This window comes from Crocosphaera chwakensis CCY0110 (assembly GCF_000169335.1).
Lineage (GTDB): Bacteria > Cyanobacteriota > Cyanobacteriia > Cyanobacteriales > Microcystaceae > Crocosphaera > Crocosphaera chwakensis.
The window spans coordinates 1-57,671 of the sequence record NZ_AAXW01000013.1; the positions used below are offsets into that span (position 1 = coordinate 1).

Sequence of the window (57,671 nt, forward strand, 5' to 3'; positions counted from 1 at the left end):
AAATTTGTTCATCTTTGTATAGTAATGATGCTTCAAATTGATTGGCTATCACATTGCCAAAACGAGGTGATGAAATAGTGACTTTTCCTACAGTATCTAAGTCTGATGGATTGAAACTAATTTCTAAATTAATTAAACCTCCTAAATATTCAGTTAATCCATAGTTGCCTAAAGGTGCTATTTTCAAGATATCTATAGGTAAACTTTCTACATTAGCTACTAGATTATCATTGTCACGCTTTACCTGAGCAAGAATAGGAGTATTATTATTATAAGTTTGACGAATTTCAAAGTATTCTATGACAGAAACTAAAGAACAGTTTTGTTTTAAACAAGGACTAATAATAGCAGTAATTTTATCTTGTATTCCTTTTATATTAATAGAAATTTGATTTAAAGAATTTATATTTAGTTCACCACTTAAGTTTGGTTCAAATTGTTGATCATTGAAAGTTAAGTTTGATAAATTGATATCTCCAACTATTTGTAAATTTCCTGGTAATAATGGTGAAGTTAGTAGATTTTTTCCTAATAAAGTTCCTGTAAAGTTACTTTGTCCTGTTAATTCTATTTGTGCTGGTAAAAGTTGTCGATTAATTGGAATTTTATCTAATAATGGTGTTAAGGGTAATTTACTTAAATCAAAATTAGTTTCAACTTCTAAAGAAATAGTTTCAACATCAAGAGATTGCCATAAATTAGAAACTGTTAAATTGCCTTGTGCATTAATATTTTGTTCTCCTACTTCTAAAGAAAATTGTCGAAGATTAATAGGAATAATTGAGACAGATGGTAAAATGGAATTAAGAGGAAAAGAGGCATTAATTGAAGTATTGATCTTATCTGCTGGAAAATCAGAAAATAAATTAGTATTTAAACTAGATAATTTAATATTTTTGGTAGTAATATTAGCATCGATAATGTTATTACTAATATCTCCATTAACGATTAAGGTTCCGTTTCCTATATCTATTTCAGTGTTAATATATCCAGTAACGTCATTAAAGTTTAGTTTTAATAAAGTGGATAAACTAGCTGTTAAATTAGCTTCTAAGTTTTTGATAGTTAAACTTGGATAATTTTTAATAGTAAAGGGTGCAATAGATAAAGGTGTTGTTGTTGCATTAATATTAACTTGTCCTTGATTTACTTCAGTTTGTGCTGTTATACTTCGATTAGCAATCAACAGATCACTATTGGCAGTAATTTGTAAATTGTTAAAATTAGATATTAAATTAGAAAAAGTAATAGATTTCAATTCTCCTTGTATATTAATATCACTATTAATTAAGTTAACAGGAACTGGAATATTAGGAAGAATTTGATTAACCGATAAACTGTTAATATTAGCAACTGCTTCTAAAGACTCATTTTCTAATTTACCTGTTGCTGTGACTAGACTATCTTCTATTCTAAGAACTATATTTCCATCTCCATCAATTTCACTTAAGTTAAGGTTTCCATTATTCCAAATAGTTTCTAAATTACCCGAAATATTCAAACGAGAATCGCTAATTGATACCAGAACAGGTAAGTTAGAAATAAAGGAATTGATAGGTAGTTTTAATGTAGTAATATTTGTTTGTAATTGACTATCATTAATATTGCTATTGATAATAACTTTTCCTTCATTAATAGATAACAAAAAATTTGAATTAACGTCAAGAGATTGGATAAAAGATTGATTTATCTCTCCAGATAAACGAATATTACCTTGTTCTAGAATTAAATTGTCAGGACATTGAAGCTTAATTTCAACGCAAATAAGACTAGCAAAAGATGTTAAACTTAATGACTCTGTATTAATATAAGATTGCCATTTTTTTGTTATTAAGCTTCCACTTCCTGTAATATCAATAATTCCTTGTTCAGTACGAATATTTGTATCTTTTAAAAATAAATTGTTCCGTTTTATAACAATTTCACCTTGACTAACAATAGTAGTATCTTGTTGTGAAAAATCACCAGAAGTTTGCCACTGAATTAAACCATCAATATTAGCTAATTTTCCTTTTAATTCTCCCTTTGCTTGCAATGTATTCAAATTTAAACTAGAAGGTAAGAAATAATAAGTATTAATTAACTTTTTACTCGGTAATGCTACTTGAAAGTTAAGTTGAATAGGAAACTCTTTAATATCAATTGCTTTCTTTTGTTCGATTAATTGACTAATATTCTGGTTAATACTTCCCTTTGCTTGTATTTGTCCTCCTGCTTGGGGTTCAATTAAAAATTGTTCTAATAACGTTTCATCTAAAGTAATTTTAAATTCAGCTAAAATTCTTTCAAACAGTGTTTTTTCTATCGTTACTAATTGATCATTAATAACTTTACCTTGAATGATAGGATTAGTGATTAACCCAGTAACATTAATATTAATATTAAACTTTCCATTTGCTTTTATTGGTAGCTTAATGGGAATTACCTCTAAAATATTATTAATATTTACATTTTGAAGATCAATTTTGATATTACTTCCTTTTTGCCAATCATAATATCCTTGTAATGTAGTAAGAATATCTCCTAATATAATTTTTCCTTGGTTAATTAATATTTTATTTTTCTCAAATTGAAAAGCTAAATCTACTTGAATAGGTTTCTTAAGAGATTGAGCTTTTGCCTGAAAATCAGATAAGTTTAAATTTCCTTGTCCTTCAGTTTTTCTCAAATCTCGCAAAGAAGGTAAATTAAGATTCAAATTAGCCTTAAGATAACTATCATCAATCTTTAAAGGAAGATTAGGAAAAATAGATGACCAAGCTTGCAAAGGTAATTGATTCAGTTGTAAGCTTATTTTACTTTTGGTACTTTTAACAAAGGTTTCCCCTTGTAGTTGAATTTCATTACTTTCGAGTAAACCTAAACTGATATCATAAAGCCACTTTCTCTGTTTACTTTTTTCATATTCTATATTGCCCGCTACTTTAATATTGACTGTTTTTTCTGATTGATAAGGTAATAAAATAATCTCAGTGTTTTTAACATTAACCGATAAATCAAAATTAAGGGGAATAACTTCATCAGTGGCCTTGACATTTAACCATTGACCTGGTTTTTGTTCACGAATTTTACTGTTACCTTTTGAGGAAAAATATTAACAGCTAACTTTCTTTGTAATAAAATTGTTAAAGGATTGAACGTAACCTTAATAGTTTCCGCTCTTAACTGACTACTGTATTCAGTCGTCTCTGGAATATAAGCGTCCTCTAGCTGTAAACTGGTAAAAGAAAAGCCCTCTAACTCACCAATCTCAATAGGACGATAAATAACTTTACTGAGTTGTTTTTCTAACCACGGAGGTAAATACTCCCTTAAAAAGAAACTCAATCCCGTATAACCGATGAAAACGAGGGTCACAGAAGTCGTTGCTATGATAATAGTCTTCGGTTTTCTGGCAAATCTAAGAAAGCGGTTAAACCAACTAGACGAAGCGTTTGGAGGTGGGGGAGATTGACTCATGAGGATTCGAGGATGAGGAGACGTTAAAAGAAGATTTTTTGACTAATCTAACGTACTTCAAAAAAATCTTTCTTAGAAATTGGTGAGCAATAGGGGGCAATATGCCTCACAATAAGAAAGAGAAACCACCAAAGGAGTAACCCACAGATGTTGGCATACATCCTAGCGATCGCTGTTGGCCTTGCAAGCTTAAGTCTTTATTTATCCGCTTTTTTCCTTCCTGAATTACACCGAAAAGATGATTTTCTTTGGAGTGGTGTCGGTTTATTTTACGCCTTAGTTCTTTGGGTATGTGCAGGAAGGGTGACAGGGGGTGTGTTGTTGGGTCAAAGTGCTGCGGTGACGTTAGTGATATGCTTTGGTTGGCAAACCCTTCGCTTAAGACGAGCGATCGCTCATCCTGATGAAAAAACAGACATACAAGGATTTTCTCTATTAAAGTGGGTACAAAACCGCTTCAAGAAAAAATCACCCTCGGTTACCCCTCCGATGAGTGAAACCCCAGAAGAAGAAGAACCTACCCTTCAACCAGACAGCGAAATTATTGCTCAACCTGAGACAGAAATTACCTCAGAAGAAATTAAGATTACCCCTGAACCTGAAATAGAAACCCCAGTTATCTCCCAGGTAGAATCTCCAGAAGAAAGTGCGATTACCCCTGAGACAGAAACAACCCCCGAAGAAACCCCAGTTATCTCCCAAGTAGAACCTCCAGAAGAAAGTGAGATTACCTCTGAACCTGAAACGACCCCTGAAGAAACCTCAGTTATCTCCCAGGTAGAATTTCCAGAAGAAAGCGAGATTACCCCTGAACCTGAAACGACCCCTGAAGAAACCCCAGTTATCTCCCAGGTAGAATTTCCAGAAGAAAGCGAGATTACCCCTGAACCTGAAACTGAAACCACTGAAAACAAAAAACAAGGATTTTCCTTTAAATCCTTATTTGGGTTAGGTAAATCTAAATCTCAACCGATCACACAACCTCCTGAAAAAATAACCTCTAACACTGATCTTGAAGAAAGCAACTGGGACGACGACGACGACGATGACGACAACGGTTCAAATATCGAAGAAGTAACTCCTACGTTAGTAGAAGAAACAGAAGTAATCGCCTCTGAAACCTTTGCAGTTACCAGCGACGTTAGTGAAGAACAATCAACAGAAGAAACAGAACAAACAGAAAGTTTTGAAGAATATGTCGCTGAATTTGAGCCTTATATGGCCGATGATGAAGCAGAAACCCTCATCGAAGATTATCAACCGAAAAGCGAATCCTCTGAGTCTAAAATCACCGAAAAAAACGAGGACAAAACGGTAAACACTGAAGATTCCAGTTCACCAGTTATGGATGAAAAGAACGAGAAAACTGAGGAAAATGAGCAAGAGAAAAATTAACCTATTCTCTCGTCTCTTCTGACTCCTCTCCTTCTTCTAATATCTGATTAATTCCACAAAACAATTGAATCGATTCAATTTGTGGTGAAATTTCCCCAAACCAATCTCGATAAATACCTTGTAACGATGAATCGTCAATCACCGAGTTAACAAAACTTAACCATTCGGGATTATTATCAGGTAAAATAAGTCCGTATTCTTCGCAATCAATGGGATTGGTTGGGACTAACGTATAGTCTGGACCGAGTCTTAAATTTTGTATTTGAGCTTCTCCCACCAAGAGAATACCATCACTAGCAAAAGCATCTATTTTGTTTCCTTGTAGTGCTTGTATTCCTCTAGATCTTCCTGTAACCCCTTGAAACTGAACGAGATTAGCTAAAGGGTATCTTTCAGCCATTAATTGTTCATTAGTGGTATTTCTTAACACCCCAATATCAATATTGTCTAAACTTCTATTCGGATTAATCCTTTTTGCTTTCTCCGTTTTAACTAATAATTGAGTTCCTGTTAAGAAGAAGGGTTGAGAAAATTGTATTTGGTATTCAGGAACTTCTCGAATGGTATTTGGACCACACTCTATATCAACAATGCGATCGCTCGCTAATTCAAAGCGATTATAAAGAGTTGATTTATATAGTTTAAGAGCAATCACTTTTTTATTCAACTTTTGTTTTAATTGTTCTCTTAAAAGAGCGATCAAATCTAAACATAATCCCTCTAAATTTCCGTTAATATCTCGATAGCCAAAAGGAACTGCATCTTCTCTAATTCCAACCTCCAATAAACCTGTTTGATCAATTTTTTCTAATACGCTCATTTCTTGAGTATAGCTAGGCAAAACCCAAGAAAATAGAAGTAATAAATTCACAAAGGATAGATAAAAAACTGATTTTTTCATAATACTTTCTCGTTTAACTAATAGAATCCCAAGGGTCTAAAATATCGTTAAATAAAACTTCTTCAATCCAAGTTTTAGCCACAACTGCTAAAGGAAGTGCTAATAATAATCCTAATAGACCAAAAGTTTGAGCGAAAAAGATTTGCGCCACCAAGGTTACCGCAGGAAGTAAAGATACTTGTTTAGCCATAACGGTAGGCGTTAACCAATAACTTTCAATATTTTGAATAATAAAATACCAAATTAGAATCGCCCAAATTTTCCAAGGATTATCTAATAAAGCAACCATTAAAGGAAAAACGACACTTGTAGCAGGACCCACATTAGGAATAAAATTGAGTAACCCTGCCAATAAAGCATGAACTAACACTAACTTAACTTGTAATAACCATAAACCCACACCACTTAATATGCCAATAAAAAAACAATTAATCGTAACACCAGTTAACCAATTACCTAAGGCAACTTCTGAAAGGGTCAAAATTTCGTCCCCTCGTTTACGATAAAAAGAAGGGAATAATTTTAAAAATAAATGACGATATCTTTGAGGTTGAATAATCATTGTAATCGTCAAGAAAAAAACAAAAACCACTTGTAAAATAATGGCCAAAGAATTAGAAAATACGGTAAAAAAATTGGCAAAAATATCAGTCAATAACGGTTGTAAACGAGTTAATACATCACTTAAAGTAGGAGGCTTAGGTAACCAGTCAAAACGACTTTGTGTTTCTGATAACGAAATTAAATTAGTTCGCAGTCTTTCCCAAACTGTGGGTAATAATGCTAATAACTTTTCAAATTGATCGATAAAAGGAGGAACCACTAACCAAGCGAATAAAATAGCTAAGATTATGATAGTGATAACAACAATGATAATGCCCCAATTACGTCTAATTTTAAATTGTTCAAGCCATTTAACCAATCGATTTAACGCCGTTGCAAAAACAACTGCCGTAAATACCAATAACAATACTTGCCTAATCTGCCAAAGAATATAACCAGAAATGATTAAACTCGACAAGCTGAGCCACTGACCAAGATTCATGAAACTCTAAAAAAACGCTAAGGGGATTTTTTGATCTCTAGGCTACCATTTTGCTTCGTTTTTGGCTCGTCTAATGGTTAGCAACAAAAAAAGGAAGAAAGTAACCTTTCTTCCTATAATCATTGAATTTTTCGATTAATTAAGGTTATCGCAAAGTTCCACTAGCGTTAGTTGCACCAGACTTAGCAATTTCTTTCTTCAACTCTTCATAAGCTTGGTCAAATTGAGGATCACCAAAATCACCAATTCTATTTCGTTCTTGTTGAAGTTCTTTTCTTTGTTCCTCGGTCAATTCAACCAGAATATCAGGTTCAATCCCCTGCTTATTGATATCTCGGCCACTGGGGGTCAAATACTTAGCAATGGTCACCGCTAGTCCTGATGTACCATCTCCTAAGCGTCGAACGGACTGTACTAACCCTTTACCAAAGGTTTTGGTTCCTACTAAAGTAGCCCGATTATTATCCTGTAAAGCTCCCGAAAGAATTTCACTGGCACTGGCAGAACCCCCATCCACTAAAATAACCATAGGTTTATCAGTTAACGCGCGGTTAGTGGCTTTTTGGGCTTCTATTTCCCCGTTGCGACTAACGGTAGAGACGATTTTACCTTCATCAAGCCACATCCGAGCAATTTCTACACTAGAGTAGAGCAGTCCTCCTGGATTCGACCGTAAATCCAAGATATAACCTGTTACCTTAGCTGATTCAGCCTCACGAATCGCGTCACGCATTTCTTCGCTGGCATGAGCGCTAAACTGAGTTAAACGAATATAACCAACCTTACCCGAAGGAGTCTCTTTTACTTGAGCTTTAACGGGATGGAGTTCGATGCGCGCTCTAACAATAGGATAATCAATTTCTTCGTCAGTACGACGAATGGTTAACGTAACCTTGCTTCCTGGTTTACCACGGATGAGTTTAACTGCATCTTCTACTTCCATTCCTTCAGTGGTTTTGCCATTAATCTTAGTAATGACATCTTTAGCCAAAATTCCGGCTTCAAAGGCTGGTGTATCTTCTATAGGCGCGACAACCGTTAATTCTTTTGTTTCTTCATCCTTAGTGAGTTGAATACCTACACCAGTTAGTTCTCCGGAGGTATCAATTTGCATATTTTTGAACTCTTCAGGGTCCATAAAGCGGGTGTAGGGATCACCCAGTTTTTCTAACATTTCCCGAATCGCTTTATATGCTTCTTCTTTAGTTTCGTAAGTTTTAGACCCTCCAACATATTCCTGGCGAACTGCAAGCCAATCTACTTGATTAAATGTACCATCAACGTAGGTGTCATTAATAACTTGCCAAACTTCGTCTACTAACTTTGTAGGACTATCTTCAAGATAAGCAAAGCTACGGGAAAGACGGAACCCCGCTCCGGTCACAGCAACGGCGGTTAAAACTGCTGCAGTTGCACCGAGAACTAACCCTTTTTTGTAATTGACCATAAGCTAAGTAGTGTGTTTATGAAACTTCTATAACAGGCGAGTACTGACTCTAAGAGAGGAACTTGTCTAATTTCTTTTTATTCAGTATATCTTAGACTTTTGTTACTTGAGTAAGTAAACTCATTTTATTGAGTTATTTTTTTTTAGAGTAAGACTCCTCCCAATCATAACATTGTCTTCATGGTGATGATAGAAATCTTATGACAGATAGTACCTTAATTCCTGCTGATTCTCTCAAAAACCAACGTCAAACCTTACGCCATCAACGGCGTTTAAAAGCATGGCAAGGGGTGTGGCGATTTCTATTCCTCTGCGGTATGACAGGGGGATTAATTTGGAGCGTTAGTCTACCTCATTGGCTCATTCGAGAAAAATCACAAATTAAAGTTCTGGGTAATGAGCGACTACAGACTGAACAAATTCAAGCCATGCTCGATATAAGTTATCCTCAGTTAATTTGGAAATTACCCATTCATCAGTTAAGAGAAAAACTCGAAAGTCAACCCCCCCTAGAAACGGTTTATATGACCCGTCAGCTACTTCCTGTAGAAGTGACTATTATGGTGACAGAAAGACAACCAGTAGCTGAAGCGACGATGGCCGATCAGGTCGGTTTTATCGATGATGATGGGGTTTGGATTCCTCAAACATTTTATGAACAAGCAAAAGAAAAACCCTCCGTTAAGCTTAAAGTGTTAGGGTTAAGTCAACAAAGTTTAACCTATTGGAAAAGTATTTATCCTTTAATTCTTAATTCTCCTGTAGAAATCACTGTACTTGATTGGCGTGATCCTAGTAATTTGATTTTACACACTGCTTTAGGAAAGGTACATTGTGGCACTTATCTTGATAGAGAGCAGTTTCTTGAACAACTCCAAGGGTTAGGTAAACTACGTCAGTTATCTTCTGCTGTGGCAAAAGAACGGATTATTTATATCGATTTGTCTAAACCTGATGCTCCCTCAGTTCATCTGGAAGATATTGCGCCAAAATCTGATTAACTTAATCCTGAATCTATCAGTTGAGGGAGATGATCACTTTTTTATATTCTAACTTTTTGAAGATGGTTATTTAAAAGAAAACTGTTTAGATTGAATTAGATAAGTTGAATTCAATTTAAGTATTAATTTATGAATAACTCCACGGAAAATGAAAATAAAAGAGTTCTTAACGAAGGCGATCGCGTTAAGGAAGAAAATCAAACCGTTGAAGAAAAATCAGAACAAATCGCAGTCGATACCTGGGATATTACTGGTCACGAGGTTGTGCCTACCTACTTCGTTGTTGAAAATGAGGATGGTTCTGAAAAAGCATTACACCACATCAAAGACGCAGAAGAAATTAGTGACACTATTCGTCAGGCTAGAACGGATGAAAATGGCGATCGTAAATGGTGGTAACATTTGTCTTAAATAATCAATAATAATAATTGCCTCCAAACTAAAATAGTTGGGGGTTATTTTTTTCTTAATTAAATAAATATAATGGCATGATATCTAAACAAACATTAGAGATCCGTTGGTATGGTTTATGCTTATTACCATCAAATATTTGCAACTGGTTTCAGTCTGATTGTCCTGGCAAAATTTTAGATCAGGTCAATAGTAGAATAGATTACTATTTATGTGCAAACAATAATCATTCCATGAGTGTGAAATTAAGAGAAAATGTCTTAGAAATGAAATGGAAAGATAATAATTTTGATTCTGTTAGGTTGAATTTAGCTGAAGATTGTAACAGTAGTTGGCAAGGTTTTATTGAAAGATGGATAAAATGGAGACATAACAAACCATTATCTTCTGATTTGCAGAAAATCGTAAAAAACAATATAAATAATCCTACTTGGATAGCCGTTCATAAGACAAGATGGCAAAAACTGTATCAAAATGTAGAAATTGAAATTAGTGAAATCAAAATTAATCGAAAATACTATTGGAGTTTAGCCTTTGAAATGGAAGAAACCTTAGAAAACTCAATTGATACTTTTCAGCAAGCCATTACCGATGTTTATAAAACAGTCAATCAATTACAGTTAGAAAATGATCAGTGTTATGCCTATCCTAGTTTACTACTGAAGCACTTATCAGCCATTGGTTACTCGTAACTGAGCAGTAATAACTGTTCAATACTACACTTATTCTTATGTCTTTTGGTAGAAGTGATAAATATCTATTTTTTTTAGAATTATAAACAGGGATAGCATTAAAAAACAAAAGACGATGTAAAAAAGCATTCAATTTCATAAACCACACAGTAGAGAAAATAATTGTTAATTTTTAGGAGATAAAAAACTTATGAGTCCCAACCCTTTATTAGAGATGCAAAACTATGGTCAAAGTATCTGGATGGATAATTTAACCCGTGAAGCCATAGAAACAGGGGAACTCAATCAACTAATAGAAAACCGTGGTTTACGTGGATTGACTTCTAATCCAGCCATTTTTGAAAAGGCAATAACAGAGAGCGATCGCTACGATCAAGCTATTAAATCCGGCCACGAAGAAGAAAAATCTAATCAAGAAATTTATGAATCTTTAGTCTTTGAAGATATCCGTAAAGCTTGTGATATTTTCCATCCTATCTATGAAGAATCAAACGGGTTAGATGGATATGTAAGTATTGAAGTTTCTCCTCACCTTGCTCATGATATTAAAGGAACCATTGCCGAAGCAATTCACTTTTATGAGGCAATTGATAAAGAAAATGTCATGATTAAAGTGCCAGGAACCTTTGAAGGATTTGCAGCCATTGAACAGTTAATTAGTCGGGGAATTAATGTCAATGTAACCTTGTTATTCTCAGTGGATAACTATCAACAAGCAGCTTGGGCTTATATTAGAGGCTTAGAAACCAGGGTTAAAAATAATCAACCAATTGATAATATTGCTTCGGTTGCCAGCTTTTTCCTCAGTCGTATCGATACAAAAGTAGATAAAAGAATTGAACAGAGAATCCGAGAATTAGGAACAGAAAGTTTAAATAAATCCGTCCGTCTACGGGAACTTAAAGGGGATATAGCAGTCGCTAATGCCAAAATAGCCTATCAAACCTTTAAAGATATTATTGCTAGTCCTCGCTGGAAAGCATTAGAAGAAAAAGGTGCAAACTTTCAGAGACTTTTATGGGCAAGTACCAGCACAAAAGATCCTGACTATAGTGATGTTAAATATGTCAACGAATTAGTCGGAGAACATACTATTAATACCTTACCTTCTAATACCTTAGAAGCTTGTGCTGATCACTGCGATCTGAGTCCAAAACGTATCGAAGCTGACGTAGATGAAGCTTATCAAGTGTTTGAAACTTTGAAACATCCTGATATTAACATTGACATGGATCAAGTGCTTGATGAATTACTCAAAGAAGGAATCGAGAAATTTGTTAAGCCTTATGATTCTTTGCTAGAATCTATCGAAAATCAAGCGAAGCAATTAACTCCTAGTTAAAAGCCTGATAGTTATACAAAAAAGAAATAACTTGTATAATACCTCTCCATTTTAGGAGAGGTATACTATTATTAATTCAATACATATTCTTATTTATTAGCTAATTCATTAGCTTTTTGAGCTAATTCTAAATCCTTGTTAGTAATACCCCCTGCATCATGGCTAGTTAAATCAATAGTGACACGATTATAAACATTACACCATTCAGGATGATGCCCCATTGATTCAGCCACTAACGCAACACTAGACATAAAACCGAAGGCTTCTACAAAAGAATTAAATTGAAATTCACGATGTAATTTGCCGTCTTTTTCTGTCCAACCCTCTAGTTGTTTTAATTGATCTTTTATGTCGTCAGTTGATAATACGGTAGCGTTACTCATAATCATCTCATTGTTAACAGCAACAGCTAGATTAGTAGAAGAATGAAAGGGATTAATATTGCTTATTGTCAGCATAAAAATAATCATCACAACTAATAGCAATCCTTTCATTTCATTAACCTACAGTATCTAACACTTTTTCTTTTATTAGCTTAGCAAAAAATTGATGATTTCTGGTAATCAATTATCGCAAATATAACTCCAATAGGATAGGATAGTTATGAAAAAATTATGATAATCTTTCTATCGTTTATTTCTTTGCTATGATTCATAAACCTCTTGCCGTTGTTCTTTTATCAGGAGGCTTAGACTCTGCAACCTCAGCAGCGATAGCCATTGACCAAGGCTATGAAGTGATTGCCCTGTCCCTACGCTATGGACAACGACACCAACGGGAGTTAAACGCAGCCCAAACCATTGCTCAAGCCCTGAATATCTCTAAACACTACATCATTGATGTCAATATCGCTCAATGGGGAGGCTCATCTTTAACGGATAGTTCCTTATCTTTACCTCAGAGTGGTGTTGATACCACCGTTATCCCTTCGACCTATGTTCCTGGCAGAAATACCGTTTTTATTGCCTTAGCCCTGTCCTTAGCCGAAGCAAAAGGCGCACAAGCCATTTATTTAGGCATCAACGCCGTCGATTATTCTGGTTATCCCGACTGTCGCCCTGACTATCTCCAAGCCTATCAAACCTTGGCTAATCTTTCCTCAAAAGCGGGACTCGAAGGAAAAGCCCCATTACTGACCGCTCCCTTGATCACAAAAACAAAAGTCGATATTATAAAAGATGCTATTAAATTAGGGGTTCCTATTGCTAAAACTTGGTCATGCTATCAAGGAAAACCAGAACCCTGTGGACTCTGCGATTCCTGCCGTATCCGCGATCGCGCTTTAATTGAAGCCGGATACCCTGAGTTAGCCACAGTTAAAGGTAGAGAATTTTATGAATAATTAGTAATTAATAGCTAAAGAATTGATTACATAATTATTTGATATTTGCTCACTATTCAAGATACAATCAAAATTGTCTTAACTTTTTATTGGTTTAAATGTAATAAGTATTATGTCTCACGCCACAGATATAAAAACCTTAGCCCGTTGGATGTGTTCTGATTTTAGTAATCAAGAACAAGCCTTTGAAAATCCTCCTTTTTATGCACATATTCGGGTTTGTATTCGTCCTTTACCTGTCGATAATTTTCCTGAACCTAGTTTATTTTTAGAACAAGCTTATGATTATGCGTTAAATCAACCCTATCGAGTACGAGTATTACAATTAAAAATTGTTGATAACAGAATTGAATTAGAAAATTATAAACTGAAAGAGAAAGAAGCTTTTTTAGGGGCATCTCGTCAACCAGAAAAATTAAAAGAAATAACCCCTGATGATATCGAATTAATGCAGGGGTGTGATATGTTTGTTGATTGGACAGGAACCAGTTTTAAAGGAACAGTTAAACCAGGAAGAAATTGCCGTATTGTTCGTAAGGGAAAAGAAACTTATTTAGATAATAGTTTTGAAATTAATGAGCATCAATTAATTAGCCTTGATCGCGGTTATGATCCTGTTACAAATGAATTAGTTTGGGGATCAGTTGCCGGTCCATTTCACTTTGAACGTCGTCAAAGTTTTGCCGATGAAGTTAAATTTTAAAGTATTAATTAGGGTTAATTCTACCCCCATTTAAAACTTGATCAATGCGTATTTGATGGGGAGATTTTTGTGGTTCATTATCACCTCCTATCATTTGGGTACAAGTCGGACTACTAAAACAAGCTTGAATATCTTTTTCGGTTTCTTCCCTAGCAGAAACTTCAGGATCTTTCTTGTTTTCTAAATCTGTATTTTCTTCAGGAGTTGAGTCAGAATTAACAGGGGTAGAAGGAACAATATTAGGTTCAGATGAAGGGGAACATAACCCAGATAAATCAATTGTATTCCCTGCTTGATCAACTCCATAACAACGAGGAGAAGCTTGAACCCTAGAAGTCATAGCAGAGATCCCCATTAAAGAAGAGAAAATTAATAAACCAGTGGTAAAAAATCGTTGCATAAATTTTGCCTATCATCGGATCAGTATTCACTGCGATCGTAATAGTTAATGATCATGATAGACATCGCCAAATTTACGGAAACAGTTGATTAAAATTAGTTAAGCTCTTGAGAAATATTGAACTTAGGTTGAATAACAGTTGGCACTAATTGTAAAATTTGATCAACAACATCATTAGGGGTTTGGTGTTGATCAATGATAATTTGTAAATCACTTTGAGCGTATAAAGAGTGACGTTCCTCTAATAAAGATTGTAACTTCAATTGTAAATCTGTTTCTTGCAAGAGGGGACGAGTGGTATTTTTAGCTAAACGTTTGTTTAGAACAGATACAGGAGCATCTAACCAAATAATCAAACCATGATGTAAATAACTCCAATTGATTGACTTTAAAACAATTCCACCACCGGTTGCAATAACACTCTTAGTGCAAGAAGATAACTCTGAAAGAACCTGACTTTCAAGATCACGAAATGTTTCTTCTCCTTGGGTAGCAAAAATATTAGTAATACTTTGTTTTGTCACTTTTTCAATTAACACATCAGTATCAAAAAAACGATAATTCAAACGCTGTGCTAATTTTTTACCCACTGTTGTTTTACCGGTTCCCATCATACCAATGAGAAATACATTAACCCCTTGAAGTAGATTTTCCGTAGTCATTATTAAATCTCTGAGTAAGTCAACAGACTTAATTATACTTTATTAAAGCACTATAGCTTTTTTAAGCTATACTTTAATAAAGTAATTTATAAGTATTTTTCCAATATGACAAGCTTAATTGTCCTTGGTAATATTAATCGTTTTACATTTGCAAATTCTATAATTGTCGCTAATGCTAGAGTAAAAAAAAGCTTTGATCAACCTTTAACCAATATATTTGTTATCCATTCTAAAGATTCCTATATTAAGTTAAAGGATAATGAAGATTGGATAAATTATATAGAAACTAATGGAATAAGTCGAGAATTGTTTGTTGAAAAGATAATTGAGATCACAGAAGAACCATCTTCGATAGAAAAGTTCGTTGATTATCTTGAGTTCATTTTTAAAGGCATACCAAATGGTAAAAATTTAATTGTTGATCTTACAAATGGCACCTCATTCCAGAAAAACTTACTGTCAATAGCTTCTTACATACTTGATATAAAACATCAATATCTAATTGATGTTTCAAAATTATTTAAGATAACTGAAGAAAGAGGATTTTTACCAGTTGATATTTTGTTAGATTGCTATACTTTAGCCCCTGATAGCACTAGATTTGATAGTATTACATATTTGAATCTTTCCGAAATAGTACGTTACAAAAAAATTATAGAACATCAAACAAATAAATATATAGCTATTGATCCAGATGCCTCTGATGATGAGTTTTTTAAGAATAACTTAAGTCATTCTATTCAGTTAAAATTACAAGGCGATCAAAGTAAAGATAATGCTATTTATCGAATAGCAGCTTCCTCAATTTCAGCGAGTGTAGAAGATTTAATTCGTCTTCTTATTAATAAGTTTATGCTAGTTAACTTTGCCGACGGAGTGGATCGAAAAACTTTTGGACAGAAGCTAAAAATTATTGAGGCTAAATTTGAACATGATACTCCAGCTGACTTTGATATAGAGTTTTTTAGAAAGTTCAATGATTTTATGTTGTACTTAAGAAATAGTTCTACACATAAAGGTCAACTTTTAACTCCTTCAGAAAAGTTCAAAGCAGAACTTTCTGTAATAATGGCTTTTCCTTTTATCGACTTTTATACAGATATTGTCTATGATGCGTTATCGAAGAGTAAACTTACTAAAAAACCACAAAAAATAAGGAAACTAACTGATAATGATATTTTACCAGAAGAAGAATTATATTATGGCTTAGATGGAGATGATACAGGAAAAATTTTAGAAGAACTTTTTTTAGCTTGTAGCGATGAAGCTAAATTTCGTAAATCAAGCAAACAAATAACTAAGGCAATTTCCAAAATTGCTGGATTTATTCGTAAGACACTGAATCAAAATTCAATTATATTTGAGGCAGGTGATGATCTTTTATTTAAAGGTAATCTTGGAAAGGAAATATTGTTAGAAATACAGGCTATGTACTCACAATTAACATCAGGGATAACAACATCAGGGCTAACCTGTTCAATTGGATACGGACGCTCATTTCAAGAAGTTTATTTAGCCTTGAAACTTGCAAAAACGCAGCCAGGAAAAAATGCTATTGTTGGAATTGAGCTTTGCTAAATATGCGATCATAAGTAATTACACCAGGATTTCAGTACACTCGAAAAATACGCTGTTAAGTTGTTTTACTGAAAATATCCTAAGTTTGCGCTCTAAATTTTAAGCTTTATTCCAAAGTGTTCTAGAATACAATTTTCATTGTTAGGATAGGGATCTTGAGAATTCTATCGAAAAATCCTATGAATCAAGCTGTCGTTGCTGTTATGGATGGAACCAAAGCCCGTTTCTTTACCCTAGAAGAGGCTGAATTTCCTGAATACGAGTCAAGTCCTAATTTAGTAGAACACGAATGTTTAACTAATACTGCTAAAGAAATGGCAGGACGAGAACTATGGGCCAATACCAAAGGCCGTAACCGAGGAGCGCGCACTCAAGGCCATGGTTATGACGATCATCGTAGTAACCATCTCAGCGAATATGAACGCAACTTTGCTAAGGATATTAGTCAAAAACTGACAGACTGTCTTCAGCAATGGGAGTCCCGTTTTATTCTTTTAGTAGCTGAACCTCAGATGTTAGGATTGGTTCGTGAGTCTTTATCTCCTAATCTCCCCAAAGGTATTAAACTCGAAGAATTAGCAAAAGACCTTTGTAAACTCAGACCCTCAGAACTCCATGAATATTTAGCCCACAAAAATTTAGTCCCTGCTCGTAAATCTGTGGTACTTTAATAAACTTCTCCCCACTATCACGGACATCTCACGGGGCGGAAGCGGTTCCGCCCCCGTGTCCTCAACTTTTTGCTGTAGTGGGGTGTTTTTACAAATCCTTTACAATTAAGTGGTAACTGCTCACTGATCACTGGTAACTGACATATGATGAGCGATCGCTTAACTCAAACTTGGCAATGGCAGTCTGCCCAAGGGTTGCCTTATTTAACCTGTTCTCTATTAGAAGCTTGGCCTCATGGCTTTTTTACTCAACCGTTTTATCCGAAAACACCTGAAGACTTAAGCAAAATTTTTCATCCTGAAGCCCAAACTTATCGTGTCAAACAAGTTCATGGTAATCGTGTGTTGTCTCCTAGTGAAATTATAGAAGAGATGACAGAAAATAGTTTTCCTCCGGCTGATGGCATTATTGCTAATGTTGAAAATCAAGCTATCTGGGTAGCTAGTGCTGATTGTACCCCCGTTTTGATTGGGGATGAAGTAACCGGTAATATTGCAGCTATTCATGCAGGGTGGAGAGGAACAGCTAAACGGATCGTACCAGAAGCGATCGCCCGTTTACAAGTTTGGGGTAGTGCTATAAAAAATTTACGGATTGCTATGGGTCCAGCTATCAGTGGAGAGGTGTATCAGGTATCCGAAGAAGTGGCAGCAGAAGTGGGAGAAAGTTTATTTACAGATGAACCAATCAATAGCTCAGAAAACATTTTAAATTCTTTACTCAACCTATTTGAGTCTCCTATTTTACCTGATCCAGAACCTGGAAAAGTTCGTTTAGATGTACGTCGTATTAATCAATTACAACTTGAACAATTAGGCATAAAAGCTGAACAAATTAGTATCGCTCCTTATTGTACCTATCAATCTCCTTCTCATTTCTTCTCTTATCGACGGACTCATGAAAAAAAGGTGCAGTGGTCAGGCATTGTCAAAAATTAATAATAAAAAAGGTGGGCATTGCCCACCCTACTGATACTAAGTTAAAAATTAACGAAACATACTACTAACGGAAGTATCCTCATGAATGCGCCAAATAGCTTCCCCTAAAAGATTCGCTACAGACAACACCGTTAATTGTTCAAAACGATTTTCTTCTGGGATAGGAATAGTATTAGTCACAATGACCTCCTCTAATACCCCACTAGATAAACGAGAAACAGCTGGACCAGAAAACACCGCATGGGTAGCACAAGCATAAACCTGTCTAGCACCCTCTTCTCGGAGCAGTTTCGCCCCTTCAGTGATGGTTCCGGCTGTATCAATCATATCGTCCACTAAAACCGCTGTTTTGCCTTTAACATCGCCAATGACATTCATGACTTCGGCCACGTTGTGAGACTGACGACGTTTATCAATGATGGCTAAAGGTGCATCATCTAATTTTTTAGCAAAAGCTCTTGCTCTAGCAACCCCTCCTACATCGGGAGACACAATGACAATATCAGAGAGATCCTTAGTGGCAAAATAATCAAGTAAAACTGGTGTACTGTAAATATGATCAAAAGGAATATCAAAATAACCTTGTATTTGTGCCGAGTGTAAATCCATGGCCAAAACCCGATGGGCCCCAGCTTCAACAATTAAATTAGCGACTAATTTAGCGGTAATGGACTCACGACCAGCGGTTTTACGATCAGCCCTTGCATAACCATAATAAGGAATAACGGCAGTAATTTGCCTCGCTGATGCTCTACGACAAGCATCAACCATAATCAATAATTCCATAAAATGGTCATTGACGGGGTTACAACAGGGTTGAATTAAATAAACATCACAACCACGAATAGATTCTTGAATTTGAATGTACAATTCACCGTCAGCGAATCGTTTACGAATCATCGGCCCAATGTCCATCCCCAAATAACGGGCGACTTCTTGGGCTAACGCAATATTAGACGATCCACAAAACAGACTCAGACGATTATTATCTGACAATGAAGACACGGCCAGATGTGGCATTAATGTGGGAGTATGACTCACAGCAGACTCTTGACCCTTAACTCATAGCAATTCTATCATCTCAGGTTTTTGATTGTCTGATCAGATTTATCACTATTTTAATCATACGGGGATTAGGATTAAAACAGCGAAATTACACAGAAATTTAGGCTTTCCCCTAGAATAAGTAGGCTGATAAGATTCTTAACTGAAACTTAATGATTAACCCATTCTAGAAAATCATGCTATTGTAATAAGGTATGTGGACACGTAGCTCAGTGGATAGAGCACCAGGTTCCGGTCCTGGGTGTCGGGGGTTCAAATCCCTCCGTGTTCGTTTTCTATATATTATCCTTATATTATTAGGATACCTTTTGTCTAGCTCGTTTTGCTTTAACTACAGACGGGTCAATTTTAACCACTGCTTCGGCTAAAGGAAGAATACGCTTAGTTTTGTGTTGACGATGCACTTGATAAACCGTTTTTGTCTTTAAATCTAATGCACTTAACCAACCACTTTGGGGATGATATGCACCGGTATCAATATCTAACCATCCTTCTCCGACTACTAATTTCCCTGGTAAGACCCCTGGAAAGGTAAAAGTAATCGTATGACCAGTAATGATTAGTTTATCCTCAAAATAGGGTTTATCCATCCCATGAAAATCGTCCCTTATCCAACAAAACTGTTGCGCGGTTTGTTGTTCTAAAGGGATGTTAGGATCAATTCCTCCATGAACTAACCAAATATCCCCTAAGTCTAAATAGGTTGGTAAGGTTTTCATCCAGTTAATATGCTCTTGGGGAATATGATGATCATAACTAACTAAGGTGGAGTAACCTCCTCCATACAACCATCCTTGTAGTTGATGACTATTAATACCCCCTTTACCAACGGTTTCGAGAAGCATATATTCATGGTTTCCTAGTAAACAATGGTACTTATGTTTCATAACAAACTTTACCACTTGAGAACTTTGAGGCCCACGATCAATCAAGTCACCTAAAAAGTAAACTTGATCATCTTGGTTAGGTGCGACCGCTTCTAAAAGAAGATTGAGGGTGTCATAATGACCATGAACGTCACCAATAACAATACGACGCTGAGAAGTAGCGGGTTGAGAAGAGGAAGGGTATGTTAACATCTTTTAAGTCTTTTGCCGTTTTACGATGTCTAGGATTAGTATTCCCAGATATTGGTCTAATATCTCACTGTAGTAACAGGACGATGAATATAAGCGATCGCCCTACCTGTTACTTTTTCTTGATTATAAGTCCCGGTGAAGATTCCTTCTAATTTGGTTTGATGACGCACAAGATTTAATTGATAGTTTGCTTCTGCTTTGGTGTCATTGAAGAGAGTGGGAAAAGTTTCAATTTTAATGGTTAATTGATAGTTATTTCCCTCAATGTTGCTATTAATCACTTCTCCTTTAATTCCATCACCATATACTCTTGCTTGCCATTGATCATTGTCACAAACTAATCCTATTGCTAGATGATTTCTACTAATTTTAAAACTGGGCTTATCTTCAATTTTAGCAGGTTTTAATATTTTTTTGTTTATTTGACTATCTAATAAGGTAACAAAAACTTGTCCTTTGAGCGGTTGATGATCTTTTTGAGGGGGTTGATCCCAAAAAGTTGCTATAGAAACCGCTCGATAATTAGCTTGTCTTAAGGGGTTGATAATATTAAATATTGGTTGATTATCCCATAATTTATCGCCCTTTCCGTGCCAACGATATTTCGTATAACCTAATACCTCTGGATGGGAAAAAATACGATTCATTGTTTCAGTTGCTTTAATTTTTTGTCGTGTTTCTGGTTCATATCCTCCGGGGGGTTCGATGGGATTTCTAAATAAGGTATAGTGATCCGTCCATGTGCTAATTTCTCCATTTAGAATAGGACGTTGAACCTGTTGATAAAAGTCATTAAATAGTTCGTAAAAGTTAGAGCGATAATTATTGCGAGAAGCGACATCAGTCCATTCTTTTTCTACTTCTAAGACTGCTTTTCCTGGCGTCCCTCCCCAACGACAACCTAAAATTAAATGATTGGGATCATATTTCTTGATTTTCTCAGTACAAATTCGATAATATTGTTCTACCCATTGCTTAATAAATTGATGGTTATCTTCTTGATAATTATCTGAGATTAAAATTTCTTCTCTTAAGGTTAAGTCTCTTATACTTTCTTTTGCGGTAATATTAATTTGCCATGCTTGACCCAACTTTTCCAAGGATGAATAACGATTTAAGACAAATTCCCAAGCTTTTTGAGCAGCAGGAATATCTTGTTTTTGACTTAAACAAAACTGTAGTAATCCAATTCCTTTAGCGTTTAGTTTTGGTTCTGCTGGCAACTCAAAATCATCAGATTGTATAGGGCCATCATAGCGATACGTGGGAGCATTAGCGATAATTGTTTCATTACTATTTATCATTTCCATAAACCCCCTTTCGTTGTCTAGAAAATAGCCTAACAGCATTTTATTATTTTTTAGAGGAGTACAAAGTTTTTGACACTTTTTATCAACATTTTCTATCCATTGAGAGTCCCAAACATCAGGAAATTTAGTAACTAACCAGGGTTTTTCGTAATAAGTTTCTATGATTTCTGTAAAAGCCATATTTTGGTCAAAAAATTCTGCAGTTGTCCAAGCACCCATGGCGTTAAAACCCCATTCTTTGAGATAGTTAACCCAGGTTTTAACGGTGTTTTTAGGAACAGCAGGTAAGTTGGCTCTTCTTCCTCCCATTCCCCCTGCATTTAACCCTGTACAACCTCGATGACAAAAGGCTTTTCCTTGGGGATCGATAAACCACCATTTACCATTAATACTTTGACCAACTTGAAAAAATCCGTCTTTCCCTCGAATAGTTTTGCTATCAAATTGAACAGCAGCTAATAAGCGATTATCATTAGCTTTTGCCATATCTAATGTTTGTTGCCATTGACTTAGTTGCCATTGATAAACTTCTTCTATTTCTGTTTCTGTAATAATGGTAAAACGAGGAGCTAAATAAGCTAATTTCCAAGGTAACCATTGTGTTTCTTCACCATGATAAGCTTCAATAATTATCGGGTAAAATCCTTTATTGACTCTAATTAATTCTCCATGTTTAACGAGTTGGTTATTTACCCAAAAACTAGCATTAACATTTAATCCTATCGCTCCATGACAAACTCTTAATAATTGAGGTTGATCAAAAGATATTACTGTATAAAATAAAGAGGAGATTTTAGGTTTATTATTTCCTAATTGTTTTAAGTCAATAGCATCAGTAAAATCAGGGAAACTATTAGAAATAAATTTTTCTTGTGGTAATTGTTTTAATGTTTCCAAAATATTTTTATTTCCCTCTTGAATAGAAAGAGATAACATTGCTCCCTCTCCTGGTTTTACTGATGTTTTATATAACCATTTTTTAGGAACAGTATCATCAATAAATTCAACAGGTTTAATTAGATTATTAACAACTATCTTTTTAGATGGTTCAATATTTGTGATTTGAGGTTTTTGGGGTTTGGGATCAATGCCTGGAATCGTTAGATTATTATTTGGAAGATTTTGGGATAAAAGACGTTGTGGATAATACTTTTGCCAGATTCCATAGAGAAAAACTGTGCTTAAACTTAATAAAAATCTTCTAGTAAATTTCATGATAATTGCTGATTAACTTAGCTTAATCGATTAATTTAAGCTTTCTTTGATACAGATTTGTTTTTAACTAATTTACGCTTAAAAAATGTTCCAAATCCGATGGCAGTCCCTGAACCTATAATGGTTAGAGGTTCAGGGACAATAACAGGTTCAGGAGGTGGAGTTGAAACAAAAAAGGCACTTTTTTCTGTGGTACTTTGTTGAAAACCTCCAACCAATTTCATCCCCAATAAATTGGCTTGTAATCTTACATTATTATTGTCACCATTAGTTAAAAGCTTAATAATTGGATTTTCTGGATCGTTAATGATTCTACTAAATTCTCTATCACTCGGAGTTCCATTATTAATCGTCCTGATACCATCAAATAAAGAATAACAAACAGAAGATGGAGCGGATGATTCACAAAAATCAACTTCTAAAGTGAACAAAAAATTATTGGAACTATCATTAGTGTTGAAACTAGCGTTGCGATTAATAAACCAAGTTCTTTCTGCTGGTGATGCTTGTTTATCGAGAAACGACACTTTAAGTTGCAAACCTAAACTATAATTAATTAAACTTGAAGATGGTTGGCGTGTAATAGATACGTTATCCACAATTAAACCAATTTTTTCAATGGTTTCCCCTTTAAAATCGGATCTCAAGGTAGCAGCGATCGCCTTTTGATTCCAAAAACAGCCTAATCCTAAACAGACCCCTGTTGTCAAGGTCACTAACTTATAAAGTTTAACCATCATTTTAGTCCTAATAATGTTAAAAATTTGAGGATTGATTTTCTACATCGATTAAACCCGATGAATAGCAGTTTGTCATCTCGAAATGTAAGCGTTAATGTATAAATTTGTGTCACTTACGTATATAATCTCCTTAATCTTAACGACTCTAGCAAAAGATTCTCAGAATACGATGAGAATAGAAGAAGAAACAAGTCACTACATTAAAATTTAGATAATTGATGACCAAAAAGTAACCTTTTAAGGTAAATATAGATTAAATAATAAAATCTGAGTAGTTTGGTCAGCACTAAAGTTATCATCACTAATTACAATCAAACTCTGACTTCCATTTGCTAATCTTGGTCCGATGGTCATTCCTTCTAAGTTATCCAACTGAATACCCAAGGTTTCTAGATCCAATAATAGCTTTTTTCGTAAGGGTTTAATTCCTTCTATTCCCTCTTTGAAACTACTAATAGTTGAAGTTTCAGACGCACCACTATTAACCACTTGAAATAATTTTGCGCCAAACCCAAACATTCCAAAGGTTCGCTCTAAACTTAACCAGGAACCTTCACGGGGTAAAGCGAGTAATTCTGTAAGTCCATTAGCGATCGCACCTTTTGGCGTTTTATCCAATAAGTATAAATGTTCGGCAAGTAATACAGGAAGACCCACCGGACTGATCACATAATGCAGCAGACGTACTGGAATATTCACAGGAGGAGTCGAAGCAGTATCCTGTTTTAGTGATGCTTCTGTAGCTGTAAAAATGCGAAAAGGGTCATCTTTTAAGGTACTCGTCGCACTTATGGTTAAAGGTTCAAACCCTAGATTATTTTCCACGCCTTGAGGTTCTGTTTCGGGATCAGTTGCCATTAAATAACGTTTAGGAAGACGGATCTCCTGTTGAAGTTGTCCTGTAGTGGGATCAAATTCGCCAAGAAAGGGGTTAATTCCCTGGTTAGGTACTCCTTCGCTAGATATAAATAAAGTGCCTCTGGGGGACAAAGCAATACCCTCTGGATCGATGGTTTGAGATGGGTAATTTTGCCCAGCTTTATCCTTGAGAAAGGTGACGTTTTCTACCGTTACCCCTTTTATTGTTACTGGTTGCTCATTGGTGGTCGTTAGGTCTATCTTAAGGGTGTAGAATCTTGCCGGCGCTTGTTGAGCGCGATCGTCAGACAAAACATAAAAGCGATCGCGTTGCCGATCATAGGTAATTGCTGATAAACCCCCTATGGGAGTCTCTTGAAAAGTTTGCGGTTGTATATCGTACTTATCTAAAAATTCTAAAGAAATTGGTGGAAATAACCGCTCTTCTGCTGATATTTGGGGCATAGTACCACAAGCAGATAAACCAATCATAATTATTAAGGCTAGGATAAGGTTAGATAATTTCCTCACACGGTTGTCCCTATAATACAATTCTCTTTCAAATGTTATCTTATATTCAGTGAACAGTGTGCAGTAAACAGTGACCAGTTATTAGCTGTTAAACTTGTTTGTTAAACTTAATGTTGGTGAGGAAAATTATGTTTTATTTTCGTGATTATATTAGCAAAATTCCTGTTTTAATTAGCTTGATTTTTTTTCTTTATTCTGGGGATTTAATAAAATCTAATCAGATGGCGTTATCCCTTCCTGAGCCAGAATTAACCCCTTTAGAAGTTCCTTTAGATGATCCTTTACTGCCTCCTGTTCCTCGTCCTTTGACTCCATTAGAACAAAAAAGATTAAGAAGCGAATTAGATCAACTCAATCAACAAGCACAACAAGAATTAGAGACTGGTAAGGATAACCTTGCCTTTGAAATTTGGTATCGAGAATTAAGATTAAGACGAGTTTTAGGAAGAATAGAAGAAATTAATGCTTTAGGAAGAGTCGGGGAAATTGCGTGGAATCGAACCCGAACAGAAGATGTACAAATTATTAGTAAAAGACTGGTTGAACTGCAAGAATTATCGGAAAAAGAAGATCCTTTAAGTCCAGAATTTTTAATTGCTTTAGCCAATGCTTATGAGAAGTTACATAGTTTAGATAATTCTATTGTTGTTTATCGAAAAGTATTAAACTATGCCAGAGAAAATGATAGTCCTTTTACTATAAAAGAAGCCTTGCAAGGATTAGGAAGACTTTATTTAGCGAAATTTGATTATCCCAAAGCTGCAGCCGTCTATGAGGAATTATTAGATATTGCTCAAACTGAACAAAATACTTATGAAGAAGGATTATATTTACAAGCCTTAGCTGAAATTTATACAGCATCGTTACAACCCAATAATGCAGCAGAAATTAAACAAAGATTAGTGGATAGTTATTTAGCTAGTGAAAATATTCAATTTGTCCCACCCTTAAAGATTGATATTGGTAAAGATTATGAAACATTAGATCAACCAGAATTAGCCAGCCAAAATTATCAAGAAGCTTATGCTTTAGCTTGGTCTTTACAATTATTTGGAGCAGCAGCAGAAGCATTAACTCAACTTGCTGATTTATACACCGATTATGAACAAGAAGATTATGCTTTGCAAATTTATCAACGTTTAATTCAAGTCGAACAATTATCTTATAATTATTATGGTTTGATGAAAGTTTATGACAAAATTGGAGAAATTTATCTAGACAAACAACTTTATGAACCTGCGTTAGCTGCCTTTCAAGAAGGGTTAATTCTAGCCCGTTCCCTTAATCATAATCAAGGACATTTCTTAGCACAAATTCAAAAAGTTAATCAAGGAATGCAAGAACCAACACCTCCCTCGGTTCAAGAAGAGTTACCCCCGTCACCTAATGATAGTGATCCCAGTAATATCAACATTGATAGAATTGAACAAGAAATAGAAAGAAGAGGAAATCCCTTGAATGATATTGATGAGTTTGATAATAGATTTGAACAGGATAACATTTTGAGGTAAGGGGGATACTAAAAGTTACCTAAATATTTTTTACACTAAACTTTACATCCCACACCTGACACCCTACAGCCAATCAACAGACAAAAGCTAAAATAAACCCATAAAAGTTAACTGTTTTTCAGGAAACTTTGTCATAATTTGGAATAGGGAACCCTGTGATTATAAAAAAATAAAAGTATCATGCGTATTAAACAGTTATTTGTCTATGTAACATTATTGGTTTTAGGTGGAAGTGCAGGAGTTTGGGGGAGTCGTTACTGGACTCAAACCCCTCAAGAGCAAACCAGTCAACCGCCGGCAGTGGTTCCCACAAACCTTAAACCGTTTCCCTTTCCTGCAAAATCTTCTTCTAAAGCTAACTTAAATTTTATTGCTGAAGCAGCCCAAAAAGTCGGACCAGCAGTGGTTCGTATTGATGCAACGCGACAAGTTTCTAATCAAATGGGGGAAACGTTTGAACATCCTTTTTTCCGCCGTTTTTTCGGTAACGAGCTTCCTATTCCTAGAGAACACATTGAACGGGGAACCGGATCAGGGTTTATTTTAACTCCCGATGGACAATTATTAACCAATGCTCATGTTGTCGATGGCACGAAAGAAGTGAAAGTGACCCTCAAAGATGGCAAAGTCTATGAAGGAAAAGTGTTAGGAACCGATCCGATGACCGATGTCGCTGTGGTAAAAATTGAAGCTCAAGACTTGCCAACCGTAGCTATTGGTAGCGCAGAAGAACTGAACCCAGGAGAATGGGCGATCGCTATTGGTAACCCTCTAGGTCTGGATAATACGGTTACAGTAGGTATTATTAGTGCGTTAGGGCGATCCAGTACCGAAGTCGGTGTCCCCGATAAACGGGTTCGCTTCATCCAAACTGATGCGGCCATTAACCCAGGAAACTCCGGCGGACCACTACTGAATGCCCAAGGCCAGGTTATTGGTATTAATACAGCCATTCGCGCCGATGCTCAAGGGTTAGGTTTTGCCATACCCATCGAAACCGCCCAACGGGTGGCTAACCAGTTATTAACCACAGGAAAAGCAGACCATCCTTATTTGGGTATTCACATGATCACCCTTAACCCAGAATTAAGCAAAGAATTAAATCAAGATCCACAACTTGGGTTTAAAGTTACCAATAGCGAAGGAGTTTTAGTGGTGCGAGTGGTAGATGACTCCCCCGCCCAAAAAGCAGGATTCAAACCAGGGGATATTATCCTTAGAGTTGGGGGAAAACCTGTCACTAAAGCCGTTGAAGTACAAGAACAAGTAGAACTTAGTACCATTGGCAACACCTTGGCCGTTGAAGTGGTTCGTGATGGCAAACCCAAAACTTTCAAAGTATTACCCGGTTCTTTCCCGGCAAATTAATCAAGATACAAGCCAACCTTCTGCCTTTTTCAAGCTCTCCCATAGTAAGCGACCGCTTTTTGACCTTGCCAAGCCCACATTTGATCCCCTAAAGAAAAATGCCACCATTCCCCAGGATGACGTAAAAATCCCGCTTGCGTCATGATTTGGTTGAGTAGTTCTCTTTTTTGATGATAAGTTTGTCCTAGATTGTCGGTATGGTTAGCATAATAATTAGGTTGCGATCGCTCGGATAATTCGTCAATCAGTCCACCCATATCTAACAATTGACCTTGATTATCTATCAACGTAATATCAACAGCCCCACCGGTACTATGAGGAGGAGGAGTGGTTAAATCATCACTAGGGATCGCCCATATTTGATAAACTTGCTGCCAAAGACTATCTTTTTCTGTTTCAGATAAACTGTCTAAGGTTAACCCCTTTTCTTTGAGTAAAGAAGTAAATGTATAATCCACCATAAATTGTTGCACGGCGACAGGACGATAAGCATCAAAAATATGTATTTTCCATCCTGAATATTGTTGTTGTAAATAAGTTTGCGCTTGTATCAGTGCTTCTATCACTTTAGATCGTAAATAATAAGGGGATTTTTCTCCATAACTAGCACCTAACTTTTGATAGGGATGGGGTGTTTCTACAGAAAACTGTACTAAGGGAATAGCAATTAGGGGTTCTCCACAGTCTCGAATTGGGATACTTTGGTAAGGTTTCATCTAGTTATTCAGTAATTCCACTTACAATTAAATTATATGAATCTTCAAGACAAATGGTTCTTCATTGATAATTAATAATTAATAAATGGTCACTGATAACTGATAACTGATAACTGATAACTGATAAACGATACAATAGGAAAGATAGAAAATATCTTATTTAATATCCGTAACATCTGCAATGATTTCTACCTTTCCTCAAGCAAATTCCGTTAACTTTTCACAAATTCGCCTAGAAATTCGCAATCTTAACGCTCAATTAGTAGAATGGCGACGCTATCTACACCAACGACCAGAGTTAGGATTCAAAGAAGAAATTACCGCTAGATTTATTACTCAAAAGTTAACAGAAATGGGCATTCCCCATGAAACAGGAATTGCTAAAACGGGGATTGTTGCTATCATTGACAGTCCCTATTCCGGCCCTGTATTAGCCATTCGCGCAGACATGGACGCTTTACCCATTCATGAAGAAAATGAAGTCCCCTACCGTTCTCTCCACGAAGGAACTATGCACGCTTGTGGACACGATGGTCATACAACCATCGCTTTAGGAACTGCTTCCTATTTGTGGCAGCATCGTCAACACTTTAAAGGAACCGTCAAAATAATTTTTCAACCCGCCGAAGAAAGTCCAGGGGGAGCAAAACCCATGATAGAAGCCGGTGTCTTAAACAATCCTGACGTAGATGGGATTATTGGCTTACACTTATGGAATAATCTACCTCTGGGAACTGTAGGAGTTCGTAGCGGGCCATTAATGGCTGCTGTAGAGTGTTTTCGCCTCAATATCTTCGGTAAAGGCGGTCACGGGGCCATGCCTCATCAAACCATTGATTCTGTGGTGGTTAGCGCACAGATTGTTAATGCTTTACAATCGATTGTTTCTCGGAATGTTAATCCCATTGATTCTGCGGTGGTAACAGTAGGAGAATTACACGCCGGAACCGCTTTAAATGTGATTGCAGATACGGCCAGCATGAGTGGAACGGTGCGTTATTTTAATCCTGAATTTGAGGGTTATTTTGGTCAAAGAATTGAAGATATTGTTAAAGGAATTTGTCAGGGATATGGAGCAGATTATGAGTTAGATTATTGGCGGTTATATCCTCCTGTTATTAATAATGAAAACATGGCAGAGTTAGTTAAATCTGTGGCATTAGAAGTGGTAGAAACTCCTGCAGGAATTGCACCAACTTGTCAAACAATGGGAGGAGAAGATATGTCTTTCTTTTTAGAGGAAGTTCCAGGATGTTACTTCTTTTTAGGGTCAGCCAATGCAGAAAAAGGCTTAAATTATCCCCATCATCATCCTCGCTTTGATTTTGATGAAACTGTGTTACCGTTAGGAGTGGAAATGTTTGTCCGTTGTGTGGAAAAATTTTGTAATTAAAGTTAATGAAAATTAAAAAGCTAATTGCAAAAGTTTTATTATTAGGGGTTGGTTTTATTCCTAGTCAACTCCTGGCTCAAACCAGCTTACCTTTACATGAAAACTTGATTAGTTTTAATTCTTCTCAAGGGGAAACCTTATTAATAGAAAGTAATGCTCGTCAAGATTATATTCCTTTAAGTCTTCAATTTGAAACCCAAGAAAACTTAGCATTTTGTGGCGTTGCAAGTATAGTCATGGTGTTAAATGCTTTGTCTATACCTGCACCAAAAGCGACAGAATGGGTGATGTATCATCGCTTTACTCAAGATAATGTTTTTGATAACCCAAAAACAGAAGCTGTTATCACAAAAGAAACTGTTTCTCGACAAGGAATGACTTTACAAGAATTAGGGGGTTTATTGAAAAGTTATCCTGTTGATGTAGAAGTTTATCATGGGGATGAAGTCAGTTTAGAGGAATTTCGCCAAGAAATTATTAATAATTTGAAGCAAGCAAATGATTTTGTTTTAGTGAACTATTTAAGGTCTGCCATTGGACAAGAAAGAGGGGGGCATATTTCTCCCATTGCAGCTTATAATAAAGAAAGCGATCGCTTTTTAATCTTAGACGTTTCTCGTTATAAATATCCCCCCGTTTGGGTTAAAGCGGAAGACCTTTGGAAAGGGACCAATACCATTGATTCAGTTTCCCAAAAAACCAGGGGATTTATATTAGTTACTTCTCAATAATATTGAACTAATAACTAATTAATGTTCACTACTTTCTGTTAAAATTTCTAACATAATAGGAGAAAGATTTTTCCCTAATTTTCCATTGCGAATTAACTCAGCATACGTATCAGCTTCAATATCTAACAATGTATCTTTGAGTTGTTGCATAGCGATGGATTCTAACTGAGGATATTTTTGTTGAAAATCAGCAATTTTTTCTTCTATCGATTTTAACTGTCCTGTTACTAATTCTTTTTCGTAACGATAAAATTCTGAGTCAATACTAGGAGATTCATCTAAAGTTTGAAAATAATCAATCACTCGTCCTAAAGCCATTTTTCTGGCTAACAACTCTGAATATTCTTGACGTAACGGTTGATCGCCTACTAAGTTCAAATTTTTCAATACCCATTGTGTACTTAAACCTTGAATTAATAGTGTAAATAATACCACGCCAAATACAGTATCAATAATATCTTGTCTTCCACTCAAAGAAACAGGAACGCTTAAAGCTAAGGCAATAGAAACCGAACCTCTCAAACCGCCCCACCAAAGTACAGTTTGTTCAGGTAAACTGATATCAACTTTTGTGAAAACATTACTAAAATTTGCCAATCCATAAATACCAATAAAACGAGTCGCTAAAACAGCAATAATAGCAATACCAATAATATCTAAATTATCACTTAAACTATCAAACTCAATCTGATCGCCAATCAATAAAAAGACAATAGAATTAACAAAAAATGCCAGAAATTCCCAAAATTCAGACACTAATAATCGGGTTCTAGGATTCATGCCAATACGAGATCCAAAGTTACCTAAAATAATACCCACTGTTACTACAGAAATAACCCCAGATCCCCCTAACTCTTCTGTAATCAAATAAGTACCATAAGCAGAAACTAACGTTAAAGATTGCTCAACTAAAGGCAGATCAAACCGTTGGGTTAAATAAGAAATACCAAAGCCCACCAAACAACCTAAACCGATACCAATACCGACAAACTTACCAAAACTAAGCACTGTATCCGTAACCGAAAACACCTCTGTTCCTAAAGGTATTCCTACCAATAATAAGAAAGCAACAACCGCAACCCCATCATTAAATAAACTCTCTCCTTCCATCAATACCGTTAACTTTTTACTCGCTCCTAATTCTCGAAATAAAGCCACGACAGAAACCGGATCAGTTGCTGATAAACTTGCCCCAACTAATAAAGCAATGGGTAAGGCCAAATCTGTTAATTGACTCAACGCTAAAGCAATGCCAACGACAGAAATAATAACCCCAACAATAGCAAATAAGACAACAGGAATCCAATTTTCTTTCAACTCTCGCCAGCGAATATTCCAAGCAGCTTCAAACAGCAAAGGAGGTAAGAAAATCTCTAGAATTAATTCAGGAGAAAGATTAACCAAGCGAACATCAATAAACGCTAACCCTAAGCCGACAATTACCAATAAAAGTGTGTATGGAATTTGCCGAAACCAAGAAAAAATACGGGAAATTGTGGCGACACTCAAAGAAACTGATAAAACCACTAAAAATTGTTCTAAATTTTCTTGAATGGCCATATCAGCAGCACTAGCTTCTAGACTCATAAAATACTCCTCATCATCATCTATTTAGAAAGGTTGCTATATTAAGGACTAAACATATTGTTATCTGTCCACGTGGTTAAAATGTCTCAGTCAGTTCCGGCTTGGGGAGATACACCCCTAACCAACCCACCCACTCCACAACAACTTGATCAGATGCAAACCCATCTCGATTTAGTATTGTTGGCCAGCGAGTGTTTGATCCCTATAGATACAGATATGCTTCTACAAGCAGCCATCGACTTAGATGTTAACACTACTTTAGTCGAAAAAGTACAATTGTGGTCAAACCGAGACACCACAAAAGTAGATAACCCCTTAGACAGTTTTACCGTTGAACAAATGCGATCGCTAATTTTAATTATTTGCTACCTTAATCAACAATATGAAGAATTGATTCGTCGCGCTGTTACCCTCCTAGAACAAATGACAGCACAAAATAAAGATCCAGCACAAACGACCTTATTAGGAAACTATTTAGAAAATTTTCAGAGTTTCTATTCAAAAAGAGAAAATACGGTCAAACTGTCCCCCGACAAACAAATACAATTAGCCTATAAATTATTAACTGACCTACTATTCTACAGTGAAGATAATGGCTATGATCGCTTGTGGTTAACGCTTCTAGATTATACGTCTTAAGCCAAGGCGAGCCTTTATTAAATTAATTGATTATTCAAGATCCAATATAAAAATCATTACTCCTCTACTCAAAACCAATTATATTTAAACCAATTGTATGATGTTATTTAATAATACACCCCTACAAACCTACACCCCTCCTACTTGTACCTTGAAATTATGGGATAAACGTCATTTACTATCACGTTGGGGCGAATTAATCTCTTTAGATAGTATTGAGTTTGAACTACAATTTGATGATCCTCGACTCTTAGAAGAAGACCAAGTGACGGTTAAAGGCGATCGCATTCAACTTGAATTATTACGTAACGTTGTCCAAACCTATGTTAAAAATTTCCTGCATCATACCGCTTCTTATATCGAAGGAAGCCCAAAAGAAAAATTCTCCCCAAACAATCAAAAAATAACAAATCCAGAAGCGATCGCAACCCCTTCTTTATCCTCTCAAGGCTTACTTTCTCATCATCTAGCCTTGGGATCATTAGCATCTCAATCCTCTCATACCTCTGTTACCTTATCGCTGTCCCAACTATTTGACCTGGTAAATGCTCTAGAAGCCTACAATAAAACCATTGTTACCCTAGCTCATGGCAAAAAAACTCCTTTAAAGAAAAGTCTAGGGGTTTGGATCGCCACAGGTACTGTCGCAGTCCTGGCCATTCTCATTCCTACGGTTGGAGTGAAGTGGTTTAGACAACTGACGACAACGGATAATCCTACTGATGACACCACAGAAACCGCAGACAGTACCCTTCCTTTTCTGGATGTATCACCCCCTGTACCACCCCCCCCAAAAACTCCTCTCCCTACACCTTCTTTAGCCCCCTCCTTGGCTAATCGTGACCCTTTACCACCCCCTGGAGAAATTGGTCAAGTTGCCCCGCCACCGCGAAACCCCAATGTTGCTATTCAAGCACCTCCGTTACGAGTCATACCACCCCCACCGGTAGCTCCTCCAGCCCCACCAAAACCCAACACTGCCCAGTCTAATGCTTCGGGGACAGTTGAGTCGGTACCACAGCATCTTTTACCCAATGGAGAAACCCCTATCATCATGCCTGGTTTGCCCCCACAACAGGTCAACCAACTGCTCCAAAACCCAACACTACCTGCACCCCCGACGTTACAAGCGAGGAATACCACCCCATCGTCAGGAGCAACAGCAAATCGGGATCAAGTCACCATTCCCGACGAGTTATTGTCTCCAGAAGCTAAGGTTGTCCCAAAACCTCCCCCAAAAACTACTCTTCTCGATGCAATTCCCCAAGTTGCCCAAGCCCGTGAGTATTTCCAGCAACGGTGGCAACCTCCTGAAAATCTAGAGCAAACCTTAGAATATCGTCTCATTGTTCAAGAAGATGGTTCTCTCAAGGAAACGGTTCCTCTCGGTCGTTCAGCCTCTATTTATCTGTCTCAAATTCCTTTTCCTACTCCAGGATCTCAGTTTGTTTCTCCTCTCGAAACAGTGAATAATCAAACCATTCGCTTAGTTCTTATTCCCAATGGAACCGTTAAAACCCTTTTAGAATAAGGGGATGGAGAGTATGGGGAGTGATAAGATCACGGGATATAGAGGTAGCGGGGGGAAGATATATCAATCATTGTTCCCTGCTCCCTCTGCTCCCTACTCAAAATCACCCTGCTTTTTGTGGGGTTGAACTTTCATTTGCAGGTAAACTGTGAATGAACTGTCTGATTACTTCGGTCTTGGTTTTACCATCTTCCATACAATACGCCTCTAAACGTAATAAGTCCCTCTCAGGAAGACGAATGGTTAATACTTTGTCAGACCTTGGTTTTGTTCTAGCCATGTTTCTTTTTTACTAATACTGTCCTTTACTTGTTTTAACAAGATCGTAACATCATATTCTGATTTGTCACACAGTGAATGTACTTACTCTTTACTTTGTTAGTACAAAAACTTGACAAAGTATAAATATTGTCCTATATTGGTAACAACAGGTACAAAGCCTACTATTTATAAACATAGGAGAACAGACTATGGCAAACAACCCAGAAATCGACACTAAAACATTAAATAACGATGTTAGTGATGGTAGTGAATTAATTCCGGCTGACGTAGCAGCAAGGAGAGAAAGAGAAGGAACTCAAGAAGAAAAAAGAAAAGAAATTAAACAACAAGACGATATATCCACAGACGGATACACCGTTGACCAAGAAGGATTAATTAATAATTATCCTGTAACGCCTCCTATGACAGCAGCAACCTATCCCACTCCCAAAGAACAATATGCCTATATTATTTTAGGTGGTTTAGCTGCAACTTTTGTTATTAGTTTAATTTGTATTGCTTTTAGTGTAAGTTAACTATCTACTTATTCAAAAATCCAAAAATCATAAAATTTCGTAGACACAATCAAGGGGAATAAGAATATATGGCTACTCAAACACCAGCAAACGAACAAAATTTAAGTAAACAAGCCTACGAAGAAAAAGTTAAGGCTCGATTAGAGAAACTCAACGCTCAAATTGATGAAATGAAAGCTAAAGCTAAACAAGCTAAAGCTGAAACTGAAATCGAATATCATAGTCAAATAGAAGAGTTGACAGCAAAAAGAGATGCAGCCTTTAATAAATTAGAGGAACTGCAAAAATCAGGGGAAGACGCTTGGAAAGATATTCAAGCAGGATTTGAATTAGCTTGGAAAGACTTGCAAGTATCTTTTGAAAACGCTACTAAAAAGTTTCAGTAATACTTCTATTTTCTGAAATTTGCAATCATTGAAGCAATAGGTTTTTCCTTGATAAAGCCTTTGCTTTGATAGTTAACATCCTAGACAAGATACAACAAGATATAAGGAGAATAATAATATATGTCTACTCAATTACCTACAAACGAACAAAACCTAAGTAAACAAGCTTACGAAGAAAAAGTTAAGGCTCAATTAGAGAAATTCAACGCTCAAATTGATGAAATGAAAGCTAAAGCTAAACAAGCTAAAGCTGAAACTGAAATTGAATACCACAGTCAAATCGAAGAGTTAACAGCAAAAAGAGATGCAGCCTTTAATAAATTAGAAGAACTGCAAAAAGCAGGAGAGGACGCTTGGAAAGATATCCAAACCGGATTTGAATTAGCTTGGAAAGACTTAGAAATGGCTTTTGAAGATGCTATGAAAAAGTTTCAATAAGTCCATGTTTAGCTAGATTATGATCTTTAGTATTAGAGATAATACCCATTGAATGGGTATTATCTCTACCTATATATGTTGACGAATCTCTATGAATTCAATTACGATAATAAATAGAATTAGCTCATAGGATTTATGAGTTTTTGAGTTTAATAGAAAGTGATTTACAAAGAAACTTTAAATTTACTAGAATGGCCTCGTCTTTGCCAACAGTTAGCAACCTTTGCAGCCACTAAAATGGGTGCAACAGCAGCCCGTAATTTACCAATTCCAACCAGTTTAGAAGAAAGTAAAGAACTTTTAGAACAAACAAAAGAAATTTACCGTCTAGAACAAAATTTAGAAATAAAATGGACATTTGAAGGCATTACCGATGTAGGAGACTCCCTAAAAAGAGCAACCCTAAAAGGTAATCTTTCAGGAAAAGAACTGCTTAATATTGCCACAACCTTAGCAGGAATGCGACGGTTACGAAGAATAATAGAAGATTATGAAGAACTACCCACATTAACAGAATTAGTCGCCGACATTCGCACCTATCCTGAACTAGAAAAAACAATCCATCATTGCATAGACGAAGCAGGAAAAGTCGCTGATCGCGCCAGCACCAAACTAGGAGAAATTCGTCATAATCTTAAAGAAAATAGAGATAGAATTTACCAGAAACTGCAAAATATTATGCAGCAAAAAGGAGGAGCGATTCAAGAAACAGTGATTACCCAAAGAGGCGATCGCTTTGTTCTTCCCGTAAAAGCTGCCCAAAAAGAGCAAATTCCAGGCATTATCCACGACACTTCTGGTACAGGAGGAACCTTTTACATCGAACCTAACTCCGTCGTACAGATGGGGAATAAACGTCGTCAATACTTACGACAAGAAGAAAGAGAAGAAGAAGCGATCTTACGTCAGCTAAGTGAACAAGTTGCCGAAGTAGCCGAAGATTTAGAATATTTACTAGCGATCGCCACAATTTTAGACTTAGCCACCGCTAGATCCCGTTATAGTTTCTGGTTAGGAGGAAACGCCCCAAGATTCATAGAAGATAAAGAAACCATCACCCTCAGACAGTTACATCATCCCCTATTAGTCTGGCAAGAAAGACACGAACAAGGATCACCTGTCGTTCCCATTAACGTGCAAATTAACCCAGAGATTCGCGTTATTGCTATTACCGGACCCAATACTGGCGGAAAAACTGTCACCCTGAAAACCGTCGGGTTAGCTGCTTTGATGGCCAAAGTAGGCTTATTTGTTCCTGCCAAAGAACCAGTAGAGTTACCTTGGTTTAAGCAAATTCTAGCAGACATTGGGGATGAACAATCAATTGAACAAAATTTATCCACTTTTTCTGGGCATATTCGTCGTATTGTTCGTATCTTAGAAGCGTTAGATCAGGGAACAGAAAGCAGAGAGCAAGAAGCAGGGATCAGGGATCAGGGATCAGTTTTATCTGAAACACCCCACACCCCACACCCATCCCTAATACTCCTAGACGAAGTAGGTGCCGGAACTGATCCCGCCGAAGGAAGTGCATTGGCGATCGCTTTATTGCACCATTTAGCTGATCATGCCAGATTAACCATTGCTACTACCCATTACGGAGAATTAAAAGCTCTCAAATACGAAGATTCGCGCTTTGAGAACGCATCAGTGGAATTTGATGATCGATCCCTTTCCCCGACTTATCGTTTGTTGTGGGGTATTCCAGGGCGGTCTAATGCCCTAAGTATTGCTCAACGTCTGGGTTTGGATCACGAAATTGTAGAAGAGGCTAAAACCCGTATTGGGGGACTGTCTCAAGATGTTAACGATGTCATTGCAGGGTTAGAAGCGCAACGCAGAGAACAGGAAGAAAAGGCACTTGAAGCCCAAAAATTATTGCAAGAAACAGAGAAATTTTATACCGAAGTTACCGAAAAAGCGACGGCTTTACAACAAAGAGAACAAGACTTAAAACGACATCAAGAACAAGAAGTGCAAAAAGCGATCGCAGAAGCAAAAGAAGAGATTGCTCAAGTGATTCGTAATTTACAACAAGGGAAAAAAAGTAGCCAAAAAGCTCAACAAGCAACAGAAGCCATTACTAACATTGGTCAAAAACAGTTACCCAAAAAAGCAAAACCAACTGTTAGTTATCAGCCCAAAGTCGGGGAAAAAATTCGCCTCTCTAACTTAGGACAAACCGCCGAAGTATTAGATGTTTCCCCTGAAGATGAAGAGGTTATGGTACGGTTTGGACTGATGAAAATGACTGTTTCGTTTAGGGATATTGAATCATTAGATGGTCAAAAAGTAGAAACCAAAGTTAAAGAGAAAAAACAAGCAGTAACACCACCACCGTCACCGTCTAAACCCAAAGATGTACCAACCATTCGCACCTCTCGAAATACCATTGATATTCGAGGAAACCGTGTCGCAGAAGCAGAAGCTGACTTAGAAAATGCGATCGCCCAAGCGACTGAGTCAGGGTTAATCTGGATTATTCACGGTAAAGGTACGGGTAAATTGCGTCAAGGCGTTCATGAATTTTTGAAGCGTCATCCTCAGATTGCGCGCTTTGAATTGGCTCCTCAAAAAGAAGGGGGTTCCGGGGTGACATTGGCTTATTTTAAGTAAGTTCAATATTGTCAAGAAACTTCAGTAAAATATAAAGGGCTAGGCCAATATTCTTCTTTTGAAAACATCAATTCATTTTATTACTCCTACAACTACCTCGAAAACCCTCTCATTGCTTGCTACATAAATACTTCAATTAAAACTATCAGAACCAAAAGCAAGGTAATGAGTTTTATAGTTAATTCAAATAGAAATAAGAGAAAACTTACCTGCTGTATTGTCAGCATAGTGAGCAGGATGCTCACACTAAATACTATAGATAAAAGTATCAAAGGAACAATCAGTGGATTTGAATTATTTTAATTGATAAAATTATGGCTTCAGAATTAACTAAAACTCTCAACCGAATTTTACAAGCAAAAGAAAAATGGGCAAAACAGTACAATACGCAGGATCTTCAGTATTTACAACCTGGATTATCAAAAGATGAGATAGACACCATAGCTAAACATTTGCCGTTTCAACTTCCCTTAGAAGTCTCCGAACTTTATCAATGGCGCAATGGTTCTAGACAGGGAGAGTATGAAGATCAACACGCGGCTATCTTTTCTCCTGTAATGACTCCATGGACTTTTAGACCTCTACCGGAAGTCGTTAAAATCTACTTAAAAAATCTCAGAAAACAGACAAATCTATCAGCTAACACTTTCCCTTTACCCACAAAGGTAAAGTATTTGCAAAGCTTTCACGAATTACCTATTTTTTATACTATAGATTGGACTTGTTCAGGAAGTCTTTGGCTCAATATAAAAGAAGGACTAAGTCTTGTGGTTTTTGATAGCTTTGATGAAGGAGAAATGAATATTATATCTACATACAGTAGCTTAACATCTCTGATGCTAACCATAGCTGAATGCCAAGAAGCAGGAATTGTTTTCGATTGTAAATATACTTCAGATCAGTGCGACGAATTAGAAAATCAAATCTGGTACAAATATAATTCTGAACTTAGAGAGTTTGCCTTACAAGTTCTCCAAAAACTACCTTTCTCTGAATTAGCTTGGATACATATTATATCTGGGCTTGTTAAATTTAAAGATTTAAGAACTGTTTCCTTTTTAATTCACTGGCTAACTAATTTAATTGATGCGTATAAAGATCCAAACTTTAAAAGAAATTATATAGCTTATCTAGATGGAAAGTTATACAAACAAGACACAGATAATTTTTACTACTTTCAATTAGAGACGGGACTACCAAAAATTTTAGGAGAATTGGGAGACATTAGAGCCGTTCCTGTTTTAATTACAGCTTTACAAGATAATAATCTTTTTCAACAAAATGCTTTTAGTCGGATTTGTGCAGCCAAAGCTTTAGGTCAATTAAAAGACCAACGAGCTACTTTCCCTTTAATTTACATTCTCAAAGATAATTGGAAAGAAGCTCGAAAAACAGCAGCTTGGGCATTAGGAGAAATTCAAGATAAAAAAGCAGCAAAACCCTTAATTAAAGCTTTACAAGATAGGGATAAAGAAGTTCGACAGACAGCAAAAGAAGCTCTTGCGAAAATAATTGATAAGTATCCCGAAATTAAAAATCTATAGGTGTTGCTGACCGTGCATTTGTTATCTTTCATTTTTCACTATATTAACTCTCCAGTCACTTTGAAGAATTAGTATTATTTCTTTATCAATAGATTTTTTCTTCTCGTTACTTCAACGATCGCCTACAATCCTAACTAGAAGCTTTTTGATCTCTTGAGAGTGAGCAGCACATCACCAACTCACCTTACTCATTGTTTTCGTCTTGTGAAGGAGGATTATTTTGAGCCTGATTAAAAGCTTGGCGATCAGGAAATAGAGTACATAATAATTGATTAATATAAACTTGACCCACTACAGGGGCGTTATTTTTATCAGCAGGACTATTCGATTTTGTCGGAATTTCAGGAATTTCAGGAATTTTTGTCACCTCTTCTATTTCGGGTTCTGAATCTGCCCACAAATCTTCCATTTCTTCGACAAATCCAGGCTTATTATGATTAGTTGTATCAGTTTGAGATGCTTTCTTTTGATCATTGGCAGTTAAATGACCATTGTCTCCAAAACCATTATCATCTGCTTTTATTGCTGGTGGAGACTGACTTTCTTTTTCTTGAAACTGACGAGAAGTATCACCCATTAATGATCCAGCTTCAATGGTGGTTCCTGACTCAATAGAAGTATTAATGACGGTTGTACAAGAACCGAGACAAACATTTTGACCAATTTTACCGTGACCAACAATGAGAACACCTGCCCCCAACATAGCGCCGGATTCAATTTCAATGTCTCCTTTATAAGCATTGATCAGGGTTCCCATACCAATACAAGCCCCTGAGTGTATGACAATACGACAATTAGGCGCAGCTTGCAAAATTGTTCCAGGTGCAACAACAGCACCCTCATGGATAATAACCTCACCAGTGATCGAAACTTCTGAGTGACGTGGTGGCTGAATAAGGGGTAAAGGCATCAGATTATATTAAATAGCTTATGACGTGAGAAGGGAGGTATTGATGAGAAGATGATGAGATTAAAATTTCTTCACCACCTGCTCACCTCACCACTTCACCACCCCATTCTTAGGGACGTTGGATAATGGTTTCTAAGACGCGCCGTTTGGCTTGAGGATCAATACCGATTAAGCGGACATATTCCCCTTGATGCTCAGCTAAACAACCTTCTAAGGCTGCAATGACTTCGCTTTCGTGAGTGCTGTCGATGGGAGAGCAACTTTGCCATGATTTGGTACGGAAACGACGCTTATCCGCGTGTTCTGTGCCGATTTTATAACCTTGGGAGAGTAAGGAACGCACTTGGGTAACGGCCTCGCTAGTTAAATTACTGGTGGCAACCCGGCCATTTCCATTGCTATTGCTAGAATAAGTAAGGGTTTTAGACGGTGCCGAAGCGGTAGCTGTGGCAGTTGCTGTTCTGCTGCTTCGATTACTTAGGGCATCTTCAGGCCGTTGAATGATAGTTTCTGCAACCCTTCTTCTGGCTTTGCTATCGATACCAATTAAGCGAACATATTCCCCTTGATGCTCGGCTAAACAGTTTTCTAGACCCGCAATGACTTCGCTTTCACGGGTGCTATTGATAGGAGAGCAACTTTGCCATGATTTGGTTTTAAAACGACGCTTGTTGGCGTGTTCTGTACCAATTTTGTAACCTTGGGAGAGTAGAGAGCGAACTTGAGCGATCGCATCAGAACTTAAACCGCCACTACCAGAGGTTACTCTTCTTTTACTTGCGCGAGGAGAAGCTACCTTACTATTACTCTGAACGGTGCCGGGTTCTCCTGGACGCTGAATAATGGTTTGGGAAACTCTCCGCTTGGCATTAGGATCAACGCCGATTAAACGGACGTATTCCCCTTGATGTTCGGCTAAAAGTTGTTGTAATTCGTTGATTACCTCAGATTCTCGCTTACTATCTATTGCAGGGCCAGTTAACCAAGATTTTGTCTTAAAACGACGGGTACTTGCATATTCTGTACTAACTGTCAATCCCTGATGTAATAAAGTACGAACTTGGGAGGCGATATCGTTGCCTACCTTGCCGTTACCGTTACTAGAACTTTGGACAGGAGCGAGATCCACTTTACTCTTGGTGGTGGTAATGCGACTGGGTTCTCCTGGCGTGTCTTCTGGTCGTTGAACAATCAGTTCAAGGACACGACGTTTAGCACCGGTATCAACCCCTAACAGGCGTACATATTCCCCTTGATGGTCTTGTAGAAAGTCCTCTAAATCTGCTAAAACTTGATCGGCGCGACCTTCAAAGGTTCCGCCGGTTAACCAAGATTTGGTTTTAAAACGACGCTTATTGGCATATTCTGCCCCAATGGAATACCCTTGGGACAGCAAAGAGCGTACTTGCGCTACAATGTTTGAACTTAAACTCATACTTGTCACCGAATTTCTATAATCACTCTGATTAATGTCTTTTATAGACTTTCCTAACTGTTTACGAATAGGGGTAATACAGGCTTGGTTCTCAGCGCATTGATACCCGACTCGTAGGGCTTCGTTAACTTCTACCACATGATGAGCAAAGTGGCGATCGCTGTCTGTTACTTCAGGAAGGCGATCAGCCTGTTGCTGATTAGTAATAACAGCACCAGAGGGGACGTATTTTCCTGGGGGAACTTCTACGTCTTGAATCAAGGCGTGCATCATGACGATACAGCCTTGACCGACTCTAGCGTTAAATATGGTTGAGCGAAACCCGATAAAACAGCCATCCCCGATATATGCCGGTCCGTGGATCAGAGCCATGTGAGTAATACAGGCTTCTTTACCAATCCAAACGGAATATTCTTGGCCGTCATCTCCTATCACCCGCCCTTTTTCTAGTCCATGAATGACGACCCCATCTTGAATATTGGTTCCTTCACCAATATAAAATGGGGTTCCTTCATCGGCTCTTATAGATGTTCCTGGGGCAATTAAAACATTAGCCTCTACTTGAACATCACCGATGAGGTTAGAAAAAGAATGTACGAATGCACTATCGTCTATCTTGGGTTCTGCGAGGGTTTGCGACCAAGGTGTCGGGGGTGCCGCCCTTTTGCGGACTACCATGACAATTTTCGTCCTCCTCTTTAAATAATTTAGTATCAGTTATTAGCAGACTATCAATGAAGTTAAACCCTTCATTGTTCGTCTTTTTTGCTATACAATCGATTATTTTCAACCGTAACCGTATCAATAATTCCTACCACTAACGCATCTAGGGGACGGCGCTCCATACCATCGTCGATGCGAGCAGCACTGCCTCTTGATACCAATACCCACTCGTTAATCCCTGCACCGACTAAATCACCGGCTACTTCGTATTTAGGGATAGGTTCTCCTTGAGCGTCCATAAACTGAACTAATAAGAACTTGGTTCCAGTTAAACTGCGGGTTTTGTAGGTACTGACAACAGTACCTCGAACTTTGGCAATTTGCATTATATTGGCGAATTACTGTTTATTTAGCGTCTAATAGGCACAGGATTGACACTTTCACGGAATTGTTCTACTGCTTCGGTGTAACGAATAGGTAAAACGTATTCGAGGTTTTCATGAGGTCTAGCTATGATGTGGGTGGATAAGACTTGTCCCCCATTTACCCGGCCTGCGTTGTCAATACCAGCAGAAACAGAGGCTTGAACTTCAGAAACGTCACCGCGAACGATAACGGTAACACGCCCACTTCCGATTTTTTCGTAACCCACTAAGGTAACACGGGCTGCTTTTACCATAGCATCAGCAGCTTCGACGACGGCGGGAAAACCGAGAGTTTCTACCATTCCAACAGCAATTGACATGAGTTTTTTCTCCTAATAACGAATGAGTGTTTGTTTAATTAACCGTTTTGCCAGAGAAAGACGGTTAATAAGCTCTAAATTGTTCTACTTCCTCGGTGTAGCGAATGGGTAGAACGTATTCGAGGTTTTCGTGGGGACGGGCAATGATATGAGTAGACAGAACTTCTCCTCCATTGACTCGGTTCGCGGCATCGATACCCGCAGAGACTGACGCTTGCACTTCTGAAACATCACCCCGCACAATGACCGTAACACGACCGCTTCCAATTTTTTCGTAACCCACTAAGGTAACACGGGCTGCTTTTACCATAGCATCTGCTGCTTCTACGACAGCAGGAAAGCCCTTTGTTTCGATCATTCCAACGGCAATTGGCATTGTTAATTATCCTCGCTTTAAGGCCAAAACTAAATTTAATTAATGAGAAGCTACCAGAAATTTTTCTTTTGTTTGATTGGTTTAGCCATTAGAAAAATTGTTTTTAGACTGGACAAGCGTCAAGCTAATAGATATATTTACCTAATAGCTTTAAAGATCTAATCTAGCGTCAAACATTATCCTTCTAGTATCAAACACTAGGCGAAAAATTTGCACGGGGGTAGCTAACTTATCAACCTTCTATATAAACAATAGAGAAACTTGGCCCCTTTGACAATATAAACCGCCATGATATTTTCTAATCTGATGGTTAACCAAAGTTAATAGTTAAGGTCAAAGCTGGAGAGATTTTTGTTGTATCCCTGACTGAGTCTTGCTCTGAGGGATCGGACTGTTTTATAATTTCTTCATCATGAGAACTAAAAATCCTCAATCAACCGATGACAGGGAATTGAGGAGTCTAGTGTCTATTTTTACTTTTGCGGATTATTCAGAGATGACTTTTTTTATATTGTCTAATTTTTTTAGGTTGTAATCTCAGTCATCTTTTCATTTGTCTGAGTGATTATAGTTTTATTAATTAATCATTAATCATTAATCATTAATAATTATTTTCGTTGCAAGGCATTACAGTTATTCTTGATTTTTCACTTTTCAAAAAAGACTTACTATTTTAAAAAATGTTGAAAATATTTTTAATATTAAAAGAGGTTGCTAAGACAACCTCTTTGGGATTCTTTACCAACATAATTATCATAATTTAAAAACTACTTTTATTAATTTTTTTATGATAATTATTGATCGGTGAATTTTGAATCATCCTATTATTTTATAGTGGCTACAACAGAGGCGTTCTCCGAAGTTTTCACTTTAGGTGAAAGCAAACCTTTGGCATAAATTTTAGGATTTTCTTGGGAGATTTGGGTGTAAGATTGACGAACTTGTGTATTTAAAGCGACCGTCTTCACATCATATAACTGTGTCGCTATCTTAGGATAGATACCAATAGCAATAATTAACACGAGGAAAGAAAGAGCAATAAATACTTCTCTTGGTTTACCATCGCTATAGTCAGCTTGTTCTGGTAAAACACAGTTAGTTCCGAAACACATGGTTTCCTGATTATCTTGATAATCTTTTTGTCGTACCGTATCCCCTACAACACAGACTGGAATTTTGCCAGTGCCATAAAATAACTGTCGTAGCATAGACAGTAAATAAATGGGGGTAAGAATAACACCGACTGCTGATAAAAAGACGGTAACGGTGCGAAAATTAGAACTATAGATGTCGCTATTACTAAAACCGAGAAAAACGGCGATTTCGCTGGCAAAGCCACTCATCCCAGGAAGGGCTAAAGAAGCCATCGCACCGGCAGTAAATAAAGCGAATACTTTGGGCATTTTTTCCCCAATATCCCCCATATCATTCAATGCGAGGGTGTGGGTGCGATCGTAAGTAACACCGGCTAAAAAGAATAGTAGGGCAGCAATTAAACCATGAGAAAGCATTTGTAGCATTGCGCCACTCATTCCCAAGTCGGTAAAAGAGGCAATTCCCAACAGAACAAAGCCCATGTGAGACACGGAGGAATAGGCTAAACGACGTTTCATATTAGTCTGTCCAAAGGAAGTTAAAGCCCCGTAGACAATATTCACTACCCCTAATGTGGCTAAAATGGGAGCAAAATAAATATGAGCATCGGATAATAGTCCCATATTAAGGCGAATTAATCCGTAGCCTCCCATTTTCAAAAGTACACCGGCTAAAATCATCGATACAGGGGCTGACGCTTCTCCGTGAGCATCAGGCAGCCAAGTATGAAGGGGAAAAACCGCTAATTTTACACCAAAGGCAATTAATAATCCCGCATAAAGTAATAATTCGAGTCCTAAAGGATAATCTTTTAATCCCAGTTCAACTATGTCGAAAGTTAGATTATCCCCTCCGTATAAAGCCATTGCTAATGCTGCAACTAAAATGAAGATGGATGCGGCCGCTGTATATAATAAGAATTTCATAGCTGCGTATTGTCGTTTTTGTCCTCCCCAAACGGAAATAAGGAGATAGACGGGAACCAGTTCTAATTCCCACATGATGAACAGCAGAAGGACATCTTGAGCCACGAAAACCCCAATTTGTGCTGCGTATAACATCAGCATCAAGGTATAAAATAGACGGGGTTTATGATCTAGTTGCCAAGCGGAAAACATGGCAAGAGTGGTTACCAGTCCAGCTAAAAGGACAAGAGGCATGGAAATGCCATCCACCGAAACAGTCCAACTCAGTCCTAACGTGGGCAACCATTGATAGGTTTCGACTAACTGGAAATTAGAGTTACTCGTATCATAATTTTGGGCAAAAACGTAACACATCAAAACAAAATCAGCGATCGCAACTCCTATGGCATACCACCGTACTTGTTTACCGTCTTTCACCGGCAGCACAGGGATCACTAAAGAGGCCATTAGCGGCAAGAGAATGATCGCAGTTAACCAAGGAAATGAAGTTAATATCATCAATTATTATCAAAAATACTAAGGCTAAGTAACAGCATTATATTAGATTTTGTCAAGATTAGTTTATTATTTTTTAATATTGTTCTAGGGGTTAGTTAACATCCTTGGATAAAGATGGTACGATTCACGATTAAATATGAAGTTTGGTAGGAAGGGTCAAGATCAATTCAAAATTAAATGTAATTAATGATAAATGATGAATGATTTTTTATTACACAGTAGTTGGTTAATTCCGTTTTACGGTTTAATCGGTGCGTTATTAACGTTACCGTGGTCTTTAGGAATGATTAAGCGTACAGGTCCTCGACCTGCTGCTTATTTGAACCTATTAATGACCTTATTATCCTTTGTTCATGGGTCTATCGCTTTTAGTTTAATTTGGCAAGGAAAAACGGAACAATTAGTTTTCAAATGGCTAAGTGTGGCTGATTTAGATTTATTCTTATCGGTGGATTTATCCCCTGTGAGTTTAGGGGCCCTAGAATTAATCACAGGGATTAGTCTTTTAGCCCAAATCTATGCTTTAGGCTACATGGAGAAAGATTGGTCTTTAGCTCGCTTTTTTGGCTTAATGGGAGTGTTTGAAGCTGCTTTAGGAGGAATCGCTCTTAGTGACTCTTTACTCCTCAGTTATGGACTACTAGAAATTTTAACCCTGTCAACTTATCTATTAGTGGGATTTTGGTATGCTCAACCTTTGGTAGTAACCGCAGCGAGAGACGCATTTTTGACGAAACGGGTGGGGGATATTATTTTGTTAATGGGGTTAGTGGCTCTATCGAGTTATGGAGAAGGATTAACCTTTTCAGAATTAGAAAATTGGGCGTTAACTGACCCAGTACCCCCTTTAACCGCTACATTATTAGGATTATCTCTCATTGCTGGCCCTACAGGTAAATGCGCTCAATTTCCGTTAAATTTGTGGTTAGATGAGGCTATGGAAGGGCCAAACCCGGCGGGAATTATGCGAAACTCCATTGTTGTCTCTGCTGGAGCTTATGTCTTAATTAAGCTACAACCCGTGTTTACCTTGTCCCCTATTGCCTCTGATGTGTTGATTGTTTTAGGGACTGTAACCGCTATTGGTGCATCTTTAATTGCAATGGCCCAAATTGATATTAAACGGGCGTTGTGCCATTCTACCAGTGCTTACTTGGGGTTAGTGTTTATTGCTGTGGGGTTGGGCCATGTGGATATTGCCTTTCTGTTGGTGTTTAGCCATGCGATCGCCAAAGCCTTATTATTTATGAGTGCAGGTTCAGCGATTTTAACCACCAGTGACCAAAATATAACAGAAATGGGGGGTTTATGGTCAAGAATGCCTGCTACAACTACGGCGTTTGTGGTTGGCTCTGCTGGAATGGTAGCCTTGTTGCCGATGGGGATGTTTTGGACTTGGGCAAAATGGTTTGATGGCTCTTGGAATGTGTCGTTATGGTTATTAGCGATCTTAGTGTTTGTTAATGCTCTATGTGCTTTTAATTTAACCCGTATTTTTCGCTCTGTTTTCTTGGGGACTCCTCAGAAGAAAACACGTCGAGCGCCCGAGGTTCCCTGGCCGATGGCGGTTCCAATGGTGACGTTAACTATTTTTACTTTAATTGCTCCTTTAGCTCCCATTCGCTGGCCGTTGTGGTTATCCCAAGTTAGTCCTGTGGTGAATAATAATTCTTTTGCTGTTAAATGGGCAATTCCTTTGTTAATTTTGTCGGGTTTATTAGGCTGTTTAGTGGGCATTTTTCGTCCTATTCGTCGCTCTTGGGAACGATTGGCTAATCTTTATTTACGCTTTTTCCAAGATTTATTTGCTTATGACTTTTATTTAGATAAAGTTTATGAGTTTACCGTAGTGGCATTGGTAGCTAATATTTCTAAAATAACAGCTTGGTTTGATCGCTATGTAGTCGATGGAATGGTTAATTTAGTTAGTTTATTTACCATTTTTAGTGGTAATGCTTTGAAGTATAATGTATCAGGTCAATCGCAGTTTTATATACTGACAATTTTTATCGCAGTTAGTTTTTTACTGTGGTTTATGTTGAATGGTCAATGGTCGGTAATTACTGAGTTTTGGTCAGGATTTTTTCATTAAAAATTAGTAGAGATATGTTATTAATTATCTCTACGGAAGACTAAAAAAATTTGCAAATGACTGACTTGAATTTGATTTTTTATCTAGGAGAACCCAAAATTAATGATGCTTAGTGCTTTAATTGTTATACCGTTACTAGGAGCCATTATAATTGCCAGTTTACCAGGTAAACAAGATCGGGGCTTTTATCGATCTTTAGCTCTTATTTTTACCAGCATTTTATTAGGTTTAACCTTATTGATAGGGTTTCAGTTTGATCTGAATAACCCTAATATTCAATTCAATGAGTTTATTCCTTGGATTACAGGCATCGGTTTAAATTATCATTTAGGAGTTGATGGTTTATCTTTTCCTTTAGTTTTTCTGAATAGTTTATTAACGTTAATTGCTATTTATTCTAGTGATAAAAATATTGAAAGATCCCGATTTTATTACGCTCTCATTTTAGTTTTAAATAGTGGGGTATCAGGAGCATTTTTAGCTCAGGATGTTCTCTTATTTTTCCTCTTTTATGAATTAGAAATTATTCCGCTTTATTTTCTCATTGCTATTTGGGGAGGTGGAAAACGAGGTTACGCTGCCATGAAATTTCTATTATACACCGCCGTTTCAGGAATTTTAGTTTTAGCGTCATTTTTGGGCTTAGTGTGGCTATCAGGAGCATCTACGTTTGACTATGAGCCTTTACGTAGCCATAATTTACCCCTATCAACTCAATTATTACTACTGGCTCCGCTACTCATTGGGTTAGCCATCAAAATACCGATTTTTCCTTTTCATACTTGGTTACCAGATGCTCACGTAGAAGCATCTACCCCTGTTTCTGTATTATTAGCCGGGGTTTTGCTGAAGTTAGGTACTTATGGACTGTTGCGCTTCGGTGTGGGTTTATTTTTGGATGCTTGGGTTTATCTGGCTCCCTGGTTGGCAACGTTAGCAGCCATTAGCGCATTATATGGGGCTTCCTGTGCCATTGTGCAGAAGGATATGAAGAAGGTTGTCGCTTACTCTTCTATTGCTCACATGGCTTACATTTTATTAGCTGCTGCTGCGACGACTCGCTTAAGCATCACCGCAGCAACGTTTCAAATGGTTAGTCATGGTTTAATTTCTGCTATGTTATTCCTGTTGGTTGGGGTGGTTTATAAGAAGACAGGAAGCCGAGATGTTGACTTTTTACGGGGTTTATTGAACCCTCAGCGCGGTTTACCCATTACGGGGAGTTTAATTATTTTAGGGGTAATGGCCAGTGCTGGTATTCCTGGAATGGTGGGCTTTATTGCTGAATTTTTGGTATTTCGGGGGAGTTTCCCTATTTTCCCGATACAAACCTTACTTTGTTTAGTGGGTAGTGGCTTGACGGCGGTTTATTTCTTGTTGATGGTTAATAAAGTTTTCTTTGGTCGCTTAACTGAAGAATTATCCCAAATACCAAAGGTTTTATGGTCTGAACGGTTTCCTGCTTTCGTTTTAGCTCTTTTAATCGTCATTTTAGGTATTCAACCTAGTTGGATGGTGCAATGGAGCGAACCCCAAGCGGGTTTATTGTTAACAGGACAATCTCAAATGGAGGCAACAGTTAACTTTAATAAAGGGGTTTCTTAAACTGAGTTTTTTTGTTATTTGGGGAAGATATTCCCATCAAGATATCTTCCTTTTTTTTCTAACACATATGTGTGATATTATGTTATTAAGATATAGCATAGTTTATTATAGCAAACTTTTTATTTAATATTTACTCACCCTATAATATTAAGATTATGCTATCTTTTTATTTAGTGATCAATTACATCCATTTTTGAAAATACAGGTTACAATTTTAATGATTACGAACAAACAAAAGCCGATGAACAAACTACAAACTTTCAAAACTTGCTTACAAGCACAAAAAGCTGATTTAAAACAACAATACCATGTTAAAGAATTGGGAATTTTTGGCTCCTATGTTAGAGGAGAAGCTAAACCGAATAGCGATTTAGATTTGCTTATCGAATTTGAACCCGAATATCGTTTCGGGTTATTAACTTTTTGTCATTTAGAAAACTATCTTAGTGAACTATTAGGGATTAATGTTGATTTAGTAATCAAGGATAGTCTGAAACCAAAAATTGGTCAACAGATTCTCTCGGAAGTTATTTATATATGATTAAACGATACAGCGAAGACTATTTAAGAGATATAAAAGAAGGAATAGAATTAGCCATTGAATTTGTAGAAGGATTAAATTTTGAAGAATTTTGTCAGGACAAAAAGACAATTTTTGCTGTAACTAGAGCGATTCAAATTATAGGAGAAGCAGTGAAAAAACTTCCCTCAAGTCTTAGAGAAGCCAACCCTCAAATCCCTTGGAAAGATATTGCTAAAATGAGAGATAAAGTGACCCATCAATATTTTGCAATTAAATTAGATATCCTTTGGGAGACAATTAAGAATGATTTACCTATTTTGTTATCCATGATTGAGCCATTACTGACTGAACTTATGGAAAATAATGAAAATAATGAAAATGAATAAATGTTTTCATTAAAATTCTAAGGCTAACTGTCTTTGATTTCGATTTACTAATTGTTCAAATTCTTGTACAATATTAATATATTTTTTAGGAGCGATCGCACTAACATTGAGATGACCTGCATCGGGAACTAAAAGCAGTTTTTTAGGAACTCTCGCAGCTTCATATAGGGTTTCACTCATGGTGTAAGGAACTTTGCGATCGCTGGTTCCATGAATCAACAACAAAGGCAGTTTTAATAAGGATAATTTAGCTAAAGAATCAAAGCGTTGATGTAACAATAATTTAGTGGGAAATAGTTTATAAATAAACCCTGAATGGTCAACCATATCCATCATAGAAGTGAAGGTATTTTCTACAATAATACCGGCTGCATGGGGTTTACGAATGCCTAAATCAATGGCAACTGCGCCACCCAAAGAATGACCATAGATAAAGATATTTTGTGGTTTAATTTTACGTTCTTGGGTTAAATAAGCCCAGGCAACTTGAGAATCTCGGTATATTTCTGATTCGGTAGGAAATTGACCTTTACTGAGGCCATAACCCCGATAATCAATGATAAAAACAGAATAGCCTTGATTGTAAAAGGTTTGAATTGTCCCTAAATTATGGCTAATATTTCCACCAATTCCATGTAAATACAATAAGACTTTTTCTGGATAAGAATTAGGGTTCATCCACCAACCGTGAACTTGTTCTATTTTGCCTTGAGGAGTCATCACTGATAACCAGATATCTTCGTAAGACATTCCTAAATCACCAGGAGTCATGTTCAGAGTCAAGGTAGGTTTATAAATGAGCCGATTTTGACCCATTATCAAGGCTGAACAAACAACCAGATAAGCTATTACTCCCACACCAACACTATTTAGTAATCCTTTCAATAGAAGATTAATCATCATCTAGGAATCATCCTCAAGTTTTGCGTCTTAATGTAGCAATAAAATTGTTAATGATGCTATTTTCAAAGCATGATAAGAATTTAACAATTATTACTATTATCATTCTCCCTACTGTAACGGAGGTAATTGATTATGCCAATCCGTAGACTGTTCGTAGGCATAAGCTACCTGAAACAGTTTCCCTTCTTCGAGAACATTACCGATTAATTGTAGACCAATGGGTAAGTTGTTGTCATCGAAACCGCAAGGAATACTCATCCCCGGTAAACCGGCTAAATTAACGGGAATAGTAGTTAAATCGGAGAGATACATACTCAAAGGGTCAGATGTTTTTTCCCCTGCTTTAAACGCTGTGGTGGGGGAGGTGGGACAAACTAAGACATCAACTTTTTCAAACCCTGCATCAAAATCTTGCTTAATTAAGGTGCGAACTTTTTGTGCTTTGAGATAATAAGCGTCATAATAACCAGCTGATAGGGTATAAGTTCCGATCATAATCCGTCGTTTAACCTCATTCCCAAAACCAACGGCGCGGGTTTTGGTGTACATATCGATTAGGGTGTCTGCTTCTTCGCGGATGCCGTATTTTACTGCATCGTAACGGGCTAAATTAGAGGAAGCTTCTGAAGGGGCGATAATATAATAAGCTGGCAAACCGTAACGGAAACGGGGACAGGAAACATTGACAACTTTTGCCCCTAACGTTTTAAGATGATCGATCGCTGCTTTGACGGTTTTAGAGACAACGGGATCTAATCCTTCCCCAAAGGTTTCTTCGATCACACCGATGGTTAACCCGTCTAACGAAGGTTTGAGGAATTGGGTATAGTCGGGGATGGGGGTGTTAATGCTGGTGGAATCTTTAGAATCGTAACCTGCGATCGCCCCTAATAAGATAGCTGCATCTTCAACGTTACGGGCAAAGGGACCAATTTGATCTAAAGAAGAGGCATAAGCCACCAAACCAAAACGAGAAACTAGCCCATAGGTGGGTTTTAGCCCCACTACGCCACATAAAGAAGCCGGTTGACGGATCGAACCCCCTGTATCAGATCCCAAGGCGACAACGCATTCTGAGGCTGCTACAGCGGCCGCTGATCCTCCAGATGATCCCCCTGGAACCCTAGAGAGATCCCAAGGGTTAGCGGTGACATGATAACCAGAGTTTTCGGTAGAACTCCCCATAGCAAACTCATCGAGGTTGGTTTTGCCTACCATAACCGCCCCTGCGTCTTTTAATTTTTGGGTGACAGTCGATTCATAGGGAGGGACAAAATTAGCTAAAATTTTCGATCCGCAGGTGGTTTTGATGCCTGTGGTACACAGATTATCTTTAATACCGATAGGGATACCGGCTAACAGGCCAATTTCCTCATTTTTCGCGATTTTCTCATCGACTTTTTTGGCGGTTTCTAGGGCGTGATCGGCAGTAACTTGTAAGAAACTTTTGACTTTGGAGTCGACTGCGTTGATTCTTTCTAACGCTTCTATGGTAATTTCAACGGCCGATCGTTCTTTGTTAACTAATTGTTGATGGAGTTCTCGGATAGATGTCATAGTCTACTCTTGTCAATGAAGGGAGGGGATGCGTTACACGCCCACCATCTATGAATATTACCATTTTGCCGAACTTAAGATTATCATATTGGCCGTTGGCGATCGCAAGTAATGGAGTCGATGTTAGCAATGCTTCTAAATTGCCCTCTGCCTCTAAAATAGCTTTTAATGTTTGGCCCGACGATATTGGATAAATTAATGATAATCAAGATGTTATGATACCAAATCCACTTATTTTAGTAGAGTAACGTTTTTTCTCCCCACTCCCTGCTCCCTGCTCCGAAAGTTAATACTATACTATCTAAAGCGGATCTAGTATGAGTTGGGTTTCGTTCCCTTCGACTCTCGCTCACGATATTCCTCTACCAACCTACATACTAAAACTACATCCTAGGTTCGCTAGAGCCGATTTCTTTATTTTTCAAGGCAGAAAATTGCTGATTTATTTAGAAAATACTTCTTGAGGTAGATTATATTTACTACAAATCCAAAGTAGTATTTAAGAAGGAAATATGCGTTTTTTGAAGTACTTTATAAAACACATTTAAGTTTAGTTTTTTGTCGAGAATAAGTATTTATTAGTGATGTCAAACTTAAATAAGTATAGCTTTTACTTACCAAAAAAAGCAGGACTCTACCTCGGTGGGATTGCACTGGGTGTAACAACATTACTTCTTCCTGGTTGCCAGACTGCCGATGAAATTGAAGAAGGAAGAACCAATGTCACCACCGAAGACCTCGCAACGGATGATTTAGAAGGAGCGACAGGGGCAGGAGGTGAGGAAATCCTTGTTGGACAAGAGGTGACAATTCGCGCTCCGGTTAAAGAAGAAATCAGCGACCAAGCCTTTGTGGTACAAGCAGAAGATGGCACAGATGTCCTTGTGATCAACTCCCCTGGACAACCGGCTACCCTCCCTGGCGATGATACTCCCATTCAAGTGACAGGAGAAGTTGTAGAATTTGTCATTGCTGATGTGGAAGTTGATTATGGTTTGGAGCTTGATAATGATCTGTTTGTAGACTACGAAACCGAGCCTGCCATTGTCGCTGAATCCATTGCCCTTGCACCAACTCCTGAACAGTTAGCCGAAGGAGATGCTCAACCCTTCTACGATCAAGTGATTGCGGTAGAAGGAGATGTGGGTAGTATTCTTTCCTCCAATACTTTTGCACTATATGAAGAAGGTTGGATTGATGATAGGGGACTACTGGTTATCGGGGTTGACCGAGCTTTAGATGCAGAAAATACTGCTCTACAAGAAGGAGAAACTGTGACAGTTACTGGTCGATTAAGGGATTTTGATCTGGCTGTTTTAGAACAGGAATACAACTTAGGTTTAGATGAAGAAGAAGCAGCCGAGTTTGAAGCAAGATATACCGATAGACCTGTTATTGTCGCAGAAGAAGTCTTTCCTTCGGCAGTGGAAGATTAATTAAGTGTTTTTTAGGCTAAACACAATGAGAAAAAGACTTTTATTAAAAGTCACGTTTAATCAGTTGTCCAAACACAAATAAGGAGAAAATATGATACAGCAAAAGAAAGTTATTCGCGAAGAACATACCAACATCGTCAACCAAACCGATACTCGTTACAAACGGGCTGTCGGCGTTTATAAAAATCGGGAAGACCTTGAAACTGTGCTTAAGGCCATCAAAGATTCTGGCTATGATATGAATCGCGTTTCTTTGATTACCCGCGATATTGATGAGATCGAAGGTGCAAAAGAAGTTACCGAAAAGCATGGAAACGAGGCAAAAGAAGGAGCTGCTGCGGGTGCAACCTCTGGAACAGTCCTCGGTGCTGTGGGTGGCTTTTTAGTCGGGGTTGGTGTGTTAAGCATTCCTGGTATTGGTCCGCTTTTGGCTGCGGGGGTTGAAATTCCCGCGCTCGCGTCCACTGCTGCAGGTGCAGGAATTGGTGCTGCAACAGGCGGAATTATTGGTGCTTTGGTGGGTTTAGGTATTCCTGAAGAAAAAGCCAAAGTTTATGAAGACCGCATTAAGGCTGGGGATCACCTAATAATGGTCAGTGGTACAGACGAACAGCTTGAGCAAGTTACATCAATCATGCACGATCACCCTGTCGAAGAGTTTGACATCTATGCTGCTCAGGATCTGGATGCAACCACGGGTGCGTCGAAGACAGAGCGAGTCGAAGCGGTTGAGCCAAACTCGGAAGTGGCCACGACAGAAACCAAACACAAGGAAATTCACTCTGATGCAGATGTAGTGATTGTAGACAAAAGAAATGAAAGAAATAAGGTGCAGTAGATTCAACTAAGAATCTTAATTTAGATTCTCCTAAAGTCCCCTTTTTACAGGGGACTGTTTTATTGTTCACTGATAAGATTATTTCCCCCTGTTTGTACTTGCCATAACCCTGCATAAATGCCTTGTTTTTCTAATAGTTGTTCATGGGTTCCTTGTTCGACAATTTTTCCAAATTCCATAACATAAATACAGTCTGAATGACGAATGGTAGATAAACGATGGGCGATCGCAATAGTAGTTCTTTGGGCGGTAATTTTGTCTAAGGAACGGGCGATCGCTGCTTCGGTTTCGTTGTCGACGGCTGAGGTGGCTTCGTCTAAAATCAAAATCGGTGGATCTTTTAAAATTGCTCTAGCAATAGCAATTCTTTGGCGTTGTCCCCCGGATAATTTCTGACCCCTTTCTCCAACAATCGTATCGTATCCTTGATATAAGTTTTCAATAAATTCATGGGCTTCTGCTAATTTGGCTGCTTCTCTAATTTCAGCATCTGTAGCGTTAGGATTTCCATAGGCAATATTTTCTTTTACGGTTCCATGAAAAAGAAACACATCTTGACTGACTAACCCGATTGCTTTGCGTAAATCACCTAAAAAAATGTCCTGAATATTGATATCGTCTAAGGTAATTTGGCCGTGATCAATTTCGTATAATCTGAGTAATAATTTTACCAAGGTACTTTTTCCTGAGCCAGTAGAACCCACCACACCAATACGATGACCGGCTGGAATTTCTATATAGAGATTTTTCAGAATGGGATGACCTTCTTGATAAGCAAAAGTAACGTTTTCAAGTTTAATTTTTCCTTTTATGGTTTCTCTAGGTAAAGCGACGGTTCCTGTATGAATAGTTATAGGTGTATCTAGTAAGTTCATTACCCGATTTGTCGAAGCCATTGACCGTTGATACAGGTCTAAGGTTTGTCCTAATCTGGTTAATGGCCATAGTAACCGTTGGGTCATAAACACTAAAACGCTATAAGTTCCGACAGCTAATTTACCCTCAACGGCTTCCATGCCACCGTATAATAAAATAGCAGTAAATCCAGCTAAGATAACAATTCGTATTAACGGAACAAAGGCTGCACTAAAAGCGATCGCTTTTTGATTACTTCTACGATAGGCTTGACTATCTTGCCGTAATCTTTCTAACTCATAAGCCTCTGTTGTAAAACTTTTAATGGTGGTAATTCCGCTTATATTATTAGATAAACGACTATTCAATAAACTTACTTTTTCCCTAACGTTGGCATAACGAGGGGCTAATAATTTTTGAAACTTAATAGAACCCCATAAAATAAAGGGGATGGGTAACATAGCCATCCAAGCGGTTCCTGGGGTGACAATAAAAAAGGCTGCACCGATAATAATAACGGTGGTAATTACCTGTAATATTTCATTGGCACCGATATCTAAAAAACGCTCTAATTGATTAATATCATCGTTTAAAATCGATAAAAGTAGTCCTGTGTTTCTTTCTTCAAAATAGGCTAATTCTAACTCTTGTAAATGTCCATAAGCATGAAGTCTTAAATCGTGTTGAATATTTTGAGCTAAATTACGCCATAATCTTTCATACATATATTGGAATAAAGATTCTAATCCCCAGATAATAATGGATAAAAAAGTTAAAATTAATAA

Annotated in this window: 52 protein-coding genes, 1 tRNA gene and 1 pseudogene (1 of these 54 running past the window's edge); 29 read left to right on the plus strand and 25 right to left on the minus strand. The window is 37.3% G+C overall.

Translation table 11 applies throughout. The features are described from left to right. A pseudogene (locus tag CY0110_RS10040) lies at positions 1 to 2,767 on the minus strand (translocation/assembly module TamB domain-containing protein); the annotation flags it as partial. A 269-nt stretch (positions 2,768 to 3,036) separates the two neighbouring features. Then, entirely contained in the window at positions 3,037 to 3,459 is a 423-nt protein-coding gene (locus CY0110_RS30845; RefSeq protein ID WP_008275303.1) for a hypothetical protein, read from the minus strand. Positions 3,460 to 3,606: 147 nt separating this feature from the next. On the opposite strand from CY0110_RS30845, the gene CY0110_RS10045 reads away from it, so the two are divergent. Then, the gene (locus CY0110_RS10045) at positions 3,607 to 4,854 is read left to right on the plus strand and encodes a Ycf66 family protein (protein WP_008275304.1); all 1,248 of its coding nucleotides are present in this window, start codon (positions 3,607 to 3,609) and stop codon (positions 4,852 to 4,854) included. Position 4,855: 1 nt separating this feature from the next. On the opposite strand, the gene CY0110_RS10050 is transcribed toward CY0110_RS10045, so the two are convergent. The 3 genes from CY0110_RS10050 to ctpC form a co-directional block, all read right to left on the minus strand. Further along, the gene (locus CY0110_RS10050) at positions 4,856 to 5,755 is read right to left on the minus strand and encodes an amino acid ABC transporter substrate-binding protein (protein ID WP_008275305.1); all 900 of its coding nucleotides are present in this window, start codon (positions 5,753 to 5,755) and stop codon (positions 4,856 to 4,858) included. 13 nt (positions 5,756 to 5,768) lie between these two features. Beyond that, positions 5,769 to 6,800, minus strand: coding sequence for an AI-2E family transporter (locus CY0110_RS10055; protein WP_008275306.1), 1,032 nt, complete (start codon positions 6,798 to 6,800; stop codon positions 5,769 to 5,771). 145 nt (positions 6,801 to 6,945) lie between these two features. Then, complete coding sequence (ctpC, locus tag CY0110_RS10060; RefSeq protein WP_008275307.1) at positions 6,946 to 8,247, minus strand: carboxyl-terminal processing protease CtpC; 1,302 nt, start codon at positions 8,245 to 8,247, stop codon at positions 6,946 to 6,948. 200 nt (positions 8,248 to 8,447) lie between these two features. Here ctpC and CY0110_RS10065 point away from each other — a divergent pair, with 200 nt between their 5' ends. The 4 genes from CY0110_RS10065 (at position 8,448) to tal (ending at position 11,693) form a co-directional block, all read left to right on the plus strand. Then, positions 8,448 to 9,248 carry a cell division protein FtsQ/DivIB gene (locus CY0110_RS10065; protein ID WP_008275308.1) on the plus strand — a complete coding sequence of 267 codons (801 nt, stop codon included), beginning with the start codon at positions 8,448 to 8,450 and terminating at the stop codon, positions 9,246 to 9,248. 129 nt (positions 9,249 to 9,377) lie between these two features. Next, positions 9,378 to 9,647 (plus strand): hypothetical protein, encoded by a 270-nt coding sequence (locus CY0110_RS10070; RefSeq protein WP_008275309.1) that lies wholly within the window; start codon positions 9,378 to 9,380, stop codon positions 9,645 to 9,647. An 89-nt stretch (positions 9,648 to 9,736) separates the two neighbouring features. Next, positions 9,737 to 10,351, plus strand: a complete 615-nt coding sequence (locus tag CY0110_RS10075; RefSeq protein WP_008275310.1) for a hypothetical protein — start codon at positions 9,737 to 9,739, stop codon at positions 10,349 to 10,351. A gap of 190 nt (positions 10,352 to 10,541) precedes the next feature. Beyond that, on the plus strand, positions 10,542 to 11,693 hold the full coding sequence (gene tal / locus CY0110_RS10080) for a transaldolase (protein ID WP_008275311.1): 1,152 nt from the start codon (positions 10,542 to 10,544) through the stop codon (positions 11,691 to 11,693). 89 nt (positions 11,694 to 11,782) lie between these two features. Here tal and CY0110_RS10085 read toward each other — a convergent pair whose 3' ends face one another. Continuing rightward, positions 11,783 to 12,187, minus strand: a complete 405-nt coding sequence (locus CY0110_RS10085) for a 4a-hydroxytetrahydrobiopterin dehydratase (protein WP_008275312.1) — start codon at positions 12,185 to 12,187, stop codon at positions 11,783 to 11,785. Between the two features lie 152 nt (positions 12,188 to 12,339). Here CY0110_RS10085 and queC point away from each other — a divergent pair, with 152 nt between their 5' ends. Both queC and CY0110_RS10095 read left to right on the plus strand, forming a co-directional pair. Beyond that, positions 12,340 to 13,035 carry a 7-cyano-7-deazaguanine synthase QueC gene (gene queC / locus CY0110_RS10090; protein WP_008275313.1) on the plus strand — a complete coding sequence of 232 codons (696 nt, stop codon included), beginning with the start codon at positions 12,340 to 12,342 and terminating at the stop codon, positions 13,033 to 13,035. A 112-nt stretch (positions 13,036 to 13,147) separates the two neighbouring features. Beyond that, entirely contained in the window at positions 13,148 to 13,738 is a 591-nt protein-coding gene (locus tag CY0110_RS10095) for a chromophore lyase CpcT/CpeT (protein ID WP_008275314.1), read from the plus strand. Positions 13,739 to 13,742: 4 nt separating this feature from the next. Here CY0110_RS10095 and CY0110_RS10100 read toward each other — a convergent pair whose 3' ends face one another. After that, positions 13,743 to 14,138: a hypothetical protein gene (locus CY0110_RS10100; RefSeq protein ID WP_008275315.1), complete on the minus strand. Its 396-nt coding sequence runs from the start codon at positions 14,136 to 14,138 to the stop codon at positions 13,743 to 13,745. 95 nt (positions 14,139 to 14,233) lie between these two features. Continuing rightward, positions 14,234 to 14,800 carry a shikimate kinase gene (locus CY0110_RS10105; RefSeq protein ID WP_008275316.1) on the minus strand — a complete coding sequence of 189 codons (567 nt, stop codon included), beginning with the start codon at positions 14,798 to 14,800 and terminating at the stop codon, positions 14,234 to 14,236. Positions 14,801 to 14,905: 105 nt separating this feature from the next. Between CY0110_RS10105 and CY0110_RS10110 the strand changes: the two genes are divergently transcribed. From CY0110_RS10110 to pgeF, 3 genes are all read left to right on the plus strand, one after another. After that, entirely contained in the window at positions 14,906 to 16,378 is a 1,473-nt protein-coding gene (locus CY0110_RS10110; protein WP_008275317.1) for a mCpol domain-containing protein, read from the plus strand. Positions 16,379 to 16,557: 179 nt separating this feature from the next. Further along, the gene (locus CY0110_RS10115) at positions 16,558 to 17,049 is read left to right on the plus strand and encodes a host attachment protein (RefSeq protein ID WP_008275318.1); all 492 of its coding nucleotides are present in this window, start codon (positions 16,558 to 16,560) and stop codon (positions 17,047 to 17,049) included. Positions 17,050 to 17,196: 147 nt separating this feature from the next. Then, the gene (pgeF, locus tag CY0110_RS10120) at positions 17,197 to 17,988 is read left to right on the plus strand and encodes a peptidoglycan editing factor PgeF (protein WP_008275319.1); all 792 of its coding nucleotides are present in this window, start codon (positions 17,197 to 17,199) and stop codon (positions 17,986 to 17,988) included. 48 nt (positions 17,989 to 18,036) lie between these two features. Here pgeF and CY0110_RS10125 read toward each other — a convergent pair whose 3' ends face one another. Continuing rightward, positions 18,037 to 19,029 (minus strand): ribose-phosphate pyrophosphokinase, encoded by a 993-nt coding sequence (locus CY0110_RS10125; RefSeq protein ID WP_035799078.1) that lies wholly within the window; start codon positions 19,027 to 19,029, stop codon positions 18,037 to 18,039. A 222-nt stretch (positions 19,030 to 19,251) separates the two neighbouring features. Between CY0110_RS10125 and CY0110_RS10130 the strand changes: the two genes are divergently transcribed. Further along, positions 19,252 to 19,324, plus strand: a tRNA-Arg gene (locus CY0110_RS10130). Between the two features lie 25 nt (positions 19,325 to 19,349). Here CY0110_RS10130 and CY0110_RS10135 read toward each other — a convergent pair. The 4 genes from CY0110_RS10135 to CY0110_RS10150 all read right to left on the minus strand — a co-directional run bounded on the left by CY0110_RS10135 (position 19,350) and on the right by CY0110_RS10150 (position 24,747). Continuing rightward, positions 19,350 to 20,132, minus strand: a complete 783-nt coding sequence (locus tag CY0110_RS10135; protein WP_008275321.1) for a metallophosphoesterase family protein — start codon at positions 20,130 to 20,132, stop codon at positions 19,350 to 19,352. 56 nt (positions 20,133 to 20,188) lie between these two features. Beyond that, positions 20,189 to 22,657, minus strand: a complete 2,469-nt coding sequence (locus CY0110_RS10140) for a hypothetical protein (protein ID WP_008275322.1) — start codon at positions 22,655 to 22,657, stop codon at positions 20,189 to 20,191. Positions 22,658 to 22,692: 35 nt separating this feature from the next. Next, complete coding sequence (locus tag CY0110_RS30385) at positions 22,693 to 23,394, minus strand: PEP-CTERM sorting domain-containing protein (protein WP_198139137.1); 702 nt, start codon at positions 23,392 to 23,394, stop codon at positions 22,693 to 22,695. A 240-nt stretch (positions 23,395 to 23,634) separates the two neighbouring features. Further along, positions 23,635 to 24,747: an esterase-like activity of phytase family protein gene (locus CY0110_RS10150; protein WP_008275324.1), complete on the minus strand. Its 1,113-nt coding sequence runs from the start codon at positions 24,745 to 24,747 to the stop codon at positions 23,635 to 23,637. A 167-nt stretch (positions 24,748 to 24,914) separates the two neighbouring features. Between CY0110_RS10150 and CY0110_RS10155 the strand changes: the two genes are divergently transcribed. Then, a complete protein-coding gene (locus CY0110_RS10155) occupies positions 24,915 to 26,297 on the plus strand; it encodes a tetratricopeptide repeat protein (RefSeq protein WP_008275325.1) in 1,383 nt (460 codons plus the stop codon). A 180-nt stretch (positions 26,298 to 26,477) separates the two neighbouring features. Then, positions 26,478 to 27,665, plus strand: a complete 1,188-nt coding sequence (locus CY0110_RS10160; RefSeq protein ID WP_008275326.1) for an HhoA/HhoB/HtrA family serine endopeptidase — start codon at positions 26,478 to 26,480, stop codon at positions 27,663 to 27,665. Positions 27,666 to 27,694: 29 nt separating this feature from the next. On the opposite strand, the gene CY0110_RS10165 is transcribed toward CY0110_RS10160, so the two are convergent. Next, positions 27,695 to 28,381 (minus strand): M15 family metallopeptidase, encoded by a 687-nt coding sequence (locus tag CY0110_RS10165; RefSeq protein ID WP_008275327.1) that lies wholly within the window; start codon positions 28,379 to 28,381, stop codon positions 27,695 to 27,697. Between the two features lie 181 nt (positions 28,382 to 28,562). On the opposite strand from CY0110_RS10165, the gene CY0110_RS10170 reads away from it, so the two are divergent. Beyond that, a complete protein-coding gene (locus CY0110_RS10170; RefSeq protein ID WP_008275328.1) occupies positions 28,563 to 29,774 on the plus strand; it encodes a M20 metallopeptidase family protein in 1,212 nt (403 codons plus the stop codon). A 5-nt stretch (positions 29,775 to 29,779) separates the two neighbouring features. After that, positions 29,780 to 30,505, plus strand: coding sequence for a phytochelatin synthase family protein (locus tag CY0110_RS10175; RefSeq protein WP_008275329.1), 726 nt, complete (start codon positions 29,780 to 29,782; stop codon positions 30,503 to 30,505). A gap of 18 nt (positions 30,506 to 30,523) precedes the next feature. Here the strand turns inward: CY0110_RS10175 and CY0110_RS10180 are convergent, their stop codons facing one another. Continuing rightward, the gene (locus CY0110_RS10180) at positions 30,524 to 32,092 is read right to left on the minus strand and encodes a cation:proton antiporter (RefSeq protein WP_008275330.1); all 1,569 of its coding nucleotides are present in this window, start codon (positions 32,090 to 32,092) and stop codon (positions 30,524 to 30,526) included. 57 nt (positions 32,093 to 32,149) lie between these two features. On the opposite strand from CY0110_RS10180, the gene CY0110_RS10185 reads away from it, so the two are divergent. After that, the gene (locus CY0110_RS10185) at positions 32,150 to 32,731 is read left to right on the plus strand and encodes a DUF3038 domain-containing protein (protein ID WP_232285711.1); all 582 of its coding nucleotides are present in this window, start codon (positions 32,150 to 32,152) and stop codon (positions 32,729 to 32,731) included. A gap of 97 nt (positions 32,732 to 32,828) precedes the next feature. Then, positions 32,829 to 34,262 (plus strand): DUF4335 domain-containing protein, encoded by a 1,434-nt coding sequence (locus CY0110_RS10190; RefSeq protein WP_008275332.1) that lies wholly within the window; start codon positions 32,829 to 32,831, stop codon positions 34,260 to 34,262. Between the two features lie 103 nt (positions 34,263 to 34,365). Here CY0110_RS10190 and CY0110_RS30390 read toward each other — a convergent pair whose 3' ends face one another. After that, positions 34,366 to 34,542 carry a hypothetical protein gene (locus tag CY0110_RS30390; RefSeq protein WP_008275333.1) on the minus strand — a complete coding sequence of 59 codons (177 nt, stop codon included), beginning with the start codon at positions 34,540 to 34,542 and terminating at the stop codon, positions 34,366 to 34,368. A 190-nt stretch (positions 34,543 to 34,732) separates the two neighbouring features. Between CY0110_RS30390 and psb34 the strand changes: the two genes are divergently transcribed. The 5 genes from psb34 (at position 34,733) to CY0110_RS27945 (ending at position 40,043) form a co-directional block, all read left to right on the plus strand. Continuing rightward, positions 34,733 to 35,059, plus strand: coding sequence for a photosystem II assembly protein Psb34 (psb34, locus tag CY0110_RS10195; protein WP_008275334.1), 327 nt, complete (start codon positions 34,733 to 34,735; stop codon positions 35,057 to 35,059). Between the two features lie 68 nt (positions 35,060 to 35,127). Continuing rightward, on the plus strand, positions 35,128 to 35,445 hold the full coding sequence (locus tag CY0110_RS10200) for a sll1863 family stress response protein (RefSeq protein WP_008275335.1): 318 nt from the start codon (positions 35,128 to 35,130) through the stop codon (positions 35,443 to 35,445). Positions 35,446 to 35,565: 120 nt separating this feature from the next. Further along, positions 35,566 to 35,883: a sll1863 family stress response protein gene (locus CY0110_RS10205; RefSeq protein ID WP_008275336.1), complete on the plus strand. Its 318-nt coding sequence runs from the start codon at positions 35,566 to 35,568 to the stop codon at positions 35,881 to 35,883. A 159-nt stretch (positions 35,884 to 36,042) separates the two neighbouring features. Then, on the plus strand, positions 36,043 to 38,499 hold the full coding sequence (locus tag CY0110_RS10210; protein ID WP_008275337.1) for an endonuclease MutS2: 2,457 nt from the start codon (positions 36,043 to 36,045) through the stop codon (positions 38,497 to 38,499). A 314-nt stretch (positions 38,500 to 38,813) separates the two neighbouring features. After that, positions 38,814 to 40,043, plus strand: coding sequence for a HEAT repeat domain-containing protein (locus CY0110_RS27945; RefSeq protein WP_008275338.1), 1,230 nt, complete (start codon positions 38,814 to 38,816; stop codon positions 40,041 to 40,043). 184 nt (positions 40,044 to 40,227) lie between these two features. Here CY0110_RS27945 and CY0110_RS10220 read toward each other — a convergent pair whose 3' ends face one another. From CY0110_RS10220 to CY0110_RS10245, 6 genes are all read right to left on the minus strand, one after another. Continuing rightward, complete coding sequence (locus tag CY0110_RS10220) at positions 40,228 to 40,953, minus strand: LbetaH domain-containing protein (protein ID WP_008275339.1); 726 nt, start codon at positions 40,951 to 40,953, stop codon at positions 40,228 to 40,230. A 109-nt stretch (positions 40,954 to 41,062) separates the two neighbouring features. Then, on the minus strand, positions 41,063 to 43,066 hold the full coding sequence (locus CY0110_RS10225; RefSeq protein WP_008275340.1) for a ribulose bisphosphate carboxylase small subunit: 2,004 nt from the start codon (positions 43,064 to 43,066) through the stop codon (positions 41,063 to 41,065). Positions 43,067 to 43,137: 71 nt separating this feature from the next. Next, complete coding sequence (locus CY0110_RS10230; RefSeq protein WP_008275341.1) at positions 43,138 to 43,437, minus strand: EutN/CcmL family microcompartment protein; 300 nt, start codon at positions 43,435 to 43,437, stop codon at positions 43,138 to 43,140. 23 nt (positions 43,438 to 43,460) lie between these two features. Continuing rightward, positions 43,461 to 43,796: a carbon dioxide-concentrating mechanism protein CcmK gene (locus CY0110_RS10235; protein ID WP_008275342.1), complete on the minus strand. Its 336-nt coding sequence runs from the start codon at positions 43,794 to 43,796 to the stop codon at positions 43,461 to 43,463. 64 nt (positions 43,797 to 43,860) lie between these two features. Continuing rightward, on the minus strand, positions 43,861 to 44,172 hold the full coding sequence (locus CY0110_RS10240) for a carbon dioxide-concentrating mechanism protein CcmK (protein WP_008275343.1): 312 nt from the start codon (positions 44,170 to 44,172) through the stop codon (positions 43,861 to 43,863). An 824-nt stretch (positions 44,173 to 44,996) separates the two neighbouring features. Next, on the minus strand, positions 44,997 to 46,691 hold the full coding sequence (locus CY0110_RS10245; protein WP_008275344.1) for an NAD(P)H-quinone oxidoreductase subunit 4: 1,695 nt from the start codon (positions 46,689 to 46,691) through the stop codon (positions 44,997 to 44,999). Between the two features lie 196 nt (positions 46,692 to 46,887). Here CY0110_RS10245 and CY0110_RS10250 point away from each other — a divergent pair, with 196 nt between their 5' ends. The 4 genes from CY0110_RS10250 to CY0110_RS10265 all read left to right on the plus strand — a co-directional run bounded on the left by CY0110_RS10250 (position 46,888) and on the right by CY0110_RS10265 (position 51,297). Further along, positions 46,888 to 48,783: an NAD(P)H-quinone oxidoreductase subunit F gene (locus CY0110_RS10250; protein WP_008275345.1), complete on the plus strand. Its 1,896-nt coding sequence runs from the start codon at positions 46,888 to 46,890 to the stop codon at positions 48,781 to 48,783. A 105-nt stretch (positions 48,784 to 48,888) separates the two neighbouring features. Beyond that, positions 48,889 to 50,388, plus strand: coding sequence for an NADH-quinone oxidoreductase subunit M (locus CY0110_RS10255; protein ID WP_035799081.1), 1,500 nt, complete (start codon positions 48,889 to 48,891; stop codon positions 50,386 to 50,388). Positions 50,389 to 50,629: 241 nt separating this feature from the next. Then, complete coding sequence (locus CY0110_RS10260; protein WP_035799083.1) at positions 50,630 to 50,929, plus strand: nucleotidyltransferase family protein; 300 nt, start codon at positions 50,630 to 50,632, stop codon at positions 50,927 to 50,929. Further along, on the plus strand, positions 50,926 to 51,297 hold the full coding sequence (locus CY0110_RS10265; protein WP_008275348.1) for a HepT-like ribonuclease domain-containing protein: 372 nt from the start codon (positions 50,926 to 50,928) through the stop codon (positions 51,295 to 51,297). Before CY0110_RS10260 ends, CY0110_RS10265 begins: the two co-directional genes overlap by 4 nt. A gap of 9 nt (positions 51,298 to 51,306) precedes the next feature. Here the strand turns inward: CY0110_RS10265 and CY0110_RS10270 are convergent, their stop codons facing one another. Both CY0110_RS10270 and gatA read right to left on the minus strand, forming a co-directional pair. Next, positions 51,307 to 52,200, minus strand: coding sequence for an alpha/beta hydrolase (locus tag CY0110_RS10270; protein WP_008275349.1), 894 nt, complete (start codon positions 52,198 to 52,200; stop codon positions 51,307 to 51,309). Between the two features lie 108 nt (positions 52,201 to 52,308). Beyond that, the gene (gatA, locus tag CY0110_RS10275) at positions 52,309 to 53,757 is read right to left on the minus strand and encodes an Asp-tRNA(Asn)/Glu-tRNA(Gln) amidotransferase subunit GatA (RefSeq protein WP_008275350.1); all 1,449 of its coding nucleotides are present in this window, start codon (positions 53,755 to 53,757) and stop codon (positions 52,309 to 52,311) included. 50 nt (positions 53,758 to 53,807) lie between these two features. On the opposite strand from gatA, the gene CY0110_RS29935 reads away from it, so the two are divergent. The 3 genes from CY0110_RS29935 (at position 53,808) to CY0110_RS10285 (ending at position 56,031) form a co-directional block, all read left to right on the plus strand. After that, a complete protein-coding gene (locus CY0110_RS29935; RefSeq protein ID WP_157464566.1) occupies positions 53,808 to 53,951 on the plus strand; it encodes a hypothetical protein in 144 nt (47 codons plus the stop codon). 390 nt (positions 53,952 to 54,341) lie between these two features. Further along, a complete protein-coding gene (locus CY0110_RS10280; RefSeq protein WP_008275351.1) occupies positions 54,342 to 55,193 on the plus strand; it encodes a hypothetical protein in 852 nt (283 codons plus the stop codon). A gap of 91 nt (positions 55,194 to 55,284) precedes the next feature. Beyond that, positions 55,285 to 56,031: a hypothetical protein gene (locus tag CY0110_RS10285; protein ID WP_008275352.1), complete on the plus strand. Its 747-nt coding sequence runs from the start codon at positions 55,285 to 55,287 to the stop codon at positions 56,029 to 56,031. Between the two features lie 59 nt (positions 56,032 to 56,090). Here CY0110_RS10285 and CY0110_RS10290 read toward each other — a convergent pair whose 3' ends face one another. Then, a protein-coding gene (locus CY0110_RS10290; protein WP_008275353.1) for an ABC transporter ATP-binding protein crosses the window boundary here: on the minus strand, positions 56,091 to 57,671 show its 3' portion. It continues 225 nt past the right edge of the window; the window shows 1,581 of its 1,806 coding nt (coding positions 226-1,806); the start codon falls outside the window, past its right edge; its stop codon occupies positions 56,091 to 56,093.

Excerpts from the sequence above, each read along its gene's own strand:
- CY0110_RS10250 (WP_008275345.1), top strand. The coding sequence starts at position 46,888 with ATGAATGATTTTTTATTACACAGTAGTTGGTTAATTCCGTTTTACGGT.
- CY0110_RS10240 (WP_008275343.1), bottom strand. The coding sequence starts at position 44,172 with ATGCCAATTGCCGTTGGAATGATCGAAACAAAGGGCTTTCCTGCTGTC.
- CY0110_RS10135 (WP_008275321.1), bottom strand. The coding sequence starts at position 20,132 with ATGTTAACATACCCTTCCTCTTCTCAACCCGCTACTTCTCAGCGTCGT.
- CY0110_RS10105 (WP_008275316.1), bottom strand. The coding sequence starts at position 14,800 with ATGACTACGGAAAATCTACTTCAAGGGGTTAATGTATTTCTCATTGGT.
- CY0110_RS10235 (WP_008275342.1), bottom strand. The coding sequence starts at position 43,796 with ATGTCAATTGCTGTTGGAATGGTAGAAACTCTCGGTTTTCCCGCCGTC.
- ctpC (WP_008275307.1), bottom strand. The coding sequence starts at position 8,247 with ATGGTCAATTACAAAAAAGGGTTAGTTCTCGGTGCAACTGCAGCAGTT.
- CY0110_RS10180 (WP_008275330.1), bottom strand. The coding sequence starts at position 32,092 with ATGAGTCTAGAAGCTAGTGCTGCTGATATGGCCATTCAAGAAAATTTA.
- gatA (WP_008275350.1), bottom strand. The coding sequence starts at position 53,757 with ATGACATCTATCCGAGAACTCCATCAACAATTAGTTAACAAAGAACGA.
- CY0110_RS10230 (WP_008275341.1), bottom strand. The coding sequence starts at position 43,437 with ATGCAAATTGCCAAAGTTCGAGGTACTGTTGTCAGTACCTACAAAACC.
- CY0110_RS10165 (WP_008275327.1), bottom strand. The coding sequence starts at position 28,381 with ATGAAACCTTACCAAAGTATCCCAATTCGAGACTGTGGAGAACCCCTA.
- psb34 (WP_008275334.1), top strand. The coding sequence starts at position 34,733 with ATGGCAAACAACCCAGAAATCGACACTAAAACATTAAATAACGATGTT.
- CY0110_RS10065 (WP_008275308.1), top strand. The coding sequence starts at position 8,448 with ATGACAGATAGTACCTTAATTCCTGCTGATTCTCTCAAAAACCAACGT.
- CY0110_RS10280 (WP_008275351.1), top strand. The coding sequence starts at position 54,342 with ATGTCAAACTTAAATAAGTATAGCTTTTACTTACCAAAAAAAGCAGGA.
- CY0110_RS10085 (WP_008275312.1), bottom strand. The coding sequence starts at position 12,187 with ATGAAAGGATTGCTATTAGTTGTGATGATTATTTTTATGCTGACAATA.
- CY0110_RS10070 (WP_008275309.1), top strand. The coding sequence starts at position 9,378 with ATGAATAACTCCACGGAAAATGAAAATAAAAGAGTTCTTAACGAAGGC.
- CY0110_RS29935 (WP_157464566.1), top strand. The coding sequence starts at position 53,808 with ATGAATATTACCATTTTGCCGAACTTAAGATTATCATATTGGCCGTTG.
- CY0110_RS10160 (WP_008275326.1), top strand. The coding sequence starts at position 26,478 with ATGCGTATTAAACAGTTATTTGTCTATGTAACATTATTGGTTTTAGGT.
- CY0110_RS10155 (WP_008275325.1), top strand. The coding sequence starts at position 24,915 with ATGTTTTATTTTCGTGATTATATTAGCAAAATTCCTGTTTTAATTAGC.
- CY0110_RS10220 (WP_008275339.1), bottom strand. The coding sequence starts at position 40,953 with ATGCCTTTACCCCTTATTCAGCCACCACGTCACTCAGAAGTTTCGATC.
- CY0110_RS10075 (WP_008275310.1), top strand. The coding sequence starts at position 9,737 with ATGATATCTAAACAAACATTAGAGATCCGTTGGTATGGTTTATGCTTA.
- CY0110_RS10205 (WP_008275336.1), top strand. The coding sequence starts at position 35,566 with ATGTCTACTCAATTACCTACAAACGAACAAAACCTAAGTAAACAAGCT.
- CY0110_RS10170 (WP_008275328.1), top strand. The coding sequence starts at position 28,563 with ATGATTTCTACCTTTCCTCAAGCAAATTCCGTTAACTTTTCACAAATT.
- CY0110_RS10095 (WP_008275314.1), top strand. The coding sequence starts at position 13,148 with ATGTCTCACGCCACAGATATAAAAACCTTAGCCCGTTGGATGTGTTCT.
- CY0110_RS10050 (WP_008275305.1), bottom strand. The coding sequence starts at position 5,755 with ATGAAAAAATCAGTTTTTTATCTATCCTTTGTGAATTTATTACTTCTA.
- CY0110_RS10175 (WP_008275329.1), top strand. The coding sequence starts at position 29,780 with ATGAAAATTAAAAAGCTAATTGCAAAAGTTTTATTATTAGGGGTTGGT.
- CY0110_RS10055 (WP_008275306.1), bottom strand. The coding sequence starts at position 6,800 with ATGAATCTTGGTCAGTGGCTCAGCTTGTCGAGTTTAATCATTTCTGGT.
- CY0110_RS10045 (WP_008275304.1), top strand. The coding sequence starts at position 3,607 with ATGTTGGCATACATCCTAGCGATCGCTGTTGGCCTTGCAAGCTTAAGT.
- CY0110_RS10225 (WP_008275340.1), bottom strand. The coding sequence starts at position 43,066 with ATGGTAGTCCGCAAAAGGGCGGCACCCCCGACACCTTGGTCGCAAACC.
- CY0110_RS10110 (WP_008275317.1), top strand. The coding sequence starts at position 14,906 with ATGACAAGCTTAATTGTCCTTGGTAATATTAATCGTTTTACATTTGCA.
- CY0110_RS10200 (WP_008275335.1), top strand. The coding sequence starts at position 35,128 with ATGGCTACTCAAACACCAGCAAACGAACAAAATTTAAGTAAACAAGCC.
- CY0110_RS10255 (WP_035799081.1), top strand. The coding sequence starts at position 48,889 with ATGCTTAGTGCTTTAATTGTTATACCGTTACTAGGAGCCATTATAATT.
- CY0110_RS10270 (WP_008275349.1), bottom strand. The coding sequence starts at position 52,200 with ATGATGATTAATCTTCTATTGAAAGGATTACTAAATAGTGTTGGTGTG.
- CY0110_RS10100 (WP_008275315.1), bottom strand. The coding sequence starts at position 14,138 with ATGCAACGATTTTTTACCACTGGTTTATTAATTTTCTCTTCTTTAATG.
- CY0110_RS10285 (WP_008275352.1), top strand. The coding sequence starts at position 55,285 with ATGATACAGCAAAAGAAAGTTATTCGCGAAGAACATACCAACATCGTC.
- CY0110_RS10260 (WP_035799083.1), top strand. The coding sequence starts at position 50,630 with ATGAACAAACTACAAACTTTCAAAACTTGCTTACAAGCACAAAAAGCT.
- CY0110_RS10265 (WP_008275348.1), top strand. The coding sequence starts at position 50,926 with ATGATTAAACGATACAGCGAAGACTATTTAAGAGATATAAAAGAAGGA.
- CY0110_RS30845 (WP_008275303.1), bottom strand. The coding sequence starts at position 3,459 with ATGAGTCAATCTCCCCCACCTCCAAACGCTTCGTCTAGTTGGTTTAAC.
- CY0110_RS10115 (WP_008275318.1), top strand. The coding sequence starts at position 16,558 with ATGAATCAAGCTGTCGTTGCTGTTATGGATGGAACCAAAGCCCGTTTC.
- CY0110_RS10150 (WP_008275324.1), bottom strand. The coding sequence starts at position 24,747 with ATGATTGGTTTATCTGCTTGTGGTACTATGCCCCAAATATCAGCAGAA.
- CY0110_RS30390 (WP_008275333.1), bottom strand. The coding sequence starts at position 34,542 with ATGGCTAGAACAAAACCAAGGTCTGACAAAGTATTAACCATTCGTCTT.
- CY0110_RS30385 (WP_198139137.1), bottom strand. The coding sequence starts at position 23,394 with ATGGTTAAACTTTATAAGTTAGTGACCTTGACAACAGGGGTCTGTTTA.
- CY0110_RS10190 (WP_008275332.1), top strand. The coding sequence starts at position 32,829 with ATGATGTTATTTAATAATACACCCCTACAAACCTACACCCCTCCTACT.
- CY0110_RS10245 (WP_008275344.1), bottom strand. The coding sequence starts at position 46,691 with ATGATATTAACTTCATTTCCTTGGTTAACTGCGATCATTCTCTTGCCG.
- queC (WP_008275313.1), top strand. The coding sequence starts at position 12,340 with ATGATTCATAAACCTCTTGCCGTTGTTCTTTTATCAGGAGGCTTAGAC.
- tal (WP_008275311.1), top strand. The coding sequence starts at position 10,542 with ATGAGTCCCAACCCTTTATTAGAGATGCAAAACTATGGTCAAAGTATC.
- CY0110_RS10140 (WP_008275322.1), bottom strand. The coding sequence starts at position 22,657 with ATGAAATTTACTAGAAGATTTTTATTAAGTTTAAGCACAGTTTTTCTC.
- pgeF (WP_008275319.1), top strand. The coding sequence starts at position 17,197 with ATGAGCGATCGCTTAACTCAAACTTGGCAATGGCAGTCTGCCCAAGGG.
- CY0110_RS27945 (WP_008275338.1), top strand. The coding sequence starts at position 38,814 with ATGGCTTCAGAATTAACTAAAACTCTCAACCGAATTTTACAAGCAAAA.